Source organism: Microbacterium sp. NPDC019599, assembly GCF_040632175.1.
In the GTDB taxonomy this organism is placed as follows: domain Bacteria; phylum Actinomycetota; class Actinomycetes; order Actinomycetales; family Microbacteriaceae; genus Microbacterium.
Map to the genome: position 1 here is coordinate 1 of NZ_JBEYBL010000002.1, position 55,108 is coordinate 55,108.

Sequence of the window (55,108 nt, forward strand, 5' to 3'; positions counted from 1 at the left end):
CTCGTCGAGGAGCTCGGCGCCGACGGCTACCTCTACGGCCACACCGACATCAACGGCAAGCGCACCGACCTCGTCGCGCGCGTCGACGGCCGCCGTCACCCGAACGCGGGCGACACCGTCGTCCTCGCTCCGGTTCCCGGCCACGTGCACGTCTTCGACGTCGAGTCGGGCGAGCGCCTGACCGACAAGGCGATCGCTTCCGCGTAACACGACACACGGTCACAGCGCGGGCGGCTCTTCCAAGACCGCCCGCGCTGTGTCATTTCCAGAGGAACCATGCCCGCTGCCCTGAGCATCACCGCCAGCTCCGTCGATCCCGGCCTTCTCGCCCTGCCGTGGTCCACGCCTCTCGCCGAGTGGCCGAGCAGCACCATCGTGTACCTCCCCAAGGGCATCTCGCGCCACCTCGTCCGCTTCGCGAACCTCTCCGGCCGGGTCGTCGCCGTCAAGGAGACGACGGAGGAGATGGCGCGCCGCGAATACGACATGCTCGGCAACCTCGCCCGGCTGGACGCCCCGTGCGTCGAGCGCGTCGCCGTCATCGCGGGGAGGACGGATGCTGCCGGCCAGCCCCTCCCGGCGGTCCTGGTCACGGCGCACCTGAAGTTCTCACTCCCCTATCGCGCCCTCTTCACGCAGGTGCTGCGGCCCGACACCGCGAACCGGCTCGTCGACGCGCTCGCGGTGCTGCTCGTGCGCCTGCACAACGTCGGCTTCTTCTGGGGCGACGTCTCGCTCTCGAACACGCTGTTCCGCCGCGACGCGGGCGCCTTCGCGGCCTACCTCGTCGACGCCGAGACGGGTGAGCTGCACGAGACCGGGCTCACGCGGGGTCAGCGCGAGCACGACCTCGAAGTCGCCCGCACGAACATCGCGGGCGAGATCATGGACCTCGAAGCCGGCGGCCGGCTCGAAGGCGGCATCGATGCACTCCAGATCGCGGACGGCATCGTCTCGTCGTACCGCCTGCTGTGGGCGGCGCTGACCGACCGCGAGACCTTCTCGTCCGACGAGTCGTGGCGGATCACCGAGCGCGTGCGCCGCCTCAACGAGCTCGGGTTCGACATCGGCGAGATGTCGATCCAGGCCGCCCCGGACGGCGCACGGGTCTCGATCCAGCCGAAGGTCGTCGATGCGGGCCACCATCAGCGGCGACTGCTGCGGCTGACCGGCCTCGACGTCGAGGAGAACCAGGCCCGGCGCCTGCTCAACGACCTGGACGAGTTCCGCGCACGTGTCTCGCGCCTCGGCGACGACGAGGACATGGTTGCGCACGAATGGCTCACGCGTGTCTTCGAGCCCGTCGTCAAGGCCGTGCCGTTCGATCTGCGGTCGAAGCTCGAGCCCGCCGAGGTGTTCCACCAGGTGCTCGAGCACCGCTGGTACATGTCGCAGGAGCGCGGGCGCTCCGTCCCGCTCGCCGAGGCTCTCACGAGCTACATGGACGAGGTGCTGCGCCACCGCCGTGACGAGGCGACGCTCATGGGCCCGCCCACCGAGAGCATGTCGCTGCCGGTCGACACCGACGCCCTCGAGATCGTCGACGAGGACGAGGGCATCGACTGGCGCGACCTCGTCTGACTCATCTGTCGGGCGCCGCGGTGCGTCACACGAGGATCCGCGCGGGGTGCTCGACGAGCGATGCGAAGGCCGCGAGCCACTCGGCGGCGAGAGCACCGTCGAGGACGCGATGATCGGCCGAGAGCGTCACGGTCATGACCGTCGCCACACCGAGCGCACCGTCCGTCACGACGGGCCGCGGCTGCGCAGCCCCGATCGCGAGGATGCCGGCGTGAGGCGGATCGATGATCGCGGCGAACTCGCGCGTGCCGTGCATGCCGAGGTTCGTCACGGCGAATGAGCCGCCCTCGAGTTCGCGCTGCCGCAGTCGACCGCTGCGCGCACGATCGACGAGGTCACGCAGCGTCGCGCTCAGCTCGCCGAGCGGCAGGCGGTCGACACCGCGCACGACGGGCGCGACCAGACCGCCGTCGATGGCGACGGCGACGGCCAGATCGACCTGCGAGAATCGCCGGATCGCAGCATCCGTCCAGACCGCGTTGGCGGCCGGCACGGCGACGAACGCGGCCGCGACAGCCTTCACGACGAGGTCGTTGAGCGTTATCGGCGCGGCTCGGCCATCGTTGATCGACCGGCGGAGCTCGAGGAGCGCGTCCACGCGGCAGTCGGCGCGCAGGTAGAAGTGCGGGATCGTCGCCTTGCTCTCTGCGACCCTGCGTGCCACGGCGCGCCGCATGGGCGTGTGCGGGATGTCGGTGAAGCCCGTGGCCGCCGCGTCGCTCGCAAGGTTCTCGCCGGCGTCGGAGACACGGATGACGGGCCTTCCGCCGGAAGCTCCGGCATCCTCCTCGGACTGCTCGAGTGCGTCGAGGTCTCGCCGCACGATGCGCCCGCCCGGACCTGTTCCGGGGATCGATGCGAGATCGACTCTTCGCTCCCGGGCGAGACGCCGGACAAGGGGGCTCGCGAACCGTCGGTCGGCCGCACCCGCCGACTGCGCTGCCGATTCGGTGTCACGAGCGGACCCGCCCGGATCGGGGCCTTCCGCAGCCGGGGTGCTCGTCGGCACCGCCTGCACTGCGGCCGGCTCGAGCGCTCCTGCCGCCGTGAGCGCGGCATCCGTCGACTCCCCTTCGTCGGCGAGAACGGCGATGGGCGCCCCTACGGCGACGGACTCCCCGGGTGCCACGAGCAGGGCCGCCACGATCCCGGATGCCTCGGACTCCTGTTCGAAGACCGCCTTCTCGGTCTCGATCTCGGCGATGGACTGCCCCGCATCGACGGCGTCGCCGACCGCGACCAGCCAGCTCTGCACGGCGGCCTCGGTCGCGCCCGCCATGACGGCCGGCATCCGCACGACGGTCGCCATCACGCACCTCCCCACGCGGCTCGCATGCGCTCGAGCGCCGCCGCGATCTGCTCGGCGCGGGCGATGGCGGCGCGTTCGAGCACCTTCGAGATCGACGGCGCCGCCTCTCCGCCGGTGACGCGCTCGACCGGCTGGTCGAGCCAGTCGAAGAAGCGACGCTGCAGCTCGTCGGCGAGCCACGCGCCGTACGAGGTCCCGCGCGCCCCCTCCTCGACGATGAGGACGGCGTTCGTCTTGCGGATGCTGGCACCCACCGTCTCCCAGTCGAACGACGCCCGATCCAGCCAGCGCAGGTCGATGAGCTCCGCGTCCACGCCGGACTGCTCGATGGCCTCGGCGCAGCGCGGGACCATCGAGAGGTAGCTGAGCACCGTGACATCCGAGCCCTCGCGCCGGATCGCGGCGGAGCCGGGCGGGATGACGTAGTCGAGCGCGCCCTCGGTCACGCTCTGCTGCGTGCCGTAGAGGTCGACGTGCTCGATGACGAGCACGGGATCCTCGAGTGCGAGGGCGGCGTTCATGAGCCCGATGTAGTCGGCCGCCGTCGAGGGGGCTGCGATCCGCCATCCCGGGCTCGTGGCGAAGATCCCGGCGGGGTCCATCAGGTGCTGCGACCCGTACCCGGAGCCCATCGCGACCTTCGTGCGCAGGACGAGCGGCACGGCGTGCGCACCGCCGAACATGTGGCGCGCCTTGCCGATCTGGTTGAAGACCTGATCGGCGGCGACCCACATGAAGTCGGGGTACATGAACTCGACGACGGGCCTGAACCTGCCGTCGAGCGCGAGCCCGCCGGCGAGCCCGAAGAAGGCGTTCTCGCTGATGGGAGTGCCGACGATCCGGTCGGGTCCGTACTTCGCGGCGAGGCCCTTCGTGGCACCGTTCGTGCCGCCGGCGAGGCGATGCACGTCTTCACCGAGCACGACGATACGGTCATCCTGCGCCATGCGCCGGTCCATGACCTCGGCGACGACGTCGACGAACCTCCGTTCGATGACGGGCCCGGCCTCCGGCGGATCGGCAGCGCCCGCGAGTTCTCTCAGGTCGCCCCGGATCCCGACGTCGACGAAGCCGGCGTCCGGCCAGAGAGCGGGGCGGATCCGGCGTTTGCCCTCCTGATCGGGGTCGTCCTCCACGAGCGCCGCCGTCGCGCTGCTCATCGCCTGCTGCGCCGCAGAGCGCAGCCGCGCAACCCCCGCCTCGTCGATGCGGCCGAGCGCGATCATCTCCCGCGCGACCCGGTCCAACGGGTCGCGCGTGCGCCAGTCCGCCTCCTCGTCCTTCGTCCGATAGCCGAACGCACTGCCCGGGAAGGGCCCGTTCTGGTGGAAGAAGCGGTACACCTCCGCCTCGATGATCACGGGGCCCTCGCCCGACCGCAGTCGCGCCGACGCCTGCTGCATCGCGAGATGCACGGCGAGCGGGTCCATCCCGTCGACGCGCCACGACGGGATGCCGAATCCCTGGCCGCGCACCGAGAAGCGCGTGTCGGCGGTGACTTCGTCGGCACGCGTCGAGACGGCGTACAGGTTGTTCTCGATGAAGAAGCAGAGCGGCAGCTTCCACGCCGCCGCGAGGTTCATCGTCTCGAGGACCGAGCCGATCTGGCTCGCACCATCGCCGAAGCAGTTGATCGTGAGGTCCGTCGTGCCGGCGTGCTTCTGCGCCCAGGCGTTGCCCGCCGCCATCGGGGTTCCCCCGCCGACGATCGCGTTGGTGCCGAGCGCCCCGGCCTCGAGCCACTGCAGGTGCATCGAGCCGCCACGGCCGTTGCAGTAGCCCTGTGCGAGCCCGAGGATCTCGGCGAGCGTGCGCTGCAGCACCTCCTGGACCGACGGCGGGACCGGGGACGCGACATCCGATCGGCCCTCGGTCACGTAGGTGATGGCCTTCGCCAGGAACTGATGATGTCCCCGATGGGATCCGCTGACGCCGTCCGTCGGGCGCAGCCCGGCGATCGAGCCGACGGCACCGCCTTCCTGTCCGATGCTCGAGTGCGCGGGGCCGTGGACGAGACCTTCGGCGGCGAGCTCGAGCACCGTCTCCTCGAAGGCCCGGATGAGATGCAGCTGAACCAGCATCGTCGACAGGAGCGCGGGATCGGCCTCGCGCCAGTCCTCGTCCGTCGACTCGAGAGCGAACCAGTCGACGCCCGTCTCGAGTGTGCGTATGCGCGGCATCCTCGCCTCCCGATCAGTGCGAGGCTAGACCGGATTGCATCCAATCACAAGAGGTAGAGTGCCCTGAGTCTGGACAGCGGACGGACTGGGCAGGATCATGGATCCAATATGACGGGAGGCGCCATGGGGATCCCAGGATTGCGCGGCATCGACCACGTCGGAGTCACCGTACCCGACCTCGACGAAGCCGAACGGTTCCTCGTCGACGTCCTGGGGGCCGTGCACGTGTACACGCTCGGCGCCAAGCGATCCGACGACGATGACTGGATGGCCCGCCATCTGGGCGTTCATCCGCGCACCGTCATCCGCGAGATCCGGTTCTACCGGCTCGGCAACGGCAGCAACATCGAGCTCTTCGACTACGACAGCGCCGACGGACAGGCCCCGCAGCCGCGGAACAGCGATCTTGGCGGGCACCACCTCGCGCTCTACGTCGACGACATGGACGCCGCCGTCGCGCACCTGCGGGCGCACGATGTCGAGGTCATGGGCGAGCCCGTCGCGAGCGCGGGTGCGTCGGCAGGTCAGCGGTGGCTCTACTTCCGCTCCCCCTGGGGCATGCAGTTCGAGCTCGTGAGCTTCCCCGACGGCAAGGCCTACGAGCAGGATGCATCCGTACTCCTGTGGCACCCGGCGAGGCCGGCCCAGTGAGCGAGGGGATGCCGCTCCCCGCCCGCGCGGTGCGCGCGGCGCCCGATGGGCACGGGGCCGCGGGGCTCCGCGTCGCCGACGCCCTCAGGACCGCCATCCTCGACGGCGAGTTCGCGCCGGGCGAGCGCATCCGCCAGGAGGTGCTCGCGCGCCGCTATGGGGCGAGCCGCGTGCCCGTGCGCGAGGCGCTGCGCATGCTCGAAGCCGAGGGGCTCGTGACGCTCGTCGCGAACACCGGGGCGTGGGTGTCGCGGATCAGCCTCGCCGAATGCGAGGAGATGTACCAGATCCGCGAGCGCATCGAGCCGCTCCTCCTGCGCTTCAACCTGCCCCTGCTGAGCGACGGCGACGTCGCCGAGCTCGCGCGCCTCGCCGAGGCGATGGAGGCGACCGACGACGTCGAGGAGTTCCTCGCGCTCGACCGCGCCTTCCATCTGTCGTGCTACGACCTCGCGCCGACCTCGGTGCTCGGCGACCTCGTGCTGCAGCTGTGGAACCGCACGCAGCACTATCGCCGCGCCTTCACGCGGGTCTTCCGCGCAGAAGGCGAGCGCAGCGTGCACCACGAGCACCACCTCCTCGTCGCCGCCATCCGGCGCCGCGACGCCGACGAGGCGGAGCGCGTCCTGTCCGGGCACATCAGGCGGACGCGACTCGAGCTGGCGCGGCACCCCGAGGTCTTCGCCGACGACTGAGCCGGCGTCGACGCGGCAGGTGAGCCGCCACCCGCCGGCCGGGGTCGGACCCGCGCACGGGCGGCCGGCCGGCCAGGCGTCAGGTGAGCCGCCAGCCCCGGTCGAGGTCGAGGTTGAGAGCCGAGACTCCGCGATTGCGGAGGAGGAACTGCACGGCGTCGACGACGTCGGCCATCGTGGCGAGCTCGCCGCCCGGCGTCCGGGCCGCGTAGCCCTCGATCGCGGCCGTCTTGCCTGCCCAGAAGGGGCTGTCCCCGATGATGCCCGGGTGGATCGCGTTGACCCGGATCGGGGCCAGCTCGAGCGCCAGCGCGTTCATGAGCCCCATGACCCCGCCGTTGATCGTCGCGACGGTCGTCGAGCCCGGGTACGGAGCATCCTTCGCGCGCCCGCCGAACAGCACGATGCCCGTGTCGCGGCTCGGCTCGAGACGATCCAGCAGCGTGTGGATGACCTCCGTGTACCCGATGAGCTTGAGCGTCACGAGCCGCCTGGCCCGGGCGATGTCGTACTCCCGCACCGTGTTGGCGTCGCGCTCGATGGCGGCGAGCACGAGGCCGTGGACGGGTCCGACACCGGCGAGCTGGTCCGCGATCGTCTCGGGTTCGGAGATATCGAGCGACACGCCTGTGACAGCACCCCCTACCGTCGCCGCGATCTCGTCGACGCGCTCTTGGCCGCGCCCTGTGATGACGACGGAGTCGCCGCGCGCGACGGTGTCCTTCGCGAGCGCGAGACCGATTCCGGACGTGCCTCCGACGATGACGATCGTGCGGCCGCTCATGGTGTCTCCTTCCTATCGGGCGGGTACAGGTCGCGGCGGGTCACCTCGGCGGCGCCGCCCCAGTCGAAGCGGCGCAGCTCCTCGTCGGCGAGCGCGAGCTCGTACACGCGGTGCAGCGCCGCCGCCGTCGGGAGCGTGAGGCCCGCTTCTGCCGCGACCGCTTCTGCGAGGCGCAGATCCTTGAAGCCGAGCGCCATGAGGAATCCCGGCGGCACATACGCCTCGTCGACGATCTCCCTGCCGTAGCCGCGGTAGACGACGCCGTCGAAGAGGGTGCTCACGAGCAGCTCGTGGAAGTCCCCGGCGTCGATGCCGTGCCGCTCCGTCATCGCGATCGACTCGCCGAGCGCCTGGATCGCATGGATGATGTTGAAGTTCACCGCGACCTTCACGACGTTCGCCTGGCGAGGACGATCGCCGAAGCGCCATACGCGGACGCCGAGCGTCTCGAGGAACGGGGTGGCCTCGGCGACGAAGGCCTCCTCCCCCGCTGCGAGGATGTTGAGGCGACCCTCCGCGGCGACGGACGGTCGACCGAGCACGGGCGCCGCGACGTACCCGACGCCGGCCGAGGCGAATCGGGCCTCGAGCCGATCCGCTTCGGCCGGACTGATCGAGGCCATGCAGACATGGATGCCGCGCGCGTCGCCGACGGACTCGTCGGACAGCACCCCTTCGGCCGCGTCGTCGTCGGCGAGCATCGAGAACGACAGGCCCGTCGCGAGCGCCTCCCCGGGCGATCCCGCGGCGACGGCCCCCGCCTCGACGAGACGCTCGACGTCCGCCGGCGAACGGTTCCACACGTGCACCTCGTGCCCGGCCTCGACGAGTCTCCGTGCCATCGCGGAGCCCATCCGGCCGAGCCCCAGGAAGCCGAGCACCGCCATGCCTACGCCTCGCCCCGGCCCCATGCCGTGTTGAGGTGGGACTGGCTGTCGCGCTCGGTCTTGAGCGGTCCGCCGACCGCGATGTAGCGCGTGCCGGCGACGAGCAGCTCCTCCGCCGGGAACTTCGTGATCACCTCGCAGCCCTCCGCCGTGACGACGACCTCTTCCTCGATGCGGGCCGCGCCCCACCCGTCGGCCGACGGCCAGTACGTCTCGAGGGCGAACAGCATCCCCTCCTGCAGCACTTCGGGATGATCCAGCGAGACCAGCCGCGAGAAGATCGGCTTCTCCCAGATCGACAGGCCTACGCCGTGGCCGTACTGCAGCGCGAAGGCCGCCTCCTCATCGGGGAACCCGAACTCCTGCGCCGTCGGCCACACCCGCACGATGTCGGCGGTCGTCGCTCCCGGCTTCACGAGGGCGATCGCGCGATCCATGTACTCGCGGGCGCGGGTGTACGCGTCGCGTTGCGCGACGGATGCCGACCCCACCGCGAAGCAGCGGTAGTAGCACGTGCGGTACCCGTTGAAGGAGTGCAGGATGTCGAAGAACGCGGGGTCGCCGGGGCGGATGAGCCGGTCGCTGAAGACGTGCGGATGCGGTGAGCACCGCTCTCCGGAGATCGCGTTGACGCCTTCGACGTACTCCGAGCCCAGGTCGTAGAGCGTCTTGGCCACAAGGCCCACGGTCTCGTTCTCGCGGACGCCGGGGCGGAGGAACCGGTAGAGCTCCTCGTACGCGGCATCCACCATCGACGCCGCCTGCGTCAGCAGTCGGATCTCATCGCCCGTCTTGATGCGACGGGCCTCCATGAACACCTGCTGGCCGTCGACGACCCGGATGCCCTCCGCCTGCAGGGCGAAGAGGATGGGCAGCTCGATGACATCGACGCCGAGCGGCTCGTTCGCGACGCCGAACTTCTCGAGCTCTCGCTTGATCTTGCGCGCGACCTCCTCGGCGATGCCGGCGTCCGGCGTGAAGGCACCGCGCAGCGTCGAGATGCCGGCGCGAGCGCCGCGCTCGAGCCGCGACCGCTTCGCACCCTCGTGCGGAGCGTGGGGGTCGGCATCCATCTCGGCGGTCGTCGTGTCGAGCCACGGGTTGTACAGCGCGTGGTGCTTGGCAGCGGAGCCGAAGTCCCACGAGATCGGGTCGCTGTTGCGGGTGAGCAGGCTGAAGCGGATCAGCTTGTCCATGGCCCACGTGCCGATGTGCGTCGCGGTCATGTAGCGGATGTTGGAGAAGTCGAACGCCAGCAGGGCACCGAGATCCGAGCGGTCGAGCTCCGCCTTGAGCCGTCCGAGGCGCTCGGCGCGCAGGCGGTCGAAGTCGACCCGCGCCTCCCAGTCGACCGCGTTCGTGCCGGTCGTTCCCGTGTTCTTCATCGAGACCTCCTGCGTCCGCCGGATGTGGAACAGATTAGAACACGTGTGAAGGTACAGTGAACACTCGCGCGGTGTAAGGTCGCGGCAGAATCCCGCGGAGGGCGGAAGCGGCATGGTGGGCGAGAAGGTCGGCGCGAGACTGCGCGATGCGCGACTGGCGCGCGGGCTCAGCCTGCGCGGGCTGGCACAGTCGCTGGGGGTGTCGCCGAGCCTCATCTCGCAGATCGAGACGGGCAAGACTCAGCCGTCCGTATCGACGCTCTACGCGATCGTCTCGGCGCTCGGGATCTCGATCGACGAGCTGCTCGGCGTCGTGACCGAGCCCGAGCGCGCCCCGGCGAGCACCGTGACCCCCGTCGTGCAGCGTGCGGCCGAGAATCCCGTCATCGAGATGGAGAACGGCGTGCGGTGGGAGCGGCTGGCGGTGGGCGACGGAGCGGCGGACGCGCTGCTCGTCACCTACGCGCCGGGCGCTTCGAGCTCGATCGAAGGCCGGCTCATGCGTCATGCGGGGGTCGAGTACGCGTATCTGCTCGAGGGCGAGCTGACTCTGCAGCTCGACTTCGACACCCACATCCTCCGTCCGGGCGACTCGCTGCACTTCGATTCGGTCCGGCCGCACATGTACGCGAATCGGGGGGATGCTGTCGCCCGCGGCGTCTGGTTCGTCATGGGTCGTCGCGAGCACAGCCAGGCGATGCCCGCGGCCCCCGGCGTGGAGGCGCCGGTCGCGCATGAGCCGGTCACGTCGGCCGTGGAGGTGCTCCAGGCGATGGACCGCCTTCGCGGGGAGTGACGCCCACGCGCGTCGTCAGTCGGCGCGCGGGTGTTCGGCGCGACGGTGCGCGGCGGGGCGGGGCTCGTCGATCCACGGATCGACGAGCGTCTTGATCTGCGTCGAGCGGCCCTCCAGCAAGGGCCGGAGACCGCGCTCGAGCAGCAGATCGAGCGGGAGGACCTCGCTGGCGACATCAGACCAGTCCTCCCGCGTCGCGAGCAGCCGGACAGCTTCGGGCATGTCGTCCGCGAAGACGTGGGCGACGCTGCCGACGACCGAGTACTCCCGCAGCGTCCAGTCCCGCAGCATCACGGCAGTCGGCTCCTTCTGGACGCCGACGGGCACGATGACCGCTCCGCGCGGGGCTGCCTGGAGCACTTCGGCCAGGCCCTCGGGGGATGCGCTCACCTCGAACAGCACGTCGGGTTCGACGCCGCGCTCGCGCAGGGCCTCGGCGAGCGGCATCCCTCCGGCCAGGACGCCGTCCGCGGCGCCGAGTCGCGTCGCGAGCGCCAGGCGCTCCGGGTCGCGCGCGACCGCCGTGACGCGGGCGCCCGTCGCCGCGGCCGCCAGCACGATGAACGCTCCGATGCCCCCGATCCCGACGACGACCGCCTCGTCGCCCGCGGCCAGTCCGCTCCGGCGCACGACATGGACGGCGATCGACATCGGCTGGGCGAGCGCGAGAGTGTCGTCGGCGAGGCCTGCGTCGGTGACATCGAGCAGGATGCCCGCGGGAACGGCGACGTAGCCGGCGAGCCCCCCGTCGGCCTGGAACCCGGCGGTCCGATACGTGCGGCACAGATTCGTCCGACCCCGCTGGCACTGCCGGCACGTGCCGCACGAGATGCCGGCGCCGCACACGACAGTCGCCCCGACGGGAGGTTCCGAGACGCCCTCGCCCAGCCGCTCGACGACGCCGGTGAACTCGTGGCCGAGGACGACGGGCGGACTCGACAGCAGGCCCCGATCGAACTCGACCGCATCGGTCCCGCACACGCCGCAGACCGTCACGCGCACGAGCGCCTCGCCCGGTCCCGGGACGGGGACCGGCCGCTCCTCGATCCGCAGATCGCCCAGGGCGCGCAGAACGGCGGCCCGCATCGGCGTCAGCCGGCCGCGCCGAGATCGAGCTGCGCGGCCTGCCTGTGCTGGATCATGCGGCCCAGGATCCGGTCGTACACCGCCTTGTGCGCCTCGGAGTCGAGATACGCCGTGAGGCCGTCCGCGTCGTCGACGACCGCCGCCACGGCGTAGTCCGCGTCGCTCGGGCGCAGTCTGAGGTTCTCCCCGCAGTCGTAGCGCCGCAGGGCCGGGATGCCCTCGGCCATCTCCTCGAGCTGCCGGGTCAGGTCGGCGACGTCGTCGGGGGTGACGTCGTCCCGCCATGTGAACAGGGCCAGGTGAAGGATCATGTCGCTCCTCGTCTCGACGGCGGATGCGCCGCAGTGTTCAGGATTACTTTACGCATGTGCAGTCGAGCGAATACACTGCGGGCGACACCGGAACCCGTCCGCAGTGTCTGCTGATCGAAGGAGATGAGCGATGACGGACACGCCGACCCCCCAGAAGGGCCAGCCGATCCTCTTCACCGACGGAATCGTCCTCACGATGGACGACTCCCGCACGGTCCTCCCCCGTGGTGACGTCCTCGTCAAGGACGGCAGGATCGCGGAGGTCGGGGTCGACGTCGCGGCGCCCGATGACGCCTTCGTGATCGACGCGAAGGGCGGCATCCTCATGCCGGGCATGGTCGACACGCACCGGCACATGTGGCAGACGGCCATGCGCGCCTACGGCGCCGACTGGACCCTGACGCAGTACTTCGTCTGGTATTACCTGCAGCACGGCGCGAAGTTCCGGCCGCAGGACTATGCGGCCGGCAACCTCATCTCGGCACTCGACGCCGTCGAGTCCGGCGTCACGACGAGCGTCGACTGGTCGCACGGTCTGCGCACGATCGAGCACGGCGAGGCGGCCTTCGAGGCGCTCGTCTCGTCGCCGGGTCGCTTCGTCTTCGCCTACGGCAACATCCACCAGTCGCCGTGGGAGTGGACCGCCGACCCCGCGATCCAGGATCTCCTCGTCCGCTCCCGGGACGACTCGCGCATGTTCGGCACGCAGATCGCCTTCGACGTGCCCAATCAGGATGCCGAGTTCCCCGAGCTGGCCGCCTATCGTGTCGCCGAGGAGCTCGGGCTGCGCGTGACGACCCATGCCGGCGTCTGGGGTGCGACCAACGACTGGGGCATCAGGAACGCGTACGAGGCCGGCGTCATGAAGGAGGGCTACACCTACGTCCACGCCGCTTCGCTGGCCGCGGAGTCCTATCAGAAGATCGCTGCGACGGGCGGCAACGTCTCGCTCGCGACCGAGTCGGAGGACACGTGCGGCCAGGGATACCCTCCCGTGCATCAGCTGCGCCGCTACGGCATCCCCACGTCGCTGTCGGTCGACACGAGCGTGTGGTTCAGCGCCGACCTCTTCTCGGCCATGCGCGCGACCGTCGGCGCCGACCGAGCCCTCGAGCACTACCTCGCACACCAGCTCGACCCCGCCGAGACGATCACGCACGTCAAGCTGCGCGTCGAGGAGGTCGTGGCGATGGCGACCCGCGGCGGAGCGAAGGCCATCGGCAAGGACGACCTCATCGGCTCGCTCGAAGTCGGAAAGCTGGGCGACGTCGTCCTGCTCAAGAACGAGGACTCTCCCTCGTGGGCGCCGCTCGTCAACCCCTACGGTCAGGTCGTCTACCAGGCGCAGCGCGGCGACGTGCACACGGTCGTCGTGGGCGGCGAGGTCGTCAAGGCCGACGGCAAGGTCGTCGCCGGCGACCTTCCGGGCGTCAAGGCCAAGCTCGAAGACACGATCTCGTACCTCCAGAGCGAGATCGGCGACGACTGGCTGGCGGGCCAGAACCCCGAGATCCCCGAGACCGAGGTCCTCTACAACCCGTACCAGTACAAGAAGTGACCGGCGCAGGCGACCGGATCGCCGTTCTCGGCGCGGGCGCGAACGGCTCCTCGATCGCGGCCGACCTGATCGCGACCGACCTCGACGTGACGCTCATCGAGCAATGGCCCGCCCACGTCGAGGCGATGCGCGCCGACGGCCTGGTGATCCGGATGCCGGAGCGCGAGGTGACAGTCCGGCCGCACGTGCTGCACGTGTGCCAGGTGGCCGAGCTGCGGCATCCCTTCGACGTCGTGCTCATCGTTATGAAGGCGTACGACACGCGATGGGCTGCCGAGCTCATCGCGCCCCACGTGAGTCGGACGGGGCTCGTCGCAGCCGTGCAGAACGGCATGTCGACGTCCGCCGTCGCGGCCGCGGTGGGCGCCGAGCGTGCCGTGGGCACCGTCATCGAGGTGTCGGCGACCATGTCGGAGCCCGGACTCGTGCACCGGCACACGCCGCCGGAGCGCTCGTGGTTCGCGGTCGACGCCGGCGCGCGGGCCGAGCCCGTCCGCGCCGCGCTCAGCCATTCGGGACGGGTCGAGCCCTTCCCGGACATCGACTCGGCGAAGTGGATGAAGCTCGTGAGCAACTCGTCGGTGCTCGTTCCCACGGCGATCCTGGGTCTTCCCATGCTCGATGCGATCCGCGTCCCCGGCATGCGCGATGTCATGATCCGGGCCGGTCGCGAGACGCTCGCGGTGGGGCGGGCGGGCGGGCGCAGCATCCTGCCCATCTTCGGCCTGACCGCCGCCGACATCGCCGACGAGTCCACGGTCGTCGAGACCATGCTCGACGCGCTCTACGACCGGTTCGTCGTCGCGGGCGCGACGACGACGGTGCTCCAGGACTGGAGGAAGGGTCGCCGCAGCGAAGTCGACGACATCAACGGCATCGTCGTCGCGGCGGGCGCCCGGCTCGGCATCCCCACGCCCGCCAACGCGGCGGTCGTCGACGCTGCTCACCGGATCCAGCGCGGCGCTCTCGACCCGCGGGCCGAGAACGCCGCGCTGCTCACACCCTTCGGGGGCGCCTAGGTCGATCAGTACCCGACGGTGAACCGTTCACGGTGGTGCTTGGGTGTCTCGATCTCGTCGATGAAGGCGACGGCGAGGTCCTCGCCGGAGATGTAGGACAGGCCGGCCTCGTCGCGGACGACGACGTCGCCGCCCGTCCGGTACGAGCCCGTGCGCTCGCCGGGGTTGTAGCCGCCGAACGTCTCGGCCGGGTGCACGAAGAACCAGTCGAGCGACTCGGGCGTCGCCTGAAGGCCCTCGAGGATGTCGATGCCGGTCTGCGCCTCGGCCTTGAAGGCCTCGGGGAAGTCGAGGTCGAACAGGCGGGGTCCGCCCGGCTCGGAGAGCGATCCGCCTGCGCCGCCCACGACGCCCAGTCGCGTCCCGGAGCCCGCGAGCTCCTTCGCGAACTCGAGCACCGACCCGACCGCGAGATCGGCCATGTCGCCGCGCGGAGCGACGGCGATGATGACGGCATCCGCTCCCTGCAGCTCGGCGACGAGTCCCGGGGCATCCACGATCGAGCCCTCGATGTACGTCACGCCGTGCACGCGCTCGGCGGGCACCTTCCGTGAGACGGAGACGACGTCGTGTCCGCGCCGCGCGCCCTCTGCGACGATGTGACTGCCGGCGTAGCCGGTCCCTCCGATGACGGCGATACGAGCCATGGTCTTCCTTTCGTGGTTACGTCGAGAGCAAGCCCCACGCCGCGGGAATCATTCCCACGAATGCATCATGCGTCGTTGCGGGCGGTTCGGAGCGTGGCGACCTGATACAGGGCGACGGATGCCGCGATTCCGGCGTTGAGCGACTCCGTGGCGGCCGAGATCGGGATCGACACGACCTGGTCGCACGTCTCGGTCACGAGGCGCGAGAGGCCCTTGCCCTCCGAGCCGACGACGATGACGACGGGACGGTCGGCGAGCTCGAGGGCCGGCAGCGAGACGTCGCCCCCGCCGTCCAGGCCCAGGACGAAGACGCCCTGCTTCTTGAACTCCTTGAGCGTCGAGGTGAGGTTCGGCGCGACCGCGACGGGCACGCGCGCGGCGGCCCCCGCGCTGGTCTTCCACGCCGCCGAGTTGACGCCGGCCGAGCGACGCTGCGGGATGACGATCCCCTGCCCGCCGAAGGCCGCCGTCGAGCGGATGATGGCGCCGAGGTTGCGCGGATCCGTGACGCCGTCCAGGGCGACGATGAGCGGCGTCTGGCCGGTGTCGACGATCTGCTCGAGCAGGTCCTGCGGGTGCGCGTACTCGTACGGCGGCACCTTGAGCGCGACGCCCTGGTGCACTCCGTCGAAGCCCGCCATCCGGTCGAGCTCCTGTCGGGTGACCTCGAGGACGGGGATGTCGCGATGCGTCGCGATCGACAGCATCTCCTTGACGCGGTCGTCCATCTCGACGCGCTGCGCGATGTAGAACGCCGTCGCGGGGATCTTGGCCCGCAGGGCCTCGAGGACGCTGTTGCGTCCTGTCACGGTCTCGGTGTCGTCGCCTGCCTTCGCCTTCGGCGCCCGGTTCTGGCCGCCGCCCTGCGGCTTGGCGCCGGGACGGCCCTTGCCGCCCGCGGCGGCGTAGCGCTCGGCCGCGGCCTTGCGCTTGCCGGCCGGGTGCCACGCCCGGTCTTCGGCCTTGGGTGTGGGCCCACGCCCCTCGAGCGAGCGCTTGTTCTTGCCGCCGGAGCCCTTCGTGGGTCCCTTGCCGCCCTTGCTGGCGCCGGGGCGCCCTGGCTTAGCCATCGATACTCCAATGCGTTCCGTCTGCGCTGTCTTCCAGCGTGATTCCTGCCGCGGCGATCGCATCGCGGACGCGGTCCGCTGCGGCCCAATCCTTCGCGGCGCGGGCTTCGGCCCGCTGCGCGATCATCGTCTGCAGGAGCGCATCCAATGCGGATGCCTCCGGCCCTGCCGTCCCCGCGAGCCACTTCGGGTCCTCCGGGTCGATCCCGAGGATCCCGGTCATGACCGCGACCTCGCCGAAGGCGCGCAGGACGGCGCCCCGATCCCCCGCGTCCAGTGCCGTGTTCCCGTCTCGCACGGTCTCGTGCACGACGGCGAGCGCCTGCGGCACGCCGAGATCGTCATCCAGCGCCTCGGCGAAGCGCTGCGGCACGGATGCCTCGACTCGCACGTCGGCGTCGGCGTCGGCGGCGAGCAGCCGAGAAGCGCGCTGCAGGAACGTCCGGATACGGTCGAGCGCCGCCTCGGCCTCGTCGAAGGACGACGTCGTGATGTCCAGGCTCGAGCGGTAGTGCGCCGCCGCGAGTGCGTAACGGACGACGAGCGCATCGCGCTCGCGCAGGATGTCCTCCGCGAGGATGAAGTTGAAGAGCGACTTCGACATCTTCTGGGCGCCGACTGTCACGAGGCCGTTGTGCACCCAGTAACGGGCGAACCCGTCTCCGGCCGCCGTCGACTGTGCGAGCTCGTTCTCGTGGTGCGGGAAGCGGAGGTCGAGGCCGCCGCCGTGGATGTCGAACTCGGCGCCGAGGTAGCGGCGCGACATCGCCGAGCACTCGATGTGCCAGCCCGGGCGTCCCTTGCCCCACGGCGACTCCCACTGCGCCGACTCGGCCTCGTCGGGCTTGGCGCCCTTCCACAGGGCGAAGTCGCGGGGGTCGCGCTTGCCGCGGGGATCCGCGTCCTCCGCGGGCTCCATCGCGTCGAGCGACTGGTTCGTGAGCGACCCGTAGTCCGCCCACGAGCGCACGTCGAAGTAGACGTCGCCGGCGGCGGCTCCCGTCGCCGGGTACGCGTGCCCCGCGTGGATGAGCCGCTGGATGAGTTCCTGCATCTGCGGGATCGACGCCGTCGCGCGCGGCTCGTAGGTCGGAGGAAGGATGCCGATCGCCGTGTAGGCGCGGGTGAACTCGAGCTCCATGCGGTAGGCCAGCGCCCACCACGGCTCGGAGTCGGTCGCGTTGACGAGCACCTTGTCGTCGATGTCGGTGACGTTGCGGACGAACGTCACGCGGCCGTAGCGATGCGCGAGCCAGCGACGGAGGATGTCGAAGCTCAGCGCGCCGCGCAGGTGCCCGATGTGCGGCCCCGACTGCACGGTCGGACCGCAGACGTAGATCGTGACGTTCGCGGGGTCGAGGGGCACGAAGTCGCGCAGCTGCTGCGCCTTGGTGTCATAGAGCCGGACGGTCACCGCACAAGCCTAGCGGCGCGCTCCTGTGCGAACCCGGCGTGTCGGGTCGCCGGGGACACGCGGGCCGCGGGTGCCGTGCGCCGCGTGTTCTGGCGGGTCGTCGGATGAAGTAGGAAAGAAGGATGCTGCACGTCCTCGCCGTCTTCGCCGCGGCGGTGCTGTTCGGGACGACGGGAACGTCGCAGGCTCTCGGGCCCGACGGCGCCACGCCCCTCGCGATCGGCGCCGTGCGCCTCGCGATCGGCGGCACGGGCCTCGCGCTCATCGCCTTCACGCTCGCGTGGCGTCATCGCGTGCGGGCCGCTCAGAGAGCGGATGCCGTCCCCCAGCCGCCCCGGTTCCTGAGCCTGTCGAAGGGCGGCATCCGCCCCCTCCTCCTCATGGTCCTCACGGGCGTGTGCCTCGCGACCTACCAGCCCCTCTTCTTCCTGGGCACGGAGCGCAACGGCGTGGCCGTCGGCACCGTCATCGCCCTCGGGTCCGCGCCGATCATGGCCGGGCTGCTCGAGTGGCTCCTCACTCGCCGTGCTCCCAGCGCCGCGTGGATGATCGCGACGGCGCTCGCGACCGTCGGCGTCGTGCTGCTCGGTGTCGGCGGTGAAGCGGGAGGCGCGGGGGCCGGGGGCACGGACCCGGTGGGCCTCCTCGGATCGCTCGGCGCCGCCGCGTCGTTCGCCGTCATCGCCAACGCCCAGCGGCGACTGCTCGACCAGGGCTGGGACCCCTTCACGGTCGTGGGTGCGATGGGCGCGAGCTCGGCCGTCATCGCGATCATCGCCCTGCCGTTCGTGGACCTGTCGTGGCTCAGCACGCCCGCCGGGCTCGCGATGGGACTGTGGCTCGGCATCGCGACGATCTCGATCGCCTACGTCCTGTTCACGTGGGGCCTGAGCGGGCTGACGGCAGCGACCGCCGCGACCCTCACCCTCGGCGAGCCGCTCACGGCGAGCCTGCTGGGTATCGTCGTCCTCGGCGAACGACTGAGCGCCCTCGCGATCCTGGGCCTGGTCGTCCTGGCCGCAGGACTCGCGCTGCTGGCGTGGGGCTCGCGCGCCCCGCGCGACCCGAGACCCTACGCCGTGGAAGGCTGACCCCCTTCGCGAGACTTCACGAATGTGCCGCGACACGCCGCCGATGGCGTACATTCGTGAAGGCTCGCGAACGGGTGGAGAAGGGGCCGGCATGACCATCGACATCCGGGTCGACGATCTGAGCGGCGCGGCGACGCATGCGCTCATCGCGTCGCATTTGGCCGGGATGCATGACACGTCGCCTCCCGAGAGCGTGCACGCGCTGGACCTCGACGCGCTGCGCGATCCCGCCATCACGTTCTGGTCGGCCTGGATCGACGGCCGCATCGCCGGCATCGGCGCCCTCAAGGCGCTGGACGCCGAGCGCGGCGAGCTCAAGTCGATGCGGGTGGACGACGACTTCCGCGGCGCCGGGGTCGGGCGTGCGCTTCTGCGGCACATCGTCGCCGCGGCCCGCGAGCGCGGGATGACGAGCCTCTGGCTCGAGACCGGGACGACGCCCGACTTCCTCCCCGCCCAGCGGCTCTACGCGAGCGAGGGCTTCGTCGAGTGCGGGCCCTTCGAGGGCTACACGCACGACCCGTTCTCGGTCTTCATGACGCGCACGCTCTAGGAGCGCTCCTGTGGGCTGCTGCGGGCGCTCAGGCAGGGACGAGCAGCGCCACGGCGAAGGCCGCGACCCCCTCCCCCGTGCCCGTGAAGCCGAGGCCGTCGGTCGTCGTGGCGGAGACCGAGACGGATGCTCCTCCCAGCGCTGCCGACAGTGCTGCTTCGGCCTCGGCCCGGCGCGCGGCGAAGCGCGGCCGGTTGGCCTGCACCTGCACGGCGACGTTGCCGACGCGCCACCCGGCCTCGCCGATCAGCGCCAGGGTGCGCGCGAGGAACGCCTCGGCGTGCGCGGCGGCGTACTCGGGGCGGTCCGTGCCGAAGTGGGTGCCGATGTCGCCCAGCCCGGCCGCCGACAGGAGGGCATCGACGATCGCGTGGGCCACCGCGTCGCCGTCGGAGTGGCCGGAGAGCGCGGGCTCGCCCGGCCATTCGAGGCCTGCGAGCCAGAGGGTCCCCTCGCCGCCGAAGCCGTGCACGTCGGTGCCGAAGCCCACGCGGGGCGCGGCCTGCGCCGCCGCGAGGGTCGCCGGCGCGGGCGCGATCGGCTGGACGAGGCTGCGAGCCCGCTCGAGGTCGGCGGGCGTCGTGATCTTGAAGGAGAGCGCATCGCCGGCCACCGCGGCGACGGCATGGCCCGCTGCCGCGACGAGCGCCGCGTCGTCCGTGAAGTCGTCGACGGCGGCCTGATACGCGGCGTCGAGGACGTCGCGACGGAACCCCTGCGGCGTCTGCGCAGCGGCGAGCTCCGAGCGGTCGAGGGCGCCCACGACGGCGGCGCCGTCGACCCGCTTGATCGTGTCTATTACGGGCAGGACGGGGATCGCGCCGTCGGCGCCGTCGGCGATCGCGGCGATCGTGCGGGCGAAGACCTCCGGCGGCGTGAGGGCCCGCGCCGCGTCGTGGACGAGGACGATGTCGACGTCCGCCCACACCGCGTGCAGGCCCGCGCGCACGGACTCCTGGCGCGTCGCTCCGCCGGTCGCGACGGTCACGAGATCGCGGCGATCGCCCGAAGCCTCGAGAGCCTCTGTCAGCGCATCGCCCTCGCGACCTGCGGGCGCGACGATCACCACCTGCGCCTCGGGCGCCGCGAACACGCCGCGCAGCGCGTGGCGGAGGATCGTGTGCTCGTCAAGGCCCACGAAGGCCTTTGGAGCGCCGCTCCCGAGCCGCGTTCCCGACCCGGCAGCGACGACGATGACGGCAACGCGAGGGACAGGGATCAGGCCCGGTCCCCGAGCAGAGTCGAGGGGCACGCCATCACGCTACCGGCCCGGGTCGACGTCAGGAGGCGAGGACCTCGTCGAGGACGACGCTCGCCTGCTCCTCGTCGGTCTTCTCGGCGAGGGCGAGCTCGGAGATCAGGATCTGACGGGCCTTCGCGAGCATGCGCTTCTCGCCCGCCGACAGACCGCGGTCCTGGTCACGGCGCCACAGGTCGCGGACGACCTCGCTCACCTTGATGACGTCGCCCGAGGCGAGCTTCTCGAGGTTCGCCTTGTAGCGGCGCGACCAGTTGGTCGGCTCCTCCGTGAACGGTGCGCGGAGCACCTCGAAGACGCGCTCGAGCCCCTCCTTGCCGATCACATCGCGAACGCCGACGAGGTCGACGTTGTCGGCCGGAACCTCGATCGTGAGATCGCCTTGAGTGACTCGGAGCTTGAGGTAGACCTTTTCTTCGCCCTTGATGATTCGGGTCTTGACTTCTGCGATTGTCGCCGCCCCGTGGTGCGGGTAAACAACGGTCTCGCCAACCTCAAAAAGCATGCAGTTATGTCCTTTCGGCAACCTCCAGGATACCACAGGCGACATACGCTAAGGTTCGCCGCCCAGGCATGGCGGGCGAGGAGCACACCCGGCCCGGACACGGTGGACGCGACGGAAAGCCCTAGAATGCAAAGGATGCCGTCATCCGTCCCGGGAGGATCCGTGATTTCCATGCACCGCAGCTTCGCCGGGGCAGTCGCCACGAACCGAGCGCGTCTCGTCTCGTCGCTCGCGCTGGGCGCCGTCGTCCTCCTGGGGACGACCGGCTGCGCGATGCTGTCGACTCAGGCGACGACGCTGCCCTACTCCCCCTCCGACGGCGTGAACGTCCCCGACTCGGGTCCCCTCGAGGTGCGCAATGCCCTCTTCGTCGCCGACGAGAGCGGCGAGGACGCGAACCTCATCGCGGCGATCGTGAACTCGACGGACCAGGCGCACACCCTCGAGCTCGAGATCGGCGAGACCAGCCCCGTCACGGAGTCGATCCGGGTTCCGGCCAACACCACCGTGAGCCTCGGCGTCACGGAGGACCCGCTGCTCGTCGAGGGCCTCGGCGCCAAGCCCGGTTCCGACGTGCTCGTCTACTTCCAGTCCGGCGACGCCGAGGGCGTCGAGGTCGCCGTGCCGGTGCTCGACGGCACCCTCGACTACCTCGCGCCATTCGTCCCCTGAGCCGCGACTGAGACCACAGAAGAGCCCCCTCGACGTCCGACGTCGAGGGGGCTCTTCGCTGCCCGGGCTCAGGCCTCGAAGCGGTAGCCGAGGCCTCGCACGGTCACGAGCATCCGCGGCTCGCCCGGGTTCTCCTCGATGCGCGACCGGATGCGCTTGATGTGGACGTCGAGCGTCTTGGTGTCGCCGAAGTAGTCGGTGCCCCACACGCGGTCGATGAGCTGGCCGCGGGTGAGAACTCGGCCTGCGTTGCGCATCAGCACCTCGAGGAGCTCGAATTCCTTGAGCGGCATGCTGATCTCGCTGCCCTGGACGGCGACCGTGTGCCGGTCGATGTCGAGGGTCACGCGACCACCGGACAGGACGCGGTCGTCGAGGTCGGCATCCGCCGAAGACTGTCGCCTGAGGACGGCGCGCATGCGGGCCAGGAGTTCACGCGCCGAGTAGGGCTTGGTGACGTAGTCGTCGGCGCCGAGCTCCAGCCCCACGACGATGTCGACCTCCGAGTCCTTCGCCGTGAGCATGATGATCGGCACGTTGGACGTCGACCGGATCTGCCGGCACACCTCGGTCCCCGGCATCCCGGGAAGCATGAGGTCGAGCAGCACGATGTCGGTGCCGCGCTCGCGGAACGCCGTGAGGGCGCTCGGACCGTCCTCGGCGATCTCGACCTCATGCCCCTCCCGTCGGAGGAGGTAGGCGAGCGGGTCGGCGAGGTCTGGCTCGTCCTCGACGATCAGGACGCGGGTCATGCGGTGTCTCCATTCACAGGGGCGGGCTCTGCGGGGGTCGGACGGCGCAGCGCAGCCTTTCCACGAGCTTTCTTACGCTTCTTGCGGGGACCTTCGGGAACCGGCCCGTCGACGAGCGGTAGCCGGATGGTGAAGGTCGATCCGCGGCCTGGACGGGACCACAGCGTCACCTCGCCGCCGTGTCGCTGCACCGCATGCTTCACGATCGACAGGCCGAGGCCAGTCCCACCGGTGCGGCGGGAGCGGGCCTGGTCGGCCCGATAGAAGCGCTCGAACACGCGGGCCTGCTCGCCTTCGGGGATGCCGATCCCGCGATCGGACACGGCGATCTCGACGATGCGATCGCCTGACTTGATCCCCACGCCGACGTTCGAGCCGCTCGGCGAGTAGGCGATCGCGTTGGCGAGGAGGTTGCCGACCGCCTCGCTCAGGATCTGGGCGTCACCGCGGACCCAGAGCCCGCGCTCGCCACCGCGGACGATGGTGACGCCTGCCGAATCGGCCTGGATCGCGTGGGCCTCGAGAGCCGATGCGACGATCTCGTCGACCGCGACGTCCCGCTCGTCCCCGAGCTCGTCGGCGGCCTGCAGCCGCGAGAGGCTCATGATGCGGCCCGTCAGCTGGGCGAGACGGGTCGCCTCGGCCAGGAGCCTCGCCGCGAAGACCCGCACCTGTGCGGGATCGTCGGCGGCCGATTCGATGGCCTCCGCGAGCAGGCTCACGGCACCCACCGGCGTCTTCAGCTCGTGGCTCGTGTTCGCGACGAAATCCCGTCGCATCTGCTCGACGCGCTCCTTCTCGGTGATGTCGCGCAGCACGAGGAAGGAGAAGCGCGACGAGATGCGCGTCGCTCGCACGACGACCAGGCGCGGCTCTGCCGGCGGGGCTCCCCTGCGCAGCCGGAGGGTCGCCGTCGCGGCGGCCTCTCCGCTGCGCGCCCGCCGGGCGACGCTCTTGAGATCCTCGCCCGGCAGGACGCTTCCCTCGATGAATCCGAAGGGGATGGCCGGCGCGGACGCGGCGATGACGGTGAAGGACGCGTCGACGACGGCGGCCGCGTCATCCATGCCGTGGAGCACCTGCGCGACGCCCTCGGGAACTGCCGCCGACGTCGCCGCCTCGAGGCGATCCCGCGCTCGCAGCGACGCCATGATGACGACGGAGACCAGACTCCCGATCGCCGCCCCGAGGAGCAGGGCGAGCAGCGCGAGCTGCGTCGATTCCATGCCTTCCAATGTAGGGGCCGAGGCAGTCCCGAACCCCCGGTTCGGACTGGGCGCACGCGGCTGCGGCTACTATTCACTCTCGCGGCACCGTTCGTTAACCTTCCCTGACGACAATCGCCGGGGTCGCGGGGACCCGTGCCGCGGAGAGGAAGAACCGAATGCGCGAAGTATTCCACCAGTCGCTGGAGGACGTTCAGGACCGTCTCGTCGAGATCTCCGAGCTCGTCACGACGGCGATCGAGAAGGCGACGCGCGCGTTCAGCACGAGCGATGTCACGCTCGCGGAAGAGGTCATCGAGTCGGACATCGTCATCGACGAGAAGGCGATCGCCCTCGACGAGCTCGCGATCGAGATCCTCGCGCGTCAGCAGCCTGTCGCCCGCGACCTCCGCATCGTCGTGAGCGCGCTGCGCATCAGCGCGTCTCTCGAGCGGATGGGCGACATCGCCGAGCACATCGCGCAGCTCACGCGCATGCGCTTCCCCGAGCGCGCGATCCCGAAGGGGCTCAAGACGACGTTCACCCAGATGGGGCAGCTGGACGTCGATGTGGCCCGCAAGCTCACCGAGCTCCTCAGGACGCAGGACCTCACGATCGCCGAGGAGCTGCGCAACATCGACGACGACATCGACGAGCTGCACATCTCGGTCTTCGAGAAGGTCCTCTCCGACAGCTGGCAGGGCGAGCCCGCCGCAACGGTCGACGCGACCCTCGCGAGCCGCTACCACGAGCGCTTCGGCGACCACGCCGTCTCGATCTCGAAGAAGGTCATGTACCTCGCGACGGGTGACTGGACGACCGACAGCGACGACTCGTTCGTCATCCCCGGCGCGACGCCGTAGCGGACGCCCGCACAGACCAGAAGAGCGGATGCCCCCGGGGGGCGGCATCCGCTCTTCTTCGCGTGCGCGAGGTTACTTCTTGCCCTGCGCGGCAACCGCCGCAGCGCCGGCGGCGGCGGCCTCGGGGTCGAGGTACTCGCTGGGGCCCGCGGGGGTGAAGTCCTCGTTGAGGCGGTAGACCAGCGGGATGCCGGTCGGGATGTTGAGCTCGGCGATGTCGGCGTCGCTGATGCCGTCGAGGTGCTTGACGAGGCCGCGCAGCGAGTTGCCGTGCGCCGTCACGAGGACCGTCTTGCCCGCGGCGAGGTCGGGCTTGATGTCGCTCTCCCAGTACGGCAGGAGGCGGTCGATGACGAGCTTGAGCGACTCGGTGCGCGGGATCTCGCCGTCGATGCCCTCGTAGCGGGGGTCGTTCACCTGGCTCCACTCCGACGAGTCGTCCAGCAGGGGCGGCGGGACGTCGAACGAGCGACGCCACAGCATGAACTGCTCCTGGCCGAACTCCTCGAGCGTCTGGGCCTTGTCCTTGCCCTGCAGGGCGCCGTAGTGGCGCTCGTTGAGACGCCACGTGCGCTTGACCGGGATCCACGCGCGGTCGGCGGCGTCGAGGGCGATGTTGGCGGTCTGGATGGCACGCGTGAGGACAGAGGTGTGCAGGACGTCGGGGTGCAGCCCCGACTCGGCGAGGAGCTCGCCGCCCCGCTGGGCTTCGGCCTTCCCCTGGTCGGAGAGCCGGACGTCGACCCATCCGGTGAAGAGGTTGAGCTTGTTCCAATCGCTCTGGCCGTGACGAAGGAGGATCAGCGTGTAGGGCGCGGTCATGCTCGCCATGATACCGACGCCGGATGGCGCCGCACGGGCCTGGCATCATGGGGTCATGGCGACCGGGCTGACACCAGTCGGGCAGGTGACCCGGGGAACGACGGGGACCAACCGCCTGCGCCGCGTCGACCGCTGGATCGCCCGGCTTCCGGCACTCCGGCGCGCCGACGATCCCCTCGTCGTGGACCTCGGCTACGGCGCGAGCGCCGTGACGTCGCTCGAGCTGCACGCGCGGCTCGCGCGCACGCGCGCCGACGTCGAGGTACTGGGCCTCGAGATCGAGCCCGCCCGCGTCGCGCGGGCCCGCGACCAGCTCGCGCGGGTGCACGAGGGGGCCACCGGCTTCGCGCCGGACGCGCGGGTCTCGTTCGAGCTCGGCGGGTTCGAGGTGCCCGTGGCCGCGGGGCGGCGGCCCGTCGTGATCCGGGCCATGAACGTCCTGCGCCAGTACTCCGAGACCGAAGTTGCCGGCGCGTGGCGGCGCATGTGCGACCGGCTCGCACCGGGCGGCGTCCTCGTCGAGGGCACGTGCGACGAGCTCGGGCGCATCGTGACGTGGGTCGCGGTCGGCCCCGACGCCGTGCCGCGATCGCTCTCGGTGTCTCTGCGGCTCGCGGGGCTCGAGCATCCGTCGATCGCGGCCGAGCGCCTGCCCAAGGCCCTCATCCACCGCAACGTCCCGGGCGAGCGCGTGCACGCCTTCCTCCAGGCGCTCGACGCCGAGTGGGACCGCGCCGCGGGCGTCGCGCCGTTCGGCGCCGTCCATCGGTGGGAGACCGCTCTGCGTGCGCTGGCCGCGGCGGGTTGGCCCGTCCAGGCGCGCTCGCGCTGGCGCCTCGGCGAGGTCACCCTGCCCTGGAGCTCCGTCGCGCCCGCGTGAACCCCCTCCACAGGATCAGATGCGAGGAATGATCGCCCGCGCCTCGGCCGGCGTGAGTCCCGTGGCCGTGAGCAGGTCGACCACGAGCGGCCGCAGGGCGGCGACGAGGTTCTGATCGCCCAGCGACGCGTCCGGCAGGACTGCGGCCGGGTCCAGGCGCGAGGCCACGACGGTGAGCGCCTCGCGTGCCGCGGGCTGCAGCGAGATGTCGTCGAGCGAGGTCGCGACGACGCCGGCTGCGCGCGCGACCTCGGCGAGCAGATCGGCGGCGACGGGACGAGCCCGGCCGTCGTCGCACACATAGACGACGCGACGGGCGATGACGCGCAGATTGCGGACCGCGAGATCGACGGCGGCGCGCATGCGGTCGTGGCGCTGGAGCTCGAACCGCTGCCGTCGGAGGAACGGCGAGATGCGGGCGACGGCGAGCCCCGACTCCAGCGAGGAGCGCCAGTCGTCGACGACCGGCGTGATCGCGCGGGCCTTCTCGAGCCCCCGTTCGGCGCGGAACCGGTCGCCCCTGCGCAGCGCCTGGACGAGAGCGGATGCTGTCGAATCGACCGCAGCGAACACCTTGTGGCCGTCGCGCAGCTCGGTCTTGATCGGGTTGCGCGGGATGAGCGCCGTCACGAGGAGTGCCGCGACGCCGCCGATGATGCCGTCGTAGAGCCGCAGGAACGGCGCCGGCGACGGGACGACCATGACGATGAGCGACTGGATCGCCGCGGCGATCGCGAACCCGGCCTGCCCGGAGAGGAACCGCGACACGACGAGCGTGACCCCCAGCGCGACGCCGATCTGCCAGGATCCGGTCCCGGCCGTCAGGAGCAGCAGCTCGGCGATCACGATGCCCACCAGCATCCCGAGCACCGTCTCGAGGACGCGTCCCGGGCGCGCGTCGCGCACGAGGCCCAGGCTGCCGACCGTGACGGTGGCCGCCATGAGCGGAGCCGGATGCCCGAGCACGTAGTGCGCGAACGCGTACGCCCCGGTCGCCGCGACGACGATCTGGACGATCGGGATCGCCGACGCCTGGACACGCGCCAGGGCGAGGCGCGGATCGATCCGCCTCCGCCAGCCGGTCGGGATCGCCTGCGTGACAGGCGCGCTCCCCGGCCGTGAGGTCATCGGGTGCGGCGCGACAGGCGCGGAAGTCGGGGAACCCCTGCCGTCGCGCCGGCGTCGGGAGGCACGACGACCTCCTGCTGCGCGGCGACCGGGCCCTCCTCGGTGTCGACGACGAGCGGTGCGTCGACGGGCGTCGACCGGCGGACGATCGCGAGCGCGATGGGACCTTCTTCGAAATGCTGCGCGAACGACGTCACGGTGCCGACGACGTCTTCGCCGTCGCGGACCGACGCGCCGGGGGCGGGAAGGAGGCTCTCGCTGCCGTCGAGCGAGAGGGCCACGAGCCGCCGCGGCGGATGCCCGAGGTTGTGCACCTTCGCGACGGTCTCCTGGCCGCGATAGCAGCCCTTGCTGAGGTGCACTGCGGTGCGGAGCCAGTCCAGCTCGTGCGGGATGCTGCGCTCGTCGACCTCTGCGGACCAGCGCGGACGCCACGCCGCGACGCGCAGCGCGTCCGCGGCGACGAGCCCCGCGAGCGCGATCTCGCCGCGGGCGGCCGCCTCGGCGATCCGCTCCTCCTCGGCGCGCGTCACGATCGCCTCGGACCAGTCGCGCTCGGCACCGGGGTGCGGCTCGACGAGCGCGTAGGCGTGTCCGCCCGGACCGACGTTCGGCCAGGGATCGCGCCACACGAGGGGCGTCCCCGCCGGCGCAGCCGGCGTCACGGCGGCGAGTGCGGAGGCCGCTCCACCGACGACGGCGTATTCGTCGCCGGCATCGCGCGGCGCGACGCGCAGCCGGAACCGCATCCGCATGAGCCACGTGAGGAGCGCCTCGGCGTCGCCGGCGTCCGCGATGAGCCACGTCGCCTGGCCGTCGTCGAGGACGGATGCCGCATGCTCGATGCGGCCCTGCGGGTCGAGCACGAGCAGTTCGGTGCTCTCGCCGGGAGCGAGATGCGCGACGGCCTGCGAGGTGAGGGAGTCGAGCCAGGAGAGCCGGTCCTCCCCCTCCACCGCGAGGACGCGGCGGTCGCCGAGCGGCGTCACCGCGTCGCCCGCCGCGAGCGCACGCTGCTCGACGAAGGGGTTGCCGACGTGGAGCAGGCCCCGCTCGTCGGTCACCGCGCCCGGAACGCGAGAGAACCCCGCGACCATCACTCCACCCGGGCCAGACGCGCCGACGCGTGCGACGCGAGGTCGGCGCCCAGCGCCGCGATGTCCCACGCCCACAGGAGGTGTTGGTCGACGAGGCCGTACATGCGGGTCGCCGCACCGTAGACCTTCGCACCGGCGGTGCGCACGACAGCATCCGTCGCGATGTCGATGCGCGGACCCCGCACCTGACCGAGGTAGAGCTCGCTCACGCCGTCGGCGTGGACGATGGACGCCTCGATGTCGAAGCCGCCCTCCTTGGTGCGCAGGAGCTCCACGTCATCGGCGGTGCGCTCGACGGGCGCCGCGACCGCCGGAAGCAGCCCCGGCCCGGCGTCCGCGGGTCCCGCAGGCCGCGAGAGGCGCCAGTACCCCATCTCGGCCACGAGCGGCGTGCGCCTCTCCTCGCCGAGGAGCCAGGCGCTGGCCGAGTAGTTGAGGTAGTCGCCGCCGTCATGGCTGAAGCTCACGCGATGCGCGAATTCGCCGTCGAAGCGCTCACCGCCCGCTTCGTAGTCGATGACTCCGGTGCCCTCCCACACGCCGACGAGCCACGACAGCGGCACGAGATCGGCGGGGAGGTCGGTCGGCAGCTCGATCACGACGCGCCGACTTTCAGCGCTGGCCGCGGTACAGGTTCCAGACGACAGTCCCGGAGACGAAGACGATCGCGAGCGACGCGAGAGCCAGCAGTCCCACGAAGAACAGTTCGAGCGCGACGAGATCCATACCGTCAGCTTAGCCGGGGAATCCTCCCCCTGCGCCGGAGGGCGCCCAGGGGATCCGTCGCATCACGGGCGGTGCTAGCCGGGAACGATGGAGGCGAGCCCGAACCCGAGGCTGATGACGCCCAGGACGACGAACGCGCCGAGGACGCTGATCGCGACACGCTGGATGTAGCCCTGCGAGCGCCCGTACGCGAGTTGCACGGCGCACGCGAGGGCGAGCGACCCGCCGAGCCCGACGACGAGCCACGCCGCGCGCCAATCCGCGGGCACGAAGAGGCCGATCACGATGCCGATGACGGCCGCGACGACCCACACGGCGACGATGCCGCCGGTGGCGCGGCGCGGCGCGAGCACGGGTGCTGCCATGGGTCCATTCTGGCGTACTGCGGCGCGCCTCGGAGGGAATGCGCGGGCCGAGACATCGGGCTGACCCCTAAACTGGGGTCTCAAGTCGCGTCCGGCCGCGCCGGGAGGTCTCGTTTTGGCACAGCTCCTCGTACTGAGTTCCGCACACGGAGGAGGGCCGGTCCTGCCCTCGCTCGAGCTGCTCAGCCATCGAGTGCGTCAGATCCCGGCCGAACCGGCATCGCTCGTGAACGCACCGAGCGCCGACGTCATCTTCGTCGACGCGCGCGTCGACCTCGTCGGCGCGAAGTCGCTCTGCAAGATCCTGAACACGACGGGGCTGGATGCCCCGCTCGTGCTCGTCGTCACCGAGGGCGGCCTCACGGCCGTCTCGACCGACTGGGGGATCGACGACGTCATCCTCGTCACGGCGGGACCGGCCGAGGTCGACGCCCGCGTGCGGCTCGCCATCGGAAGGATGTCGAAGGAGCAGGTGTCGACCCGCATCCAGACGTCCGGCATCACGATCGACGAGTCCTCCTACTCCGCCAAGGTCCACGGCAAGCCGCTCGACCTGACGTACAAGGAGTTCCAGCTCCTGCACTTCTTCGCGACGCATCCGTCGCGCGTCTTCACGCGGGAGCAGCTGCTCAGCGAAGTGTGGGGCTACGACTACTTCGGCGGCACCCGCACCGTCGACGTGCACGTCCGGCGCCTGCGCGCCAAGCTCGGCGACCTCGAGCAGCTCATCGGCACCGTCCGCAACGTCGGCTACCGCTTCAACGTCTACGACGACGACCAGCTGCCGGCGACGTCGACGCACTCGCCCGCGTAGCGCGCGGCATCCGGAGTCCACCGGCCCGGATCGGCGACCGTCTGAGCGAGCCGATCGGTTCACACACTCGTCACGTCGCCCTGCAATGATGAGGGGATGATCGAACACGAAGTGCTCGACGCCGGGCTGGGCGATGCGGACGACGACGACTTCGAGCTGTCCGAGGCGTTCGACTCGCAGCTGCCCGAGCACCGCTACCTCGATCGCGAGCTGAGCTGGCTCGCGTTCAATCAGCGCGTGCTCGAGCTCGCGGAGGATCCCCGCATCCCCGTGCTCGAGCGGGCCAACTTCCTCGCGATCTTCGCGAGCAACCTCGACGAGTTCTTCATGGTGCGCGTCGCCGGCCTCAAGCGCCGCATCGTGACAGGTCTCGCGGTGCCGACCAACGTGGGGCGCGCGCCGCAGGACGTGCTCGCCGACATCGCCGACGAGGCGCATCGCCTCCAGCTGCGGCACGCGGACGCGTGGAAGACCTCCGTGCAGCCCGCCCTGGCCGAGGTCGGGATCGAGATCCTGAACTGGAATGCGCTGAGCGACGACGAACGCGACCGGCTGTACGACTACTTCCAGGCGCAGGTCTTCCCTGTCCTGATGCCCCTCGCCGTGGACCCCGCGCACCCGTTCCCGTACATCTCCGGGCTGTCCCTCAACCTCGCGATCCGCATCCGGAATGCGCGCACGGGACGTCAGGAGTTCGCACGTCTCAAGGTGCCGCCGATGCTGCCTCGCTTCGTCGAGGTGTCGCGCGACGGCGACTCGGTGCGCTACCTGCCGCTGGAGTACCTCATCTCCAACCACCTCGGCGACCTCTTCCCCGGCATGGAGATCCTCGACCACCACACCTTCCGGCTCACGCGCAACGAAGACGTCGTGATCGAGGAGGACGAGACCGAGAACCTCATCCAGGCGCTCGAGGCGGAGCTCCTGCGCCGGCGGTTCGGCCCGCCCATCCGTCTCGAGGTCACCGAGGACATGGACGACCTGACGCTGTCGCTGCTCATCAAAGAGCTCGACATCACGGATCAGGAGGTGCACCGCCTTCCGGGCCCGCTCGACCTGCGAGGGCTCTTCGACCTGTCGAAGATCGACCGGCCCGAGCTGCACTACCCGCCGCACGTCCCCACGACTGCTGTGCCGTTCCAGCCCCTCGAGGGCAGCAACCGCGCCGACCTGTTCCGCGCCATCCGCAAGGCGGACGTGCTCGTGCACCACCCGTACGAGTCGTTCGCGACGAGCGTGCAGGCGTTCCTCGAGCAGGCCGCGAAGGACCCGCACGTCCTGGCCATCAAGCAGACGCTGTACCGCACATCGGGCGACAGTCCCATCGTGCAGGCGCTCATCGATGCCGCCGAGGCCGGCAAGCAGGTCCTCGCGCTCGTCGAGGTCAAGGCGCGTTTCGACGAGGCGGCGAACATCGTGTGGGCGCGCAAGCTCGAGAAGGCCGGCGTCCACGTCGTCTACGGCCTCGTCGGTCTCAAGACGCACTGCAAGCTCGCGCTCGTCATCCGCGAGGAGGAGGGCGTCCTCAAGCACTACAGCCACGTCGGGACCGGCAACTACAACCCGAAGACGAGCCGCATCTACGAGGACTTCGGCCTGTTCACGGTCGACGACCAGGTCGGACGCGACCTGACACGCCTCTTCAACGAGCTCAGCGGCTACGCGATCGAGAAGAAGTTCAAGCGCCTCCTCGTCGCTCCGCTCCACCTGCGAAAGGGCCTCCTGCGCCTCATCGACGGCGAGCGCCGCAATGCGCTGGACGGCAAGCCCGCGCGCATCCGCATCAAGGTCAACTCGATGGTCGACGAGCAGATCATCGACGCGCTCTATCGCGCGAGCCAGGCGGGCGTCCCCGTCGAGGTGTGGGTGCGCGGGATCTGCTCGCTCAAGCCCGGGGTCGAGGGCATGAGCGAGAACATCACGGTGCGCAGCATCCTCGGTCGCTATCTCGAGCATTCGCGCATCTTCGCGTTCGAGAACGGCGGCAAGCCCGAGGTGTACATCGGCAGCGCCGACATGATGCACCGCAACCTCGATCGTCGCGTCGAGGCCCTCGTGCGCGTCGTCGCGCCCGGCCACATCAAGGAGCTGCTCGACCTGTTCAGCCTCGCGATGGCCGAGTCGACGAGCTCGTGGTGGCTGGGACCGGAAGGCGATTGGACCCGGCACGTCGTCGACGACAACGGCAAGCCGCTCAGCGACCTCCAGGACCGCACGATGAACCACGTGCAGCGTCGCCGCCGCGCCCGGGCGGTTCGATGACGGACACCGCCGTCTACGCGGCGGGCGGAGTCCTGTGGCGCCTCGTCGACGGCAAGCTCGCCGTGCTCCTGATCCACCGGACGGCCTATCGCGACATCACGCTGCCCAAGGGCAAGGTCGATCCCGGCGAGACGCTCGCCGAGACGGCGGCGCGAGAGATCTTCGAGGAGACCGGCATCCGGGTGAGCCTCGGCGTGCCGGTCGGCGTCTCGCGGTACCGCATGCCCAACAAGCGCCAGAAGATCGTGCACTACTGGTCGGCCGAGGCGACGGATGCCGCGATCCGCGCCTCCGCGTTCGTCCCGAATCGCGAGATCGCTGCGATCGAGTGGGTCTCGCCGAAGAAGGCCCTCAAGCGCCTCAGCTATCCCGTCGACGTCGAGATCCTGGAGAACTTCCTCCGCTTCGTCGACGACGGAGTGCTCGCGACCTTCCCGCTCATCGTGCTGCGCCACGCCAAGGCTCTCTCGCGCGAGGAGTGGACGGGGAAGGATGCCGCCCGCCCCCTGTCGGTCCGAGGGCGCAAGCAGGCGAACGCGGCCGTCGGACAGCTGCTCGCGTTCGGGCCGAAGAAGATCGTCTCGTCCCCCGCCGTCCGGTGCGTCAAGACCGTCTCGCCGCTGTCGTCGGCGATCGGCCGCCCCATCGAGCGGACGCGCCTGATCAGCCAGGACGCGTGGGAGGACGGCGTGTCGGATGCCCGGCGGATCGTCGGCGAGCGCGTGCGGGGACGCAAGGCTGCGGTGCTGTGCAGCCACGGCCCCGTCCTGCCCGACATCATGAGCGAGATCGCCCTGGCGACAGGCACGCTCCGCGGCTCGTACCTGGGCAGCGCCTCGGCGCTGGACACCGGCGCGTTCTCCGTCGTGCACCTCTCCGCGACGAACCCGGGTTCGGGCATCGTGGCGATCGAGACGCACGAACCCAAAGTGTGACGGCGCCGTCGGTCCGCCTCGCGTGGCGCGAGGTTCCTGACACGTCGCCGCGGCGCGAGGTCGCCTGGGGGATCCTGCGCGAGCTCCTTCCCGAGGACGCCGAGCTCTCCAACCCCTGCCCGCGCTGCGGCGGACCCCACGGCCCCGTGCGGATCTCGGGAGCACCGGCCGTCGCGAGCGTGACCTACGCGGGCACCCTCGCGATCGTCGCGGTCGCCGACTCCGCCCGGTTCGCGGCGATCGGGATCGATGCCGAGCCTCGCGTCGATCGGCAGCGGGATGCCGCGGGCCTGAGCGGCGTGCTGGGGGCGGGAGCAGCATCCCTCCGCGCGTGGGTGAGGGTGGAAGCGGCCCTCAAGGCGGACGGACGCGGGCTGCGGGTCGATCCCGCCACGGTGCGGATCGCGGAGACCGCTGACGGCTGGACGGCGACAGTGCCCGGCGGGGATGCGCTCGAGGGGTGGGATGCCGACGGGCCCGACGGCATCCTGGTGAGCGTCGCGGTGCGCGCTGTCAGCGCAGGGCCGGCAGCGGAAGCAGGTCGAGCCACGGCGTGAGTAGCGGGGCGGGATCGGATCCCGTCACGTCCTCGACGCACCGCAGGAAGTCCTCGGTCGCGACGAGCCCATGCCGGTGCTGCCCGGCCCAGCGGCGCAGCACCGCGAAGAACCCGGCATCCCCGATCCGCGTCCGCAGGGCGTGGAGGGCGAGCGCTCCGCGCTTGTACACGCGGTCGTCGAACATGCGGTCGGGCCCGGGGTCGGTGAGCAGGAGGTCCTGCGGCAGCCGCTGGAGCCGCGCGTGGTGCTGGGCGGCGAGGGCCGCCGCGGACGGGCCCCCCGAGGCCTCGGACCAGATCCACTCCGCGTAGCACGCGAAGCCCTCGTTGAGCCAGATGTCGCGCCAGTGCGCGATGCCGACGCTGTTGCCGAACCATTGGTGGGCGAGCTCGTGCGCGATGAGCCGCTCCGAATCCGGGTCGAGGTGGTTCGAACCGAAGACGGCGAGCCCCTGCGCCTCGAGCGGTATCTCGAGCACGTCGGGTGTCACGACGATCGTGCAGTGGTCCTGCGGATAGGGCCCGAACGCCTCCTCGAAGACGGAGAGCATCCGGGGCGCGTCGCGGAACGCCCGCCGCACGGAGGCCGCGAGCGCGGGCGGATGCCTGAGATGGGCAGGTCCCAGCGGCGTTCGGGTGTACCGGCCCACGTGCACGGCGACGAGGTACGTCGCGACCGGCAGGTCGGTCGCGAACTCCCAGCGGGTACGACCGCTCACGCGCTGCGGCGGTGCGGCGACGCCCGTCGCGGCGACGGCGTACCCCTCGTCGACCGTGACGGCGATGCGGTACCGCGCGCGGTCGTCGGGGCGGTCGTTGCACGGGAACCACGTCGGCGCGCCGATCGGCTGCGATGCGACGAGGGCGCCGTCATCCAGCTCCTCCCACCCGATCGTGCCCCAGCGTGAATGCCGCGGCGCGGGGGCGCCGGCGTACTGGACTTCGATCGAGAAGGCCTCCCCCGCCTCGAGCGCCCGCGGCGGGATCACCCGCAGCTTGCGCGGGCCCTGCCGCATGACCGTGCGAGGGTCGCCGTCCACGCGCACGCGCGCGGCGCGGAGCCCGACGAGGTCGAGCGCGATGGATCGCGTGTCGATCGCCGCGACGGCGTTGATGAGGGCCCTGCCCTGCAGGCGGTTCGTGCGCACGCGGTATTGGATGTCGAGGTCGTACGACTCGACGTCGAACGTCACGTCGCCGCTCTGGGGCGCGTAGTGGTCGTGCTCCCTCACGATGTCGACTGGTACGAGCGGACCTTGACCGCGCGCCACGGGCCGATGGGATTGCCGCTCCACCGCGAGCCGACCGGGACGGTCTCGCCGCGCATCACGAGGGATGCGGGGCCGACCGTCGCGTGGGCGCCGATCGCGGCCGCGGGGAGGATCACGCTGTGCGGGCCGAGGGTCGCCCCGGCCTCGAGCTCGACGGTGTCCATGCTCATGATCCGATCATGGAACAGGTGGGTCTGGACGACGCACCCGCGGTTGACAGTGGATCCGTCCCCGAGGGTCACGAGATCGGGCTCGGGAAGCCAGTAGCTGTCGCACCACACCCCGCGGCCGATCGTCGCGCCGAGAGCGCGCAGCCACACGGCGAGGGCGGGCGTTCCCGCGGCGCCGCGAGCGAACCAGGGCGCCGCGACCATCTCGGTGAACGTGTCCGAGACCTCGGTGCGCCACACGAAGCTCGACCACAGCGGCTGCTCGCCGGCGCGGATGGGGCCGACGATGAGCCACTTCGCCGCGACCGACACGCCCGCCGCGAGTGCACCCGCCCCGAGCATCACGAGGCCCGACAGCAGCAGCGTCCACACGGGCCCGATCCACGAGAGGAGCGCCGCGAGCGCGAAGATCACGAGCAGGCCGATCGCGCACGTGACGAAGACCGGCACGAGGCGGCACAGCTCCCACAGCGCTCGCGCGAGCCGCAGCCGCGCGGGCGGATCGTACGTGCGGCTCTCGTCACCCTCGGCTGACACTCGGCGCAGGCGCACGGCGGGCGATCCGAGCCACGACGATCCGGCCTTCGCCTTGACCGGTGCCGACGAGAGCACGGCGACGAGTCCGTCGCGCGGCACGCGGTGGCCGGGCGCGGCCATCCCGGAGTTGCCGAGGAAGGCGCGCTTGCCGATGCGGACCGGCCCGAGCCTCAGCCAGCCGCCGTGCAGCTCGTACGAGGCCACCATGGTGTCGTCCGCGAGGAACGCGCCGTCCTCGATCTGGGTCATCGACGGGATGAGGAGCACCGTCGAGGCCTCGACATCCCGCCCGACCTCGGCGCCGAGGAGCCGCAGCCAGACGGGCGTGAAGAGGCTCGAGTACAGCGGGAAGAGGATCGTCCTCGACGAGTCGAGGAGGCGCTCGGTGGTCCACGCCTGCCAGCCCACGCGACTGCGGACGGGATGCACGCCCTCCTCGAGTCCGAGGGCGAGGAGGCGCACGAGCAGCACGACCGACGCCGCGAACACGAGCCCGACCGTGAGCGTCGCGGGGACGAGCCACAGGAAGGCGGCGCCGAACGCCGACAGGAGGTCGTCGGCTCCCCGCATCCCGAAGGCGATCACGAGGCCCCCGACGACGAACGACGCGATCGGCAGCAGGCCGAGGAGGAGTGCGGATGCCGCGTAGGCCCACAGCCACCGCGTGCGCAGCGGCGGGCGCCCCTCGGGCCAGTCGGTCTCCACGCCCCCGACCCGCACGGCGGGCGAGCCCGCCCAGGACTGGTCCGCGCGGACGCGGCCGAACACCGCCGAGCCGGGCGCGATGTGCGCGCGCTGGCCGATGCGGGTGCCGGGGGCGAGCGTGCTGCGCGAGCCGACGGTCGCGCCCGGTCCGATGCGGACGGGGCCGATGCGGACGAGGTCCCCGTCGATCCAGTAGCCCGACAGATCGACCTCGGGCTCGATCGAGGCCCCCTCGCCGACCTCGAGCATGCCGGTGATGGGCGGCAGCGTGTGCATGTCGACGTCAGGGCCGATCTTCGCGCCGAGTGCGCGCGCGTAGTACGAGACCCACGGGGCGCCCGCGAGCCCGACCGCGTCGACCTGCTCCGCGATCTGCTCCGCGAGCCAGAGCCGCAGGTGCACGTGCCCGCCGCGCGGGTAGTCCCCCGGCCGCAGCCCCGCGAGCAGGAGACGAGCGGATGCCGCGGCCACCGTCATCCGTCCGAACGGCGTCGCGAACACGAGGAGTCCGACGATCAGCAGCCACCACGGGGCCGAAGGGAGCCCGCCGAATCCGGGGAGGAGGTTGAGGATCGTCCCCGCGGTGAGGAGGTAGAGCAGCCACCGGACACCGGACAGGATGAACAGCGGCGCGCTCACGAGTGTCTGCACCCACTGCGTCGTGCGGGGCGTGGGCTCGGGCCGGCGGAAGTCCGAGACGTCCTCATCGGGCAGGAACGGTCCGAGCGCCTTCGCCATGGCGCCCAGGCGCGGGACGTCGTAGATGTCGGCGACCGAGAACTCCGGGACGCGCGCGCGGATGCGGGAGACGAGCTGGGCCGCCGAGAGCGAGCCCCCGCCCAGGTCGAAGAAGTCCGTCTTGCGGTCGGGGACGGGGATGCCGAGCACGGCCTGCCACTGCTCCGCGAGCCAGGCCTCGGCGGGGCTCAGTCCCGCGGCGGGCAGCTCGACGCCCGGGAGCGGCCACGGCAGCGCCGCCCGGTCGACCTTGCCCGACGTGCGGATGGGGAGGTCGTCGACGACGGCGAGGAGGGGGACGACGGCCGCGGGCAGCACCTCCGCGAGCTGTGCGCGAGCGGCCGCGCGGTCGAGGTCGCCCTCCACGACGAGGTATCCGACGAGGACGGGGACGCCCGCCTCGGTCGTGCGCACGGCCGCGGTCGCGGCCGTGACGCCCTCCAGGTCCTGCAGGGCGGATTCGACCTCGCCCAGCTCGATCCGGCGGCCGCCGACCTTGACCTGGTCGTCGGCGCGGCCCTGGAAGACGAGGCCCTCGGTCTCGAACCGGACGAGGTCGCCCGACCGGTAGGCGCGATCCCAGCCGAGCGTCGGCATGGCCGCGTACTTCTCGAGGTCCTTGGCGGGATCGAGGTACCGCGCGAGTCCCACTCCGCCGATGATGAGCTCGCCCACGCCGCCCTCTTCGACGGGCTCCCCCGCCGCGTCGACGACGGCGAGCGCCCAGCCGTCCAGCGGCAGGCCGATGCGCACGGGCGTCGAGCCGTCGAGCGGCGCGGCGCAGGCCACGACCGTGGCCTCGGTGGGGCCGTACGTGTTCCACACCTCCCGGCCGTCCGCCGCCAGACGCGCCGCGAGCTCCGGCGGGCATGCTTCGCCCCCGAAGATGAGCAGCCGGACGTTCTCGATCGCATCGATGGGCCACATCGCCGCAAGCGTCGGCACGGTCGACACGACCGTGATCGACTGGCGAATGAGCCACGGCGCGAGGTCCTCGCCCGACCGCACGAGCGCGCGCGGCGCGGGGACGAGGCATCCCCCGTGCCGCCAGGCGAGCCACATCTCCTCGCACGAGGCGTCGAACGCGACCGACAGCCCCGCCAGAACGCGATCGCCCGGCCCCAGCGGCGCGTCAGGCAGGAAGAGGCGCGCCTCCGCGTCGACGAAGGCCGCGGCCGAGCGATGCGACACGGCGACGCCCTTCGGCACGCCCGTCGAGCCGGAGGTGAAGATGATCCACGCGTCGTCGTCGACTGTCGGCGGAGGAACCGCCTCCATCGAGCGCGTGTCCACGCGCGGCGCGAGGTCGAAAAGCGCCGAAGGCGCGGAATCCGGATCGCTCGGCGAATACTCGCCGTCCCCCGTGAGGACGCCCGTGACCCCCGCTTCGCCGAAGACGAGCCGGGCCCGCTCCTCGGGGTCGTCGGCATCCACCGGGACGTACGCGGCACCCGCGGCGAGGATGCCGAGGATCGACAGATAGAGCTCCTTCGAGCCCGACGCGACCCGAACGCCGACGCGGTCGCCGCGACGCACGCCCGCTGCGTGCAGCAGGGCGGCAGTCCGCCCGACCCGCGTCATGAGCTCGCGGTAGCTGAGCGCACCGGAGCCGTCATCGAGGGCGGATGCCTCGGGATGCCGAGCAGCCGTCTCACGGAGGACATCCAGGAGCGTGCGCGGCGGCGGTGCCTGCGCCGTGCGATCCAGCGAGAGCTGAGGGACCGCGGCGGTCACGTTCAGGAGAGCAGCTCGACGAGCTGCGCCTTCGTCAGCCGCGAATAGCCGGTGTGACCCTGCTCCCGGGCGCGCCCCCGTAGAGCGACGACCGAGAGGGTCGCGAGGTCGTCGGACGCCGACTCGTGGTCATCGTCGACGTCCGGCGCGGCCGCGGTCTCGGGCTCAGCCACGGGCTCGAGCTCGATGACGGCCTCGATGAGCTCGTCCACTGCGGGGTCCTCGACACCAGCTGCGTCGGCATCCACCGGCGACGGCGCCGAGGTCTTCTTCGCGCGCTTGGGCGCCGCCTTCGCGACCTTCCGACCGAAGGCGTCCTCACCCGCGGACTTCTTCTTCGCGGCCGCGGCTTTCTCGGCCGCCTTCTTCTCGGCGGCCCGCTTCTCACCGGCCTTCTCGGACTTCTTCTTCGCCTTCTTGGCGGCCTTCTTCTGCTCGCGCGCGAGGGCGGTCTCGGTCGCGGTCAGAGCGCGATCCGCGGCCTTCCCGGCACGCTTGGCAACCTTCCTGGGATGCTTGCGCACGGCTTTCTTCGAGACGTCCGAGGCGTCCTTGGCATCTTCGGCGACCTCTCGCAGCTGCTTCGCGCGCTTGGGCGGCAGCGTCTTCGCGGCCTGCTTCGCGAACCGTGCTGCGGCGGCGGCGTCTTCCAGCGCAGAGAGCGCCTTGCGCTCGGGCTTCGTCGTCTTGCTCATGGGCTGAACCCTATCGGGCGCGGGTGAACGGGCCAGGGGCGAGCACCGCGCGGCGTCCATTCAGGCGCATCGACGTCCGGATCCCGTTCACCTTCCGTTCATCTCCTGAGCGCAGTCTCGTAAGGGTCGCTGTCTACCGTCTCGGTCGAGCCCCCTACGGGGTTCTCAACCCTGACACCCGAAGGATCCACACAGTGAAGATCTCCCGCATCGCCCAGCTGGGCGCTGTCGCCGCCATCGCGGCTCTCACTCTCGCCGGCTGCGCCTCGAACGAGGCGGGCGGTTCGTCCGCTCCGGCCGGCGACGACACGTCGGCGCTCTCGGGCACGCTGAACGGCTCGGGTGCGACCTCGCAGCAGGTCGCGATCCAGGCGTGGACCGCTGAGTTCCAGACGGCCAACCCGGACGTCACCGTCAACTACGACCCCCAGGGCTCGGGCACGGGCCGCGAGTCGTTCCAGTCGGGCGCCGTGCAGTTCGCCGGCTCGGACCGTCCCTTCAGCATCGAGGAGATCGAGGCCGGTCCGTTCGACGCGTGCGTCGAGGGCTCGGACCTCGTCGAGATCCCCGCCTACGTCTCGCCCATCGCGATCGCGTTCAACCTCGACGGTGTCGACTCGCTCGACCTCGACGCGGCCACGATCGCCGGCATCTTCGCCGGCACGATCACGAACTGGAACGACTCCGCGATCGCCGCGACCAACGACGGCGTCGAGCTCCCCGACCTCGCGATCACGCCGGTGCACCGCTCGGACAAGTCGGGCACGACGGCCAACTTCACCGACTACCTCTCGCAGGCCGCCGGTGACGTCTGGACGTACGGCTCGGTCGAGGAGTGGCCGATCCAGGGCGGCGAGGCTGCTCAGGGCACCTCCGGCGTCGTCAACGCGATCAAGGGCGGCAACGGCACGATCGGCTACGCCGACCACTCGCAGACGACCGACCTGAGCGCCGTGAACGTCCAGGTCGGCTCCGAGTGGGTCGAGCCGTCGGCGGAGGGTGCCGCGACGGCACTCGACGCGTCGGCGATCGAGGACGGCCGCGCGCCGACCGACCTCGCGTTCGCGATCGACCGCACGACCGAGGAGTCGGGCGCCTACCCCGTCCTGCTCGTCAGCTACCTCATCGGCTGCGTCGAGTATCAGGATGCCGATGCCGCCGCGCTCGTGAAGGGCTTCTTCACGACCGCCGTCAGCGACGCCGGTCAGCAGACCGCAGCCGAGAACGCCGGCAGCGCCCCGATCTCGGCTGAGCTCGCCGCTCAGTCGCAGGAAGCGATCGACCAGATCAAGTAAGACCGCACGTCTCGGCCCCGGATCGCGTCCCCATGGCGATCCGGGGCCGAGCGCCGGACAAGCCCATCCACCCGAACAAGAACGGACGACATGACCGCCGCCCCCGCCGAGACGAAGATCGCGGCCAAGCAGCGTCCCGGTGACAGATGGTTCTCGGGCACGGCGCTCGCCGCCGGGTCGATGATCCTCGTCACGCTCGCCGCCGTCGCCATCTTCCTGATCATCCAGTCGATCCCGGCGATGGGCGCGACCTCCGACGACGCGTCGCTGCTGACCACGAACTTCTGGGACTACGTCTGGCCGCTGCTGTTCGGCACCATCTGGGCAGCCCTCCTGGCCCTCCTCATGGCGGTGCCGCTCTCCTTGGGCGTCGCTCTGTTCATCACGCACTACGCTCCGCGGCGGATCGCGCAGGGCCTCGGCTACATCGTCGACCTCCTCGCCGCCGTCCCCTCGGTCGTCTTCGGCCTCTGGGGCATCCTCGTCCTCGCGCCGGCCGTCCAGCCCGTCTACGTCTGGCTCAACCAGAACGTGGGCTGGTTCCCGCTGTTCTCGGGCGACGTCTCGGCGACCGGCCGCACGATCTTCACAGCATCCATCGTCCTGGCCGTCATGGTCGTGCCGATCATCACCGCCATCTGCCGTGAGATCTTCCTGCAGACGCCCGTCCTCCACGAGGAGGCGGCGCTCGCACTCGGCGCCACGCGCTGGGAGATGATCCGCATGGCGGTCCTGCCCTTCGGCCGCAGCGGCATCGTGTCGGCCTCGATGCTCGGCCTCGGCCGCGCGCTCGGCGAGACGATGGCCGTCGCGATGGTGCTCTCGGCCACCGGCACAGTGACCTTCCAGCTCTTCACGTCGACGAACCCGTCGACGATCGCGGCGAACATCGCCCTGACGTTCCCCGAGGCCTACGGGACGAACATCAACGTCCTGATCGCGACCGGCCTCATCCTGTTCGTCGTGACCTTCGCGGTCAACTTCATCGCCCGGTGGATCGTCAACCGCCGCAAGGAATTCTCGGGGGCCAACTGATGACCATGACCGCGACGCCTCCACGTCCGACGCTCTCCGCGCCGCGCTCGAAGCTGACGACAGGACACCTCCCCGCCTGGTCGGTGTGGAGCATCCTCGCCGGATCGCTCCTGGCGATGCTCGCCGTCTTCGGCATCATGGCGATCGGCTCGGAAGAGCCGATCAACCTCGCCGGCTGGCTGGTCTCGAGCGCCCTGCTCTACCTCGTCCTCATCTTCACGATCTCGACGATCATCGAGAGCCGCCGCAAGGCCGTCGACCGCCTCGTGACGGGTGTCGTCACGTCGGCGTTCGCGATCGCCATGGTGCCGCTCATCTCGGTCGCCTGGACGGTCGTCGTCAACGGCATCGCGCGATTCGACGCGGAGTTCTTCAGCTCGTCGATGCGCAACGTCGTGGGCGAGGGCGGCGGCGTGCTGCACGCCATCGTCGGCACCGTGCTCATCACGGGCATGGCGGCGCTCATCTCGATCCCGATCGGCCTCATGGCCGCGATCTACCTCGTCGAGTACGGCGAGGGCAAGCGCCTGGGTCGCGGCATCACGTTCCTCGTCGACGTGATGACCGGCATCCCGTCCATCGTCGCGGGCCTCTTCGCGTACGCGCTGTTCGCCCTGTTCCTCGGCCCCGGCATCCGCATGGGCTTCATGGGCTCGATCGCGCTCTCGGTGCTCATGATCCCCGTCGTCGTGCGCTCGACGGAGGAGATGCTGCGGCTCGTGCCCAACGAACTGCGCGAGGCGTCTTACGCGCTGGGCGTCCCGAAGTGGCGCACGATCGTCAAGGTCGTGCTCCCCACCTCGATCGCGGGCATCACGACCGGCATCATGCTCTCGATCTCGCGCGTCATCGGCGAGACGGCGCCGCTGCTCATCACGGCGGGGTTCACGAACAGCATGAACTACGACCTCTTCAGCGGCCGTATGCAGACGCTCCCCGTCTTCACGTACACGGAGTACGCCAACCAGGGCATCCCGCCCGAGGCCTACACCGACCGCGCGTGGGCCGCGGCTCTCACGCTCATCCTGATCGTCATGGTGCTGAACCTCATCGCGCGCATCGTCGCGAAGGTGTTCTCGCCCAAGACCGGTCGCTGACCTCTCAACCCGAAAGAATCCAGCCTTGTCCAAGAGCATCGAAGTCAACGACCTCAACGTCTACTACGGCGACTTCCTCGCCGTCGAGGGCGTGTCCCTCGCGATCGAGCCGCGCAGCGTCACGGCCTTCATCGGCCCGTCCGGCTGCGGCAAGTCGACCTTCCTGCGCACGCTCAACCGCATGCACGAGGTCATCCCGGGGGCCCGCGTCGAGGGCGAGGTGCTCCTCGACGGCGACAACCTCTACGGTCCCGGCGTCGACCCCGTCCTCGTGCGCCGCCAGGTCGGCATGGTGTTCCAGCGCCCCAACCCGTTCCCCACGATGTCGATCAAGGAGAACGTGCTCGCCGGCGTCAAGCTGAACAACAAGCGCATCTCGAGGTCGGACGCGGACGCGCTCGTCGAGAAGTCGCTGCGCGGCGCGAACCTCTGGAACGAGGTCAAGGACCGCCTCGACAAGCCCGGCTCGGGCCTCTCGGGCGGTCAGCAGCAGCGTCTGTGCATCGCGCGCGCGATCGCCGTATCGCCCGACGTGCTCCTCATGGACGAGCCGTGCTCGGCCCTGGACCCGATCTCGACCTACGCGATCGAGGAGCTCATCGGCGAGCTGAAGACCGAGTACACGATCGTCATCGTGACGCACAACATGCAGCAGGCATCGCGCGTCTCGGAGCGGACGGCGTTCTTCAACATCTCCGGCACCGGCAAGCCCGGCAACCTCATCGAGTACGACGACACGAAGAACATCTTCACGTCGCCGTCCGTCCAGGCCACCGAGGACTACGTCTCCGGCCGCTTCGGCTGAGCGCCGGAGGCGCTCAGCGCCCAGCGGCGGAGAATGTGAACGACGCGCCGGTTGAATACCGGCGCGTCGTTCACATTCTCCGCACTTGCGCACGCCCGTCCGCTCCTCCCAGGTCACGTCGCAGCAAACGGCGATCCACGGATCAGGCACTGGCGTGCTGCGACGAGTGGATCGGCTCCCACACTGACGGGATGTGCTCCGGAACACCGATCCTGACCACCTCCGAGCTGCTCGCCGGCGGTCACACGCGGCGCTCGATCAAGACTTCGCTTGAAGCGGGCGACCTGGCGCGCCTGCGGCGGGGCGTCTATGCGACGCCTCATGCATGCAAGGCGGCCCGCGTGGCCGGGACTCATGGCGGAAGCATGGCGTGCGTCACGGCCGCTCGGCACCTCGGCCTCTGGGTGCTGAGCTCCGATGCAACCGTTCACGTGAGCCTTCGAACCGGAGGGCACAGTCACGCGCACACGGACTGCCGGTGCGTCGAGCACTGGGATGACACGCGGGCCAGGCGCTCGTTCGCCGTCCCACCGGTGACGCGCATCCTGCGCCAGATCCTCGGATGCCTCGGCACAGAGGAGTTCTTCGTCGCAGTCGAGTCGGCCCTGCGTAAGGGCCTTCTCACTGAGACGGGTCTCGATTGGCTTCGACGCAACTCCAACAGGCGAGGAAGGCGCGCACTCCGACTGGTCCGATGGGATGCCGATAGCGGCCTGGAGTCGCTCTTGCGATGGCGCCTGCGGCGCTATCGCCTCGAGGTGCGGACACAGGTCGCGATTCCCTCGACGGGGCAGGTCGATCTGCTCATCGGGAACCGACTCATCGTGGAAGCTGACGGTCGAGAGAACCACGAGGAGGCCGGACTGCGTCACAAGGATCTGACGCGCGACGCCCACGCGGCGATGTGGGGCTATGACACGCTTCGGTTCGACTACGCGATGATCGTGCACGACTGGGATCTCGTCGAACTCGCGATCCTCGGTCGTCTTGGCCTTCTTGCCTGAGTGATGTGCTCTGCCGCGGAGATTGTGTACGGACCGCCGATCGCGCATCGGCGTGTTGTCCACAATCTCCGCAGTTCGGCACCGCAGACAGCACCGCACCCGCACGGCCCTCAGTCGCGGGGGCTGAGCAGGTAGCGGTTGAAGGATGCTGTGAGCTCGCCGTCGACCGGCAGATCAGCGCCGTCGATCGCGCGCACGGGCGCGGCGAGCCGCACGCTCGAGACGAGCCACGCGGCATCCGCCTTCGCGAGGTCGGAGACCGGGATCATCGAGTAGCCGACCTCGCGTCCTTCGGCGCGCAGGTGCTCGAAGAGGCTCAGCTGCGTCGTGCCGTGCAGGATCGCACCCGACGGCTCGGGCGTCACGAAGCGGTCGCGGAACCGCAGGATGACGGACGCCGTGGGAGCCTCCAGCACGAAGCCGTCGGACGAGACGAAGATCGCGTCATCCGCTCCCCGCCGCTTCGCCTCGCGGAGCGCGGCCATGTTGACGGCATAGGACAGGGTCTTGGCGCCCAGCAGCAGCCACGGCGCGCGGGCCGGCGCCTCGCTGTCGAAGCCGCGATCGAGCGTGACGACGCGGATGCCGTGCGTCCGCGGGGCCGTGTTGTCCGCCGCCTGCGCGGCCGTCACCCAGGCGGTGGGCGCCGGGCCGTGCTCCACGCCGCGGCTCAGGATGAGCTTGATGACGCCCTCGCCTGACGCGGGGCTCTCGGCGGCGGCCCGCGCGACGGCCTGGCGCCACTGCTCGGCGTGCGGCATCGGCAGGTCGCACAGGCGCGCCGAATGAGCCAGCCGATCCAGGTGCGCCTCGACCTCCTGGGGGTGGCCGTCCACGACGCCGATCGACTCGAAGATGCCGTCGCCGCGCTGCGTGCTCAGCTCACCCACGCTCAAGGCGGGCGTCGCCGGGTCGATGACGGTGAACGTCTCGGCGAAGTCGGTGCGGGTGTCGCCGGCAGCCGCCGGCTCGATCATGAGGGCGAAGCGCCAGGTCATGCCATCGAGCCTAGAGAAAGAAGTTGCCGGGCCGCAGAACGCCTCTCGGCGCAAGGCCGCTCGCAGCGGCAGAAGATGGAGCCCGGGGTTACTGCGGCCCGGCCATCACAGTCTAACGGAGGCCGGGCCGCGCGTATTCCGTTCTCGCGCAATCGTCTGACCCGCAACCGACCGCGAGACTTCACGTTCGGGGCGCGACACGCCGGTGCCGGCCCCCATTCGTGAAGTCTCACGCCGAAGCGGACAGGGCTCAGGTCAGAGCATCCCGTCGCCAGAGAGCCGCGCACGCCGCGAGGTCGCCCGCGTAGTCGGAGAGCCGCAGCGCGCGCGTCGTGAACGCCGAGGCCCGCTCGGGCTCGGTCGGCTCGTAGTCGTCAGCGAGGTGGGTGGCACCCGACGCCTGCACGCGGCAGAAGGCCGCGGCGCGATCGAGGGCGACCGCGAAGTCGCCCTCGAACAGGCCCCGGAGGATCGTGTCGATGAGCGTCACGAGCTCGTCGGGTCCCGCCGGGACGGGCGCTCCCGCGACGACGGGATCCGCCGAGTCGAGCTCGGCTCTCCCCCGCTCGTACAGCAGGGCCGCCGTCTGCGCGTCGTCGTGGATCATGAGCTGCAAGAGGTACAGCCGCCACAGCGCGCCCGGGAGCGTCTTGGCGGGCGACCGCGACCACAGCTCGGCGAGGTCGTCGATGCCGTGCACATCGGTGAAGGCGACGAGGCGGTCGACGACCTCCCCGCTCGGGTCCTGCCTGACTCGCGAGAGCAGCGCGTGCGCCGTGGAGTGCGCGATGCGCGAGACCTCGGCGGGGTCCTCCGCAGCGAAGCGCCGATCGAAGAGCTCGCCCGGCCGCCGGACAGGCTTGTGGAAGTCCCTCGAATCGCTGCTCACTCGCTCCAGGCTACCGGCGGCCACGAGCGCGGGTTCCTGGTTGCGCGCCGGCACCATCCATGGCAGGCACATGACCGCGTCGACCCGTCCCGCGCCGGATCAGGCCTGGTTGATGCGGATGTGGTTTCCCGCGGGGTCGCGGAACGCGGCATCCCGAGGCCCCCACGCCTGCTCGATGGGCTCCTGGAGGACCTCCGCACCGGAGGCGCGCAGGCGCTCGAAGGTCGCGTCGAGGTCGTCCGTCGTGAAGACGTGCGGGCCGGGGCCCGAGCCCTTGACGACGAGGCGCTGCAGCGCGTCGCCGTCCTCCGGCGAGCGGCCCGCGGTCGGGTCGGAGATGACCAGGGCGAGCCCCGGCTGACCCGGGAATCCGAAGCTGACCCAGCGGTGCCCGTCGTACGCGACGTCGTTGACGACCTCGAGTCCGAGTCCGTCCCGGTAGAACGGGATGGCCGCGTCGACGTCGTCGACCGTGATGGGGCTGAAAGCGAGATTGATCTTCGTCATGACTGCCACGCTACGGATCGGCGGGCGCAGGCGCTTCTCCGAAACTGCTCGGATCGCCAGGCGTCAGACGTACCGCGCGGGACGCGTCAGGATCCTCGCGATGCACAGCGGCATCGCCTCGGCTGCCTCGTGCGGGCGGGATCGGTACGACGAGGGCGTCTCGCCGACGATCTCGGTGAAGGTCGAGCTGAACGATCCGAGCGAGGTGGCCCCGACGGCGGTGCACGCATCCGTCACAGAGGCACCGGCGCGCAGCAGCGCCATGGCGCGCTCGATGCGCCGCGTCATGAGGTAGGCATAGGGCGTCTCGCCGTAGGCCGCCTTGAACTCGCGGGAGAAGTGCGCGGGAGACATGAAGGCCTTCGCCGCCATCGTGGGGACGTCCAGGGGCTGCGCGTACTCGCGGTCCATGAGGTCGCGAGCGCGACGCAGGTGCCGCAGCGTCTGCGTGGACTGCTCTGGGCGACCGGATGCCGAGGCCACGCCTGGCAGACTACCCGCCCTCGCAGGACCTCAGGCCGTGGGAAGCGCGACGATGGGATCGGACGTCGGCTGACCCGTCGGCGAGCCGCCCTCCGGCTCGACGGTGACGGCGATGATGTCGCCCTCCTCCACCGCGCCGTCCAGCAGCGTCGTCGCCGCGCCGGCGTCGTCGGTGTCGAACTGTCCGGCCGACACTGCGGTGTCGCCGCGCACGAACCACAGCTCGTAGGTCTCGCCCTCCGGAGCGGACTCGAGGCCGGTCGTCACGACGACCGCCTTGCCGACCGCCTCCGACCAGTGCGCCGTCGCGGTGCCGCCGCCCGCCACCTCGGCCGTTACGGCCTGAGAGTCAGCGGCCGCCTCGATCTCATTGAGCGCCGCGACCGAGGCCGGCTGGCGCAGGCTGTCGCCGATCGTCCCCGCGACCGTTCCGAGGGCGATGAGCAGGACGAAGGATGCTGCCAGCGCGAGCAGTCCCCGCGTCCAGTTCCTCCGGCTGACGGTCTGCAGCGCCTCCGTCGTGAGGGGCGGCTCAGCCGGCCGCTCCGCGCCGTGCTCCGAGCCCGCTGCGTCGGGCAGCATGGCGACCGGCGCCTCGCCGCCCGAGACGCGCGCCAGGACGGCGGCGCGGACGTGCGCGGGGGGTTCGACCTCGGCGACGCCGTCGGCGAGGTCGGCGGCGGTGGCAGCATCCGACTCGACGATCGACGCCCATTCCGGATGCTCCGCAAGGGCGGACCGGAAGGCCGCGTCGTCTTCCGGCGAGAGGGCGTCGAGCGCGTGCCCGGCGGACAGCTCTGCGAACTCGTGGATGTTCACGCCGTCACCCCCATCTCGGTCCGCAAGCGGGACAGGCCATCCCGCATCCTCGTCTTGACCGTGCCCAGCGGCGCCCCCACGAGCGCCGCGATCTCGCTCTGGCTGTAGCCGCCGAAGTATGCCAAGGTGATCGCCTCGCGCTGGGGATCCGGCAGGGCCGCGAGCGCCCGGACGACCCGACCGCTCTCGATCCGCAGCTCGACCTGCTCGGCGACGCCGTCATGCGGGACGTCCACATCGCGCGCGCCGATCCGGCGGTCCCGATCGGTCGTCGACTGCGCCGAGCGCACGCGGTCGACAGCCCGCCGATGTGCGATCGTCAGCACCCATGCGCGCCCCTGACCCTTGTTCGGAGCGAACCGGTCTGCGGATTGCCACACCTCGAGGAAGACCTCCTGCAGCACTTCCTCGCTCTGCGCGCGATCGACGAGCATCCGCAGGATCAGTCCGAAGACCCGTCCCGCGAGCATGTCGTAGAGCCGGGCGAAGGCCTCGTCGTCGCCCGCCGCGGTCCGCACGAGGAGGCGCGCGACATGGTCGACGGCATCCGTGCCCTCCTCGGGCACCTCCACCCCGTCGATCACCACACGCACCAGCATGCCCCAGCCGGTCGGTTCGGCCCTAGTGATGCGACGGCGCTGTCTCGCGCGGCGTTCGGCGAGTACACTCCCCGACGCCGCCGTTCTCGCCGCTGTCGGCTGCGTCAGAGCACCTCCGGCGAGGACTCGGCCGTCCTCATGGCTCGGGACCGCCAGTTGTCACCGATCCGCTCGAGGGTGACGATCGCGTGGCAGTCGCGGCACCGCACGTCGCACTTCGCGATCTCCTCCACGAGGATGCGGATGCCGAAGCCGTCGCGGACCTCTCGCATGACATCCTTGCGCTTCTCGGTTCCGGGGCGGTGGTCGAAGTCCAGGACACGCAGATCCGCGACTCCGCAGTCGACGCACGGATGCTGTCGCAGGTACTCCACGAGGAAGTCCTTGGCCTCCCGCCTGTGCGCGGCCGTGCGCTCGGCGATGGCTCGGACGTGCTTCTCGCGGTTGTCGCGGTAGTACGGTCGCGACGACTCGCGATTGCAGTCTCGGCACACCTCCTGGAGGCCGTCGGGACGGGACGCTTTCCGGTTGAACTCGGCGAGTGGCTTAGACTTCCGACAGGTGCCGCAGCGCTTCATCGCGACGCTCAACGCCCCCGTAGCTCAGAGGCAGAGCAACCGGCTTTTAACCGGTGGGTCGAGATATCGTAATTCTCCGGGGGCACCACGAAACCGTTCTACACCTCGGCTCCGACAAGCATCGCAGCAGCATCCTCGGCCGTCTCATGGCACGTCGGCTCAGCCAAGTCAAGCGGTTCAGACTCGGGCGGCCAGTGACTAGATTCGGCCTATGAGCCCTCGCGCCGGTGCCCGACCGGCATCCTGCACGACGACAGGCCGCAGATGACGGACCTCATGCACCACGACGCCGGCACGGGATCCATCCTCGACAGCCGTTACAGGCTCGACGAGAAGATCGGCGAGGGCGGCATGGCGCAGGTGTACCGCGCCGAGGACCTCTCGTTGCAGCGCACGGTCGCGATCAAGCTGATGCGCGGACCGACGGAGGGATCCCGGGAGCGCGACCGGGTGATCTCGGAGACGACGCTGCTCGCTTCGCTCAGCCATCCGTCGCTCGTCACCCTGTTCGACGCCCACATCTCCACGACCGAGCCGAGCTACCTCGTGATGGAGTACATCGAGGGCAAGACTCTCCGCGACCGACTGGATTCGGGGCCGCTCGGGTCCGACGAGGTCGCGGCGCTCGCGGTCGATCTCGCCGAGGCGCTCCACGTCGTCCACGAGAAGGGGGTCGTCCACCGCGACATCAAGCCCTCGAATGTCCTGCTCTGGCCCTCCCCGCTGCCCGACCGGGAGTTCCGCGCGAAGCTCACCGACTTCGGCATCGCGTACCTGCTCGATGCGACGCGCGTCACGGCGCCCGGGACCGTCATCGGCACGGCGGCCTACCTCGCACCCGAGCAGCTGAGGGGCGAGCCCCCGTCGACGGCCGCAGACGTGTACGGACTGGGCCTCGTGCTGCTCGAATCGCTGACGGGCCAGCGCGCCTTCGCCCACGCCGTGGGGCACGAGGCGATCGTCGCCCGGCTCGCCGTGTCGCCCACGGTGCCCGACGATCTGCCCGGCACGTGGCACGCGCTGCTCACGGCGATGACAGCATCCAATCCCGCCCGCAGGCCCACGGCACTGCAGATCGCGCTCGCAGCGACCGAGCTGCGGGAGCGGCATCCGTCCACCGGAGAAGTGCTCGCGGCGATCATGGACCCGGCGATCACGCCGAGCGAGACGCCCGTCGCCGCGGCATCCCAGCCGGGTGCCGCCATCGCCGGCGCTGCGATCCCGCCGCGGCCCGCCCCGCCGCTTCCCGAGGCGACGCACGCCGACGTGACGCACGCCGACACGACGCACGCCGACGCGACGCCCATCCCGGAGGCGACACCGGCCGGCGCGCCGCCCGACCCGACGCAGGCGTCCGACACCGAGACGCGGACGCATGTGTTCCCGGTCGAGGATGTCCCAGAAGCACCTGCCGCCGGGAAGCGCCGCACGACGATCCTCCTGATCGCGGCCGCCATCCTGCTCGCGATCGTGGCTGCGGTCGCCATCGGCATCGCGGCGGCGAACCAGGCGGAGCCTGAGCAGGCACCGCCCCTGCCCGCCATCGAGGAGCCGCTCGGAACGCACCTCGACGAGCTCTACGAAGAGGTGACGCCATGATGCGCCGTCGTGTCGCCGCATTCGCCGCAGGCGCGGCCCTCGTGGTCGGACTGTCGGGCTGCGCGGCATCGACCGGCCTCGACGCGGACGCGGGAGCTCAGATGCAGCAGTCGGTCGTCGAGGTCGCCGAAGCGGTCGCCGCGGGAGACGCGGCGGCCGCGGTCGCCGAGCTCGACGAGCTGCAGGCTCAGCTCGACGCCGCGATCAACAACGACGTCGTGTCGGCAGCGCGCGCCGCGCGGATCCAGGCCGCCATCGACGTCGCGCGCGACGACCTCGACGCCCTCGTCAATCCGGCTCCGGAGCCCAGTCCCACCCCCGAGGTCGTCCCGGGCGACGACGAGGGCGACGACACCGGCGAGGACGAGGGCGGGGACGAGGGCGGCGGAAACGACAACAGCGGCCCCGGCAACAACAACGGCAACGACGGCAATAACGGGAACGGCAACGGAAACAGCGGCAACAGCGGCAAAGGCAAGGGCTGACCCGATCAGAGCGCCGTCCGCGCGGTCCTTCTCGCCTGCGCGCTGAGGGCGTCGCCTCTCCGCTCGAGGAACTCCTCGAGCCGCGATCGGTCGACGCGGCCGATCTCGCGCAGCGCGACCCCGACGTTCGTCTGCACGAGGTGCTCGGGGTCGTCGGCGAGGATGTCGCACAGTGCGAGCGGGTCGTCGAGATCCCCCGCGCGGATGATCCAGAACGCCGCCGTGATCGACGTGCGCCGATGCCAGCGGTCGTCCGACCGCGCGAGCTCGAACAGGACGTCCCGCGGCTTGTCGAGCAGGTACCAGCCCACGACGCGCGGCGCCGAACGGTCGATGAAATCCCAGGTGTCGATGCGGTCGAGCCGCCGCATCCACAGCTCGTACAGCGCCTCGCGGTCGGCACCGCGCTTCCTGGCCTTGAAGTCGAGGATGCTGACGGCGACCATCCGCATCTCGTACGCGTCCGAGTCGAGCAGCCGATCCACTTCGTGAAGCGGCATCCCGCTCCCCTGCCTCGCGATCTCGAACACCGTGCCCATCCGCACGCCGATCACCGAGGTCGCCTGGTCGGTCATGCGCCGCTGGATCTTGGCGCGCTCGTCGACGGATGCTGTCGCCTCCAGAGCCGCGCGGACATCCTCCGCCGTGAGCAGCTCACTCACCGCCGAGCTCCCGCGACAGCTCGACCTCGGGCCCGTTCGGACCGTCGATCGTGCCGCCGGTGGGGTGGAACCCGATGCGCGCGTAGGCCGCTCGAGCGCGGGCGTTGTCGGCGTGGACGTCCAGGTGAACTCGCCTCGCACCCTGATCCCTGGCCCAGTCGAAGCCGGCGTGGAAGAGGCGGTCGATGAGGCCCGTGCCGCGGTGGGCGGGGCTGACGTACACGGCCACGGCGAGCGCCGTCCCCGCGGCCGGGATGCGGCCGAAGTAGTCGGGCACACCGGGCTCGGGGATGAGGATCGTGACAGTGCCGACCCATGCGGGACCGACCTCCGCGATGAACTGCGCCGAGCCGCCGGAGAGCGCGGCGCCGACGGCCCGGTCGTCCCAGTACTCGCGGGGCCGCGCGGCCGCGAGCTCGTAGGTGTCGAGGAACGCGATGCCGGCGGCGCGGTCGCTGAGCGCCTCGAGCCGGAGACTCCTCACCCGGTCGCCGTCGCTCGCGAGCACCCGGCGGACATGCGGCTCAGACACCCGACTCGGCGAGCTCGGCACCTGCGTGCGCGAGTTCGGCGAGGGCGGCCTCGCTCGATGCCTCGCCCACCCCGGCGATGAGGTCGGTCAGGACCCGCACATGCCGGCCGTGCTCGATCGCGTCGAGGGCCGACGCGCGCACGCAGTAGTCAGTCGCGAGCCCGCTGACGTCGACGTCGACGACCCCGTGCGCGTCGAGCAGCTCCGACACGGTCTCGCCGGCCTCCGTCGTCCCCTCGAAGAGCGAGTAGGCGGGCCTTCCCTGCCCCTTCTTGACGTGGTGCGTCACGGCGGAGGTGTCCAGGCCGGGGTCGTACTCGGCACCCTCCGTGCCGCTCACGCAGTGCGCGGGCCAGGTGTCGACGAAGTCGGGATCGCCGGTCGCGAAGTGTCCGCCGTTGTCGTTGTCGCCGTCATGCCAGTCGCGCGACGCGACGATGACCGCGTACTCCCCCGCGTGCGCCGCGAGGTGGCGCGAGATGCGCTCGGCGACAGCATCCCCTCCGGCGACGGCGAGCGCCCCGCCCTCGGTGAAGTCGTTCTGGACATCGACGACGAACAGCGCCTTGCTCATGCTCCGAGCGTACGCCGGGGCGCCGTGCCCGAACTCCTCAAGATCGGCCGGTTCCGGCTCCAGGAATCGCTTCCTGCTGCTCGGAGGCATCGGATCGAAGGAGTTCTGGACGGGGGTCGAAGGATGCCGGCCCCTCGGCATCCCGTCTCCACAGGCGCGAGGGCCACCAGATGGCGCGCCCGATGTCGTACGAGACGGCCGGCACGAGCAGCGACCGCACGACGAATGTGTCGAGCAGGACGCCGAACGCGACGATGAACGCGATCTGGGCGAGGAAGAGGATCGGGATGACGCCGAGCGCCGCGAAGGTCGCCGCGAGGACGAGCCCCGCCGACGTGATGACGCCGCCCGTCGCGACGAGCCCGCGCAGGATGCCGCGGCGCGTGCCGTGGACGAGCGACTCCTCGCGCACGCGCGACATCAGGAAGATGTTGTAGTCCACGCCGAGCGCGACGAGGAACACGAAGCCGTACAGCGGGACGGCGGGATCGGCGCCCGGGAATCCGAAGACCGCGTTGAAGACGATCGCGCTCACGCCCAGCGCCGCCGCGAACGACACGATGACGCTCAGGATGAGCAGGATCGGAGCCAGGACCGCGCGCAGAAGCAGCATGAGGATCAGCAGGATGACGCCCAGGACGACGGGGATGATGAGCGTCCGGTCGCGGATCGACGTGTCGTTCGAGTCGACGTCGGTCGCCGTCACGCCGCCCACGAGGGCCGTGTCGGTGCCGAGCTCGTCCTCGAGGGCGACGCGCAGGTCGCGCACCGTCTCCTCGGCCGCGGCCGAGTCGGCCGCATCGGTGAGCGTGCCGACGAGGAGGACGTCGCCCTCGGACACGGTCGGCTCCGGCGCGGTCGCCGAAGGCGGCCCGGGCACGCTCAGCACTGCTTCCCCGTCGCTCAGCTCGACGGTCGCCTGCCCGGTCGGCGAGTCGTCCGACACGACGGCGACGGATTCGATGCCGTCGCTGTCGGCGAGCACCGTCGCCGCGGCGGCGAGGTCCTCCTCCGGGACGATGACGTACACGGGGCTTCCCGATCCCGCGGGGAAGTGCTCCGCGAGCACCTCCTGCCCGTCGCGCGCCTCGGACGCGCCGAGCACGAGATCGCTCGTCGGCACGCCGTCGGCCTGGAGCTGCAGCATCCCCGCCGACGCGGTCAGGAGCACGGCGGTGCTGATGATCCACACGGGCCGTGCGCGACGCGCGACGAGCCGGGCCTGACGCGGCCAGAAGCCCTTCACGGGCTGCGTCAGGTCGTCCGGCAGCGGGTCGGCCGGCTTGGTCGGGATGAAGGGCCAGAAGGCAGCCCGGCCGAAGATCGCGAGCAGCGCGGGCAGGAACGTCAGCGCCGACAGCACGGCGAACGCGATGCCGATCGCCGCGATCGGCCCGAGCGCGCGGTTCGTCGCGAGGTCGGACAGCAGGAGGCACA

At 70.8% G+C, this 55,108-nt stretch carries 55 protein-coding genes, 1 tRNA gene and 1 pseudogene (1 of these 57 cut by a window edge); 24 read left to right on the forward strand and 33 right to left on the reverse strand.

Going from position 1 to position 55,108, the window contains the following annotated elements; translation table 11 throughout:
- Both ABZ477_RS03435 and ABZ477_RS03440 read left to right on the forward strand, forming a co-directional pair.
- A pseudogene (locus ABZ477_RS03435) lies at positions 1-207 on the forward strand (sugar ABC transporter ATP-binding protein); the annotation flags it as partial.
- 69 nt (positions 208-276) lie between these two features.
- A complete protein-coding gene (locus ABZ477_RS03440; protein WP_360127925.1) occupies positions 277-1,581 on the forward strand; it encodes a DUF4032 domain-containing protein in 1,305 nt (434 codons plus the stop codon).
- A gap of 25 nt (positions 1,582-1,606) precedes the next feature.
- On the opposite strand, the gene ABZ477_RS03445 is transcribed toward ABZ477_RS03440, so the two are convergent.
- Together ABZ477_RS03445 and ABZ477_RS03450 are read right to left on the reverse strand one after the other, a co-directional pair.
- A complete protein-coding gene (locus tag ABZ477_RS03445) occupies positions 1,607-2,890 on the reverse strand; it encodes a dihydrolipoamide acetyltransferase family protein (protein ID WP_360127928.1) in 1,284 nt (427 codons plus the stop codon).
- Complete coding sequence (locus ABZ477_RS03450) at positions 2,890-5,070, reverse strand: thiamine pyrophosphate-dependent enzyme (RefSeq protein ID WP_360127931.1); 2,181 nt, start codon at positions 5,068-5,070, stop codon at positions 2,890-2,892. The genes ABZ477_RS03445 and ABZ477_RS03450 overlap by 1 nt, the downstream gene beginning before the upstream one ends.
- 108 nt (positions 5,071-5,178) lie before the next feature.
- Between ABZ477_RS03450 and ABZ477_RS03455 the strand changes: the two genes are divergently transcribed.
- Positions 5,179-5,721, forward strand: coding sequence for a VOC family protein (locus ABZ477_RS03455; RefSeq protein WP_360127934.1), 543 nt, complete (start codon positions 5,179-5,181; stop codon positions 5,719-5,721).
- 8 nt (positions 5,722-5,729) lie between these two features.
- The gene (locus ABZ477_RS03460) at positions 5,730-6,416 is read left to right on the forward strand and encodes a GntR family transcriptional regulator (protein WP_360127937.1); all 687 of its coding nucleotides are present in this window, start codon (positions 5,730-5,732) and stop codon (positions 6,414-6,416) included.
- Positions 6,417-6,495: 79 nt separating this feature from the next.
- Here ABZ477_RS03460 and ABZ477_RS03465 read toward each other — a convergent pair whose 3' ends face one another.
- Genes ABZ477_RS03465 through ABZ477_RS03475 form a run of 3 tightly spaced genes read right to left on the reverse strand, consistent with a single transcriptional unit; the run spans position 6,496 to position 9,472 of the window.
- Complete coding sequence (locus tag ABZ477_RS03465; protein WP_360127940.1) at positions 6,496-7,200, reverse strand: SDR family NAD(P)-dependent oxidoreductase; 705 nt, start codon at positions 7,198-7,200, stop codon at positions 6,496-6,498.
- Positions 7,197-8,087 (reverse strand): NAD(P)-dependent oxidoreductase, encoded by an 891-nt coding sequence (locus ABZ477_RS03470; RefSeq protein ID WP_360127943.1) that lies wholly within the window; start codon positions 8,085-8,087, stop codon positions 7,197-7,199. The genes ABZ477_RS03465 and ABZ477_RS03470 overlap by 4 nt, the downstream gene beginning before the upstream one ends.
- Positions 8,088-8,089: 2 nt before the next feature.
- A complete protein-coding gene (locus tag ABZ477_RS03475; RefSeq protein ID WP_360127946.1) occupies positions 8,090-9,472 on the reverse strand; it encodes a Xaa-Pro peptidase family protein in 1,383 nt (460 codons plus the stop codon).
- A 112-nt stretch (positions 9,473-9,584) separates the two neighbouring features.
- Here ABZ477_RS03475 and ABZ477_RS03480 point away from each other — a divergent pair, with 112 nt between their 5' ends.
- On the forward strand, positions 9,585-10,268 hold the full coding sequence (locus tag ABZ477_RS03480) for a helix-turn-helix domain-containing protein (RefSeq protein WP_360127948.1): 684 nt from the start codon (positions 9,585-9,587) through the stop codon (positions 10,266-10,268).
- A gap of 15 nt (positions 10,269-10,283) precedes the next feature.
- Here ABZ477_RS03480 and ABZ477_RS03485 read toward each other — a convergent pair whose 3' ends face one another.
- Positions 10,284-11,354 carry an alcohol dehydrogenase catalytic domain-containing protein gene (locus ABZ477_RS03485; RefSeq protein ID WP_360127951.1) on the reverse strand — a complete coding sequence of 357 codons (1,071 nt, stop codon included), beginning with the start codon at positions 11,352-11,354 and terminating at the stop codon, positions 10,284-10,286.
- A gap of 5 nt (positions 11,355-11,359) precedes the next feature.
- Positions 11,360-11,665: a Dabb family protein gene (locus tag ABZ477_RS03490; RefSeq protein WP_360127954.1), complete on the reverse strand. Its 306-nt coding sequence runs from the start codon at positions 11,663-11,665 to the stop codon at positions 11,360-11,362.
- Positions 11,666-11,795: 130 nt separating this feature from the next.
- Here ABZ477_RS03490 and ABZ477_RS03495 point away from each other — a divergent pair, with 130 nt between their 5' ends.
- Both ABZ477_RS03495 and ABZ477_RS03500 read left to right on the forward strand, forming a co-directional pair.
- Positions 11,796-13,223 carry an amidohydrolase family protein gene (locus tag ABZ477_RS03495; RefSeq protein ID WP_360127957.1) on the forward strand — a complete coding sequence of 476 codons (1,428 nt, stop codon included), beginning with the start codon at positions 11,796-11,798 and terminating at the stop codon, positions 13,221-13,223.
- Entirely contained in the window at positions 13,220-14,242 is a 1,023-nt protein-coding gene (locus ABZ477_RS03500) for a 2-dehydropantoate 2-reductase (RefSeq protein ID WP_360127960.1), read from the forward strand. Before ABZ477_RS03495 ends, ABZ477_RS03500 begins: the two co-directional genes overlap by 4 nt.
- A 5-nt stretch (positions 14,243-14,247) precedes the next feature.
- Here ABZ477_RS03500 and ABZ477_RS03505 read toward each other — a convergent pair whose 3' ends face one another.
- From ABZ477_RS03505 to cysS, 3 genes are all read right to left on the reverse strand, one after another.
- Complete coding sequence (locus tag ABZ477_RS03505; RefSeq protein ID WP_360127963.1) at positions 14,248-14,889, reverse strand: NAD(P)H-binding protein; 642 nt, start codon at positions 14,887-14,889, stop codon at positions 14,248-14,250.
- 65 nt (positions 14,890-14,954) lie between these two features.
- The gene (gene rlmB, locus ABZ477_RS03510) at positions 14,955-15,959 is read right to left on the reverse strand and encodes a 23S rRNA (guanosine(2251)-2'-O)-methyltransferase RlmB (RefSeq protein ID WP_360127965.1); all 1,005 of its coding nucleotides are present in this window, start codon (positions 15,957-15,959) and stop codon (positions 14,955-14,957) included.
- A complete protein-coding gene (cysS, locus tag ABZ477_RS03515) occupies positions 15,952-17,373 on the reverse strand; it encodes a cysteine--tRNA ligase (RefSeq protein WP_360127968.1) in 1,422 nt (473 codons plus the stop codon). Before cysS ends, rlmB begins: the two co-directional genes overlap by 8 nt.
- Before the next feature lie 122 nt (positions 17,374-17,495).
- Between cysS and ABZ477_RS03520 the strand changes: the two genes are divergently transcribed.
- Complete coding sequence (locus ABZ477_RS03520; RefSeq protein ID WP_360127971.1) at positions 17,496-18,464, forward strand: EamA family transporter; 969 nt, start codon at positions 17,496-17,498, stop codon at positions 18,462-18,464.
- A 43-nt stretch (positions 18,465-18,507) separates the two neighbouring features.
- On the forward strand, positions 18,508-19,017 hold the full coding sequence (locus ABZ477_RS03525; protein ID WP_360127973.1) for a GNAT family N-acetyltransferase: 510 nt from the start codon (positions 18,508-18,510) through the stop codon (positions 19,015-19,017).
- Between the two features lie 28 nt (positions 19,018-19,045).
- On the opposite strand, the gene ispD is transcribed toward ABZ477_RS03525, so the two are convergent.
- Together ispD and ABZ477_RS03535 are read right to left on the reverse strand one after the other, a co-directional pair.
- The gene (ispD, locus tag ABZ477_RS03530; RefSeq protein WP_360127976.1) at positions 19,046-20,269 is read right to left on the reverse strand and encodes a 2-C-methyl-D-erythritol 4-phosphate cytidylyltransferase; all 1,224 of its coding nucleotides are present in this window, start codon (positions 20,267-20,269) and stop codon (positions 19,046-19,048) included.
- Positions 20,270-20,297: 28 nt separating this feature from the next.
- Complete coding sequence (locus ABZ477_RS03535; RefSeq protein ID WP_345799861.1) at positions 20,298-20,780, reverse strand: CarD family transcriptional regulator; 483 nt, start codon at positions 20,778-20,780, stop codon at positions 20,298-20,300.
- A 171-nt stretch (positions 20,781-20,951) separates the two neighbouring features.
- Here ABZ477_RS03535 and ABZ477_RS03540 point away from each other — a divergent pair, with 171 nt between their 5' ends.
- Positions 20,952-21,452 carry a DNA modification methylase gene (locus tag ABZ477_RS03540; protein WP_360127980.1) on the forward strand — a complete coding sequence of 167 codons (501 nt, stop codon included), beginning with the start codon at positions 20,952-20,954 and terminating at the stop codon, positions 21,450-21,452.
- Positions 21,453-21,520: 68 nt separating this feature from the next.
- Here the strand turns inward: ABZ477_RS03540 and ABZ477_RS03545 are convergent, their stop codons facing one another.
- Positions 21,521-22,204: a response regulator transcription factor gene (locus ABZ477_RS03545; RefSeq protein WP_360127983.1), complete on the reverse strand. Its 684-nt coding sequence runs from the start codon at positions 22,202-22,204 to the stop codon at positions 21,521-21,523.
- Positions 22,201-23,430 (reverse strand): ATP-binding protein, encoded by a 1,230-nt coding sequence (locus ABZ477_RS03550; RefSeq protein ID WP_360127986.1) that lies wholly within the window; start codon positions 23,428-23,430, stop codon positions 22,201-22,203. Before ABZ477_RS03550 ends, ABZ477_RS03545 begins: the two co-directional genes overlap by 4 nt.
- 158 nt (positions 23,431-23,588) lie before the next feature.
- Here ABZ477_RS03550 and phoU point away from each other — a divergent pair, with 158 nt between their 5' ends.
- Entirely contained in the window at positions 23,589-24,272 is a 684-nt protein-coding gene (phoU, locus tag ABZ477_RS03555; RefSeq protein WP_360127989.1) for a phosphate signaling complex protein PhoU, read from the forward strand.
- A 72-nt stretch (positions 24,273-24,344) separates the two neighbouring features.
- On the opposite strand, the gene ABZ477_RS03560 is transcribed toward phoU, so the two are convergent.
- On the reverse strand, positions 24,345-25,094 hold the full coding sequence (locus ABZ477_RS03560) for a phosphoglyceromutase (RefSeq protein ID WP_360127992.1): 750 nt from the start codon (positions 25,092-25,094) through the stop codon (positions 24,345-24,347).
- Between the two features lie 55 nt (positions 25,095-25,149).
- Between ABZ477_RS03560 and ABZ477_RS03565 the strand changes: the two genes are divergently transcribed.
- Positions 25,150-25,974, forward strand: coding sequence for a class I SAM-dependent methyltransferase (locus ABZ477_RS03565; RefSeq protein ID WP_360127995.1), 825 nt, complete (start codon positions 25,150-25,152; stop codon positions 25,972-25,974).
- 15 nt (positions 25,975-25,989) lie between these two features.
- Here the strand turns inward: ABZ477_RS03565 and ABZ477_RS03570 are convergent, their stop codons facing one another.
- From ABZ477_RS03570 to ABZ477_RS03585, 4 genes are all read right to left on the reverse strand, one after another.
- Entirely contained in the window at positions 25,990-27,102 is a 1,113-nt protein-coding gene (locus ABZ477_RS03570) for an FUSC family protein (RefSeq protein WP_360127998.1), read from the reverse strand.
- Complete coding sequence (locus ABZ477_RS03575; protein ID WP_360128001.1) at positions 27,099-28,199, reverse strand: folate-binding protein; 1,101 nt, start codon at positions 28,197-28,199, stop codon at positions 27,099-27,101. Before ABZ477_RS03575 ends, ABZ477_RS03570 begins: the two co-directional genes overlap by 4 nt.
- A complete protein-coding gene (locus ABZ477_RS03580; RefSeq protein ID WP_360128004.1) occupies positions 28,199-28,798 on the reverse strand; it encodes an FABP family protein in 600 nt (199 codons plus the stop codon). Before ABZ477_RS03580 ends, ABZ477_RS03575 begins: the two co-directional genes overlap by 1 nt.
- 201 nt (positions 28,799-28,999) lie before the next feature.
- Positions 29,000-29,290, reverse strand: a complete 291-nt coding sequence (locus tag ABZ477_RS03585; protein WP_360128007.1) for a hypothetical protein — start codon at positions 29,288-29,290, stop codon at positions 29,000-29,002.
- Between the two features lie 115 nt (positions 29,291-29,405).
- On the opposite strand from ABZ477_RS03585, the gene ABZ477_RS03590 reads away from it, so the two are divergent.
- From ABZ477_RS03590 to ABZ477_RS03605, 4 genes are all read left to right on the forward strand, one after another.
- Complete coding sequence (locus ABZ477_RS03590; RefSeq protein ID WP_360128010.1) at positions 29,406-30,104, forward strand: response regulator transcription factor; 699 nt, start codon at positions 29,406-29,408, stop codon at positions 30,102-30,104.
- Positions 30,105-30,200: 96 nt separating this feature from the next.
- Positions 30,201-32,366: an RNA degradosome polyphosphate kinase gene (locus tag ABZ477_RS03595; protein WP_360128013.1), complete on the forward strand. Its 2,166-nt coding sequence runs from the start codon at positions 30,201-30,203 to the stop codon at positions 32,364-32,366.
- Positions 32,363-33,301, forward strand: coding sequence for an NUDIX hydrolase (locus ABZ477_RS03600; protein ID WP_360128016.1), 939 nt, complete (start codon positions 32,363-32,365; stop codon positions 33,299-33,301). The genes ABZ477_RS03595 and ABZ477_RS03600 overlap by 4 nt, the downstream gene beginning before the upstream one ends.
- The gene (locus tag ABZ477_RS03605; RefSeq protein ID WP_360128019.1) at positions 33,298-33,858 is read left to right on the forward strand and encodes a chemotaxis protein CheY; all 561 of its coding nucleotides are present in this window, start codon (positions 33,298-33,300) and stop codon (positions 33,856-33,858) included. Before ABZ477_RS03600 ends, ABZ477_RS03605 begins: the two co-directional genes overlap by 4 nt.
- Here ABZ477_RS03605 and ABZ477_RS03610 read toward each other — a convergent pair.
- Genes ABZ477_RS03610 through ABZ477_RS03620 form a run of 3 tightly spaced genes read right to left on the reverse strand, consistent with a single transcriptional unit; the run spans position 33,815 to position 39,710 of the window.
- A complete protein-coding gene (locus ABZ477_RS03610; RefSeq protein WP_360128022.1) occupies positions 33,815-35,092 on the reverse strand; it encodes a M1 family metallopeptidase in 1,278 nt (425 codons plus the stop codon). The genes ABZ477_RS03605 and ABZ477_RS03610 overlap by 44 nt on opposite strands.
- Positions 35,089-39,015 (reverse strand): Pls/PosA family non-ribosomal peptide synthetase, encoded by a 3,927-nt coding sequence (locus tag ABZ477_RS03615; RefSeq protein ID WP_360128025.1) that lies wholly within the window; start codon positions 39,013-39,015, stop codon positions 35,089-35,091. Before ABZ477_RS03615 ends, ABZ477_RS03610 begins: the two co-directional genes overlap by 4 nt.
- Before the next feature lie 2 nt (positions 39,016-39,017).
- A complete protein-coding gene (locus tag ABZ477_RS03620; protein ID WP_360128028.1) occupies positions 39,018-39,710 on the reverse strand; it encodes a hypothetical protein in 693 nt (230 codons plus the stop codon).
- Positions 39,711-39,904: 194 nt separating this feature from the next.
- Here ABZ477_RS03620 and pstS point away from each other — a divergent pair, with 194 nt between their 5' ends.
- The 5 genes from pstS (at position 39,905) to ABZ477_RS03645 (ending at position 44,946) form a co-directional block, all read left to right on the forward strand.
- Positions 39,905-41,005 carry a phosphate ABC transporter substrate-binding protein PstS gene (gene pstS / locus ABZ477_RS03625; RefSeq protein WP_360128031.1) on the forward strand — a complete coding sequence of 367 codons (1,101 nt, stop codon included), beginning with the start codon at positions 39,905-39,907 and terminating at the stop codon, positions 41,003-41,005.
- 90 nt (positions 41,006-41,095) lie between these two features.
- Positions 41,096-42,040 carry a phosphate ABC transporter permease subunit PstC gene (pstC, locus tag ABZ477_RS03630; protein WP_360128034.1) on the forward strand — a complete coding sequence of 315 codons (945 nt, stop codon included), beginning with the start codon at positions 41,096-41,098 and terminating at the stop codon, positions 42,038-42,040.
- Complete coding sequence (gene pstA, locus ABZ477_RS03635) at positions 42,040-43,137, forward strand: phosphate ABC transporter permease PstA (protein WP_360128037.1); 1,098 nt, start codon at positions 42,040-42,042, stop codon at positions 43,135-43,137. The genes pstC and pstA overlap by 1 nt, the downstream gene beginning before the upstream one ends.
- A 25-nt stretch (positions 43,138-43,162) precedes the next feature.
- Positions 43,163-43,942, forward strand: coding sequence for a phosphate ABC transporter ATP-binding protein PstB (gene pstB / locus ABZ477_RS03640; RefSeq protein WP_360128041.1), 780 nt, complete (start codon positions 43,163-43,165; stop codon positions 43,940-43,942).
- 35 nt (positions 43,943-43,977) lie between these two features.
- Positions 43,978-44,946, forward strand: coding sequence for a type IV toxin-antitoxin system AbiEi family antitoxin domain-containing protein (locus ABZ477_RS03645; RefSeq protein WP_360128043.1), 969 nt, complete (start codon positions 43,978-43,980; stop codon positions 44,944-44,946).
- Between the two features lie 110 nt (positions 44,947-45,056).
- Here the strand turns inward: ABZ477_RS03645 and ABZ477_RS03650 are convergent, their stop codons facing one another.
- The 7 genes from ABZ477_RS03650 to ABZ477_RS03680 all read right to left on the reverse strand — a co-directional run bounded on the left by ABZ477_RS03650 (position 45,057) and on the right by ABZ477_RS03680 (position 49,735).
- On the reverse strand, positions 45,057-45,944 hold the full coding sequence (locus ABZ477_RS03650) for an aminodeoxychorismate lyase (protein WP_360128046.1): 888 nt from the start codon (positions 45,942-45,944) through the stop codon (positions 45,057-45,059).
- Positions 45,945-46,194: 250 nt separating this feature from the next.
- Positions 46,195-46,833, reverse strand: a complete 639-nt coding sequence (locus ABZ477_RS03655) for a DNA-directed RNA polymerase subunit beta (RefSeq protein WP_360128049.1) — start codon at positions 46,831-46,833, stop codon at positions 46,195-46,197.
- Between the two features lie 99 nt (positions 46,834-46,932).
- The gene (locus ABZ477_RS03660; protein ID WP_360128052.1) at positions 46,933-47,340 is read right to left on the reverse strand and encodes a VOC family protein; all 408 of its coding nucleotides are present in this window, start codon (positions 47,338-47,340) and stop codon (positions 46,933-46,935) included.
- Positions 47,341-47,403: 63 nt separating this feature from the next.
- On the reverse strand, positions 47,404-47,751 hold the full coding sequence (locus ABZ477_RS03665; RefSeq protein WP_360129790.1) for a helix-turn-helix transcriptional regulator: 348 nt from the start codon (positions 47,749-47,751) through the stop codon (positions 47,404-47,406).
- A gap of 102 nt (positions 47,752-47,853) precedes the next feature.
- Positions 47,854-48,642 (reverse strand): anti-sigma factor, encoded by a 789-nt coding sequence (locus tag ABZ477_RS03670; RefSeq protein WP_360128055.1) that lies wholly within the window; start codon positions 48,640-48,642, stop codon positions 47,854-47,856.
- Positions 48,639-49,241, reverse strand: coding sequence for an ECF RNA polymerase sigma factor SigK (gene sigK / locus ABZ477_RS03675; protein WP_360128058.1), 603 nt, complete (start codon positions 49,239-49,241; stop codon positions 48,639-48,641). Before sigK ends, ABZ477_RS03670 begins: the two co-directional genes overlap by 4 nt.
- A 104-nt stretch (positions 49,242-49,345) precedes the next feature.
- Complete coding sequence (locus ABZ477_RS03680; protein ID WP_360128061.1) at positions 49,346-49,735, reverse strand: hypothetical protein; 390 nt, start codon at positions 49,733-49,735, stop codon at positions 49,346-49,348.
- Between the two features lie 97 nt (positions 49,736-49,832).
- Here ABZ477_RS03680 and ABZ477_RS03685 point away from each other — a divergent pair.
- The 3 genes from ABZ477_RS03685 to ABZ477_RS03695 all read left to right on the forward strand — a co-directional run bounded on the left by ABZ477_RS03685 (position 49,833) and on the right by ABZ477_RS03695 (position 51,903).
- Positions 49,833-49,907, forward strand: a tRNA-Lys gene (locus ABZ477_RS03685).
- 176 nt (positions 49,908-50,083) lie between these two features.
- Positions 50,084-51,418 (forward strand): serine/threonine-protein kinase, encoded by a 1,335-nt coding sequence (locus ABZ477_RS03690; protein WP_360128064.1) that lies wholly within the window; start codon positions 50,084-50,086, stop codon positions 51,416-51,418.
- Positions 51,415-51,903 (forward strand): hypothetical protein, encoded by a 489-nt coding sequence (locus ABZ477_RS03695; RefSeq protein WP_360128067.1) that lies wholly within the window; start codon positions 51,415-51,417, stop codon positions 51,901-51,903. The genes ABZ477_RS03690 and ABZ477_RS03695 overlap by 4 nt, the downstream gene beginning before the upstream one ends.
- A gap of 5 nt (positions 51,904-51,908) precedes the next feature.
- Here the strand turns inward: ABZ477_RS03695 and ABZ477_RS03700 are convergent, their stop codons facing one another.
- The 4 genes in view from ABZ477_RS03700 to ABZ477_RS03715 are tightly spaced (at most 37 nt apart) and all read right to left on the reverse strand, a layout consistent with a single transcriptional unit that may run on beyond the window.
- Complete coding sequence (locus tag ABZ477_RS03700) at positions 51,909-52,565, reverse strand: DNA alkylation repair protein (RefSeq protein ID WP_360128070.1); 657 nt, start codon at positions 52,563-52,565, stop codon at positions 51,909-51,911.
- Positions 52,558-53,097 carry a GNAT family N-acetyltransferase gene (locus tag ABZ477_RS03705; RefSeq protein ID WP_360128073.1) on the reverse strand — a complete coding sequence of 180 codons (540 nt, stop codon included), beginning with the start codon at positions 53,095-53,097 and terminating at the stop codon, positions 52,558-52,560. Before ABZ477_RS03705 ends, ABZ477_RS03700 begins: the two co-directional genes overlap by 8 nt.
- On the reverse strand, positions 53,090-53,671 hold the full coding sequence (locus ABZ477_RS03710; protein ID WP_360128076.1) for an isochorismatase family protein: 582 nt from the start codon (positions 53,669-53,671) through the stop codon (positions 53,090-53,092). The genes ABZ477_RS03705 and ABZ477_RS03710 overlap by 8 nt, the downstream gene beginning before the upstream one ends.
- Before the next feature lie 37 nt (positions 53,672-53,708).
- A protein-coding gene (locus ABZ477_RS03715; protein WP_360128079.1) for an efflux RND transporter permease subunit crosses the window boundary here: on the reverse strand, positions 53,709-55,108 show its 3' portion. It continues 901 nt past the right edge of the window; the window shows 1,400 of its 2,301 coding nt (coding positions 902-2,301); the start codon falls outside the window, past its right edge — the gene reads right to left on this strand; the stop codon is at positions 53,709-53,711.

Coding starts and splice junctions, on each gene's coding strand:
- ABZ477_RS03440 (WP_360127925.1), top strand. CDS start 277: ATGCCCGCTGCCCTGAGCATCACCGCCAGCTCCGTCGATCCCGGCCTT.
- ABZ477_RS03445 (WP_360127928.1), bottom strand. CDS start 2,890: ATGGCGACCGTCGTGCGGATGCCGGCCGTCATGGCGGGCGCGACCGAG.
- ABZ477_RS03450 (WP_360127931.1), bottom strand. CDS start 5,070: ATGCCGCGCATACGCACACTCGAGACGGGCGTCGACTGGTTCGCTCTC.
- ABZ477_RS03455 (WP_360127934.1), top strand. CDS start 5,179: ATGACGGGAGGCGCCATGGGGATCCCAGGATTGCGCGGCATCGACCAC.
- ABZ477_RS03460 (WP_360127937.1), top strand. CDS start 5,730: ATGCCGCTCCCCGCCCGCGCGGTGCGCGCGGCGCCCGATGGGCACGGG.
- ABZ477_RS03465 (WP_360127940.1), bottom strand. CDS start 7,200: ATGAGCGGCCGCACGATCGTCATCGTCGGAGGCACGTCCGGAATCGGT.
- ABZ477_RS03470 (WP_360127943.1), bottom strand. CDS start 8,087: ATGGCGGTGCTCGGCTTCCTGGGGCTCGGCCGGATGGGCTCCGCGATG.
- ABZ477_RS03475 (WP_360127946.1), bottom strand. CDS start 9,472: ATGAAGAACACGGGAACGACCGGCACGAACGCGGTCGACTGGGAGGCG.
- ABZ477_RS03480 (WP_360127948.1), top strand. CDS start 9,585: ATGGTGGGCGAGAAGGTCGGCGCGAGACTGCGCGATGCGCGACTGGCG.
- ABZ477_RS03485 (WP_360127951.1), bottom strand. CDS start 11,354: ATGCGGGCCGCCGTTCTGCGCGCCCTGGGCGATCTGCGGATCGAGGAG.
- ABZ477_RS03490 (WP_360127954.1), bottom strand. CDS start 11,665: ATGATCCTTCACCTGGCCCTGTTCACATGGCGGGACGACGTCACCCCC.
- ABZ477_RS03495 (WP_360127957.1), top strand. CDS start 11,796: ATGACGGACACGCCGACCCCCCAGAAGGGCCAGCCGATCCTCTTCACC.
- ABZ477_RS03505 (WP_360127963.1), bottom strand. CDS start 14,889: ATGGCTCGTATCGCCGTCATCGGAGGGACCGGCTACGCCGGCAGTCAC.
- rlmB (WP_360127965.1), bottom strand. CDS start 15,959: ATGGCTAAGCCAGGGCGCCCCGGCGCCAGCAAGGGCGGCAAGGGACCC.
- ABZ477_RS03520 (WP_360127971.1), top strand. CDS start 17,496: ATGCTGCACGTCCTCGCCGTCTTCGCCGCGGCGGTGCTGTTCGGGACG.
- ABZ477_RS03525 (WP_360127973.1), top strand. CDS start 18,508: ATGGCGTACATTCGTGAAGGCTCGCGAACGGGTGGAGAAGGGGCCGGC.
- ABZ477_RS03535 (WP_345799861.1), bottom strand. CDS start 20,780: ATGCTTTTTGAGGTTGGCGAGACCGTTGTTTACCCGCACCACGGGGCG.
- ABZ477_RS03540 (WP_360127980.1), top strand. CDS start 20,952: ATGCACCGCAGCTTCGCCGGGGCAGTCGCCACGAACCGAGCGCGTCTC.
- ABZ477_RS03545 (WP_360127983.1), bottom strand. CDS start 22,204: ATGACCCGCGTCCTGATCGTCGAGGACGAGCCAGACCTCGCCGACCCG.
- ABZ477_RS03550 (WP_360127986.1), bottom strand. CDS start 23,430: ATGGAATCGACGCAGCTCGCGCTGCTCGCCCTGCTCCTCGGGGCGGCG.
- phoU (WP_360127989.1), top strand. CDS start 23,589: ATGCGCGAAGTATTCCACCAGTCGCTGGAGGACGTTCAGGACCGTCTC.
- ABZ477_RS03560 (WP_360127992.1), bottom strand. CDS start 25,094: ATGACCGCGCCCTACACGCTGATCCTCCTTCGTCACGGCCAGAGCGAT.
- ABZ477_RS03565 (WP_360127995.1), top strand. CDS start 25,150: ATGGCGACCGGGCTGACACCAGTCGGGCAGGTGACCCGGGGAACGACG.
- ABZ477_RS03570 (WP_360127998.1), bottom strand. CDS start 27,102: ATGACCTCACGGCCGGGGAGCGCGCCTGTCACGCAGGCGATCCCGACC.
- ABZ477_RS03575 (WP_360128001.1), bottom strand. CDS start 28,199: ATGGTCGCGGGGTTCTCTCGCGTTCCGGGCGCGGTGACCGACGAGCGG.
- ABZ477_RS03585 (WP_360128007.1), bottom strand. CDS start 29,290: ATGGCAGCACCCGTGCTCGCGCCGCGCCGCGCCACCGGCGGCATCGTC.
- ABZ477_RS03595 (WP_360128013.1), top strand. CDS start 30,201: ATGATCGAACACGAAGTGCTCGACGCCGGGCTGGGCGATGCGGACGAC.
- ABZ477_RS03600 (WP_360128016.1), top strand. CDS start 32,363: ATGACGGACACCGCCGTCTACGCGGCGGGCGGAGTCCTGTGGCGCCTC.
- ABZ477_RS03620 (WP_360128028.1), bottom strand. CDS start 39,710: ATGAGCAAGACGACGAAGCCCGAGCGCAAGGCGCTCTCTGCGCTGGAA.
- pstC (WP_360128034.1), top strand. CDS start 41,096: ATGACCGCCGCCCCCGCCGAGACGAAGATCGCGGCCAAGCAGCGTCCC.
- pstA (WP_360128037.1), top strand. CDS start 42,040: ATGACCATGACCGCGACGCCTCCACGTCCGACGCTCTCCGCGCCGCGC.
- ABZ477_RS03650 (WP_360128046.1), bottom strand. CDS start 45,944: ATGACCTGGCGCTTCGCCCTCATGATCGAGCCGGCGGCTGCCGGCGAC.
- ABZ477_RS03660 (WP_360128052.1), bottom strand. CDS start 47,340: ATGACGAAGATCAATCTCGCTTTCAGCCCCATCACGGTCGACGACGTC.
- ABZ477_RS03665 (WP_360129790.1), bottom strand. CDS start 47,751: ATGGACCGCGAGTACGCGCAGCCCCTGGACGTCCCCACGATGGCGGCG.
- sigK (WP_360128058.1), bottom strand. CDS start 49,241: ATGCTGGTGCGTGTGGTGATCGACGGGGTGGAGGTGCCCGAGGAGGGC.
- ABZ477_RS03690 (WP_360128064.1), top strand. CDS start 50,084: ATGACGGACCTCATGCACCACGACGCCGGCACGGGATCCATCCTCGAC.
- ABZ477_RS03695 (WP_360128067.1), top strand. CDS start 51,415: ATGATGCGCCGTCGTGTCGCCGCATTCGCCGCAGGCGCGGCCCTCGTG.
- ABZ477_RS03710 (WP_360128076.1), bottom strand. CDS start 53,671: ATGAGCAAGGCGCTGTTCGTCGTCGATGTCCAGAACGACTTCACCGAG.